Origin of the sequence: Gracilibacillus pellucidus, assembly GCF_033949965.1 — a bacterium.
GTDB classification, from domain to species: Bacteria; Bacillota; Bacilli; order Bacillales; family Amphibacillaceae; genus Gracilibacillus; species Gracilibacillus pellucidus.
The window spans coordinates 346,027-403,697 of the sequence record NZ_JAWZSR010000001.1 but is presented as its reverse complement, the minus strand read 5'-3'; the positions used below and the strand labels follow the sequence as shown (position 1 = coordinate 403,697).

Below are 57,671 nucleotides of genomic sequence, written 5' to 3'. Positions count from 1 at the left end.
CTCCACCAGAGAAACCTTCGTTTAGGTAACGCTGTGCCATGTTTTTATCCATTTCTAGATAATCCATTGCTTCATCCATTTCTTTGATGAATTTCATTAACGGAATTTCATCGCCTTCTTCACGATGTGCGTTAATAGAAGAACGAAGGAAATCAGAAGTTGTTACTCCACTAATTTCACTTGGATATTGCATAGCTAAAAATAGACCTGCTTGAGCACGCTCGTCTACTTCCATTTCTAATACATCTTCACCATCAAGTAAAATTTCACCTTTTGTTACTTCATATTTCGGGTGACCCATGATTGCAGATGCTAAAGTAGATTTACCTGTACCATTTGGTCCCATAACAGCATGGAATTCTCCACCTGTGATTGTTAAATTTACACCTTTTAATATTTCTTTACCTTCAATTTCAACATGAAGATCTTTAATTTCTAAAGTAGAACTCGCCATTGCTACATACCTCCAAAGCTTAAATGTTTTAATTTTGAAGTGGAATTATATCCATTCTCAATTTATTCTCATTACAATCTTATACTATTTCGAATGTAGAATCAACCATTTTAAATGTTATTTAGTATAGTTGATTAGATTCGATTTATATGCTTATTATATCACATTTTCTCTAACTATTTCGACAAGTTACACCCTAGGAAAATGTTATATGATAAAAAAAACAACAGTTACCTTTATATATAGGAAACTGTTGCTTCATCAGCATTCATATATTTTTTTATCTGTGAACTAATCGCTCTATATCTTGCACCGTTTTTTGGCTTTTCTTGTATTCTTCTTCTCTTTCTTGTTCAACTGTTAATCGTTTGGATAATTTTCGACTATATTCTGCATAGCCAATTCCGCGTGATTGTTGCATTGCTTTTTCCATCTCCGATGTGTAATGTAACTCCAGTTGGTCACTAATAGTGAATCAATCCTTTCTGTATTTTGACAATTATTATTGTAACACTTCATTATAAAGCGACCAAATAGCCTCAGAAAGAATCTATACTCACTTGTTACTATATATACTCATTCGTCAATTTTACGTTATATCTTCTTACAAATCGCTTGAATTTATTGCGAAATACTCTGTTTTTTCCATTCCGCTAAAATATCATGTAATTTTGTAACAGATTCAAATGCATATAAACGATCTAACACTACACCTGATTCAACTTTCAATAAAGCAGGTACACTTTCCACTTTATTATCCTGCATAAATTCTGGAAAAAAAGATGCATTCATTCGAAAAAATGCTTGCGTCTGATCTGCTTGTTCTAAAATGGATAACATTTTTTCCGCTAATTGACACGTCGCACAAAACGGTGTGTGCACAAAAATAAATTGTGTGCTGGCAGAGCTAGACACTTCAGACCAGTTATCTTTCGTTATGTCTAACATATAAACATTCTCCTTCTACCATTAATATTCCTATAAATAATCTGGATTAATCATAATATGTGAGGAAACTAATGCAACTGCCAATTCAGATTCAGGTGTTGCCGCTACCTCACGATAGGATTTATCTACGTAAATATGTGCTGCATGTGGTAATTCCTTTGATAATTGCTTCCGTAATTTTTTCCCAGCACTATCTTCATCAACTAAGATAAAGACATCACGATAATCCATATGAAAATTTTCTATAAGATGTTCTAATCGATCTACATTTATCGTACCATTTGTACAGACTATTTCCACTTCTTCATCCACTAACTTTGCCACTTTTTCTTTATCCGTTCTACCTTCCACTATAATTAACTTTAATTCTTGATTTAACAATTGGCTCACCTACTTCGTCAAAGTTCAAACCAAACCAACAGCTATTCTTTAATTACGGTGCCCTAAATAAGGGAAGTCTTACTCTATTGTATGGAAAAAAGCTATAAAGTTATGACAGTAGCGATAACAAAGATGATTTCCGCTATACTCAACCATTGAGTTACTAAACTATTCCTTAATAACCACTTGGTGGGGATACTTCTAATCCTTTTCTCTATTTGATCACATACAAGGATAAAAACATAGCACTCGCACATAAACTGCGAATGCTATCAAAGTAAGCCTTCAAGTAGAGGAAGCTTTAGACCCCCGCTGACTGTTAGCGACATTTATCAGGAAATTAGCATCCGTCTAGTCGTCTTGAAGTGTTTTGTTTTGGACGTTTACACCGTGATAAATAATTAATATTCACTTATTAAACGTTCGTAATCTTCTGCAGATAACAAATGATCTAAATCTGATTGATCATTAGGTTCTATTACAATCATCCACGCTTTTTCATATGGGGATTCATTTACTAATTCAGGACTATCCTCTAATTCACTGTTTACTGCTACGACTTTTCCAGTAACAGGTGCATATAGTTCTGACACAGTTTTGACAGATTCTGCACTACCAAATGGTTCATCTACTTTTACTTCATCTCCGACTTCAGGAAGTTCAATAAAGACGATATCTCCTAATTCAGACTGCGCATGATCTGTTACACCGATTCTTACTGTGTTATCTTCTTTTTTTAACCATTCGTGCTCTTTTGAATATAAATAATTTTCCGGTAAACTCATGTTAACTCCTCCTGTATCCCTGCTAAATTAATCGCTCTTTATTTCCATGCATTTTCAAAATCTTGTTCTTTAAACCCAACTGTCACTTGATCTTCACCAACTGTCAGTGGTCGTTTCATTAACATACCATCAGAAGCCAAATAGTCTAACATTTCATCCTCTGAAGCATCTTTCAATTTATCTTTTAAGCCTAATTCGCGATATTTCTTACCACTTGTATTAAAGAATTTTTTATATGGCAAATCGCTCTTATCAATTATTTTTTTTAATTCACCTTTTGTTGGTGGATTATCAACAATATGTATTGCTTCGTATTCCACTTCATTTTCATCTAGCCATTTTTTTGCATTACGACATGTACCACATTTGGGATACCAATAGAACTGAACTGTCATTCAGCATTCCTCCTCTTACTTCGTTGCTATTATTTTACCGAATAAGAGGAAGAAAAATCAACTAATCCAGTTGGCATATGATGACAATCACAAAACCGAATAGTTTTACCCGTATCTTGTAAAGCTAAAAATGGCTGTTCTACTAACTGGACAGCTCACCCTTATCCAAAATATAGAGGAGGTTAAAACAATGAATATGCAACAGCAAAATACGACTCCAATTATGGATCAACCACCAAAAATGATTAGTACGAAAGACCACTTATATTTAACAGATATGTTGTCTTGGAACTTAAACGCTAGTAAGAAGGCTCGTTTTTTTGCAGAAAATTGCTCTATCCCTGAAGTGAAGCAAGCAATTAATAAAGCATGTGAAATGCACGAAAAACATTATAATATCATTTTGAATCACTTGAAAGATAATAAAAAAACATTCATGTAAGGAGGTTAAACAGTATGCAACAGATGAATAATACCAAAGTACAAAATCCTGAAAAGCAAATCCCTACAACAAAATCAATGAATGACCGTGATTTTGTTAATGATATGCTAGCAACGGAAAAATATTTATCACAAAGTTATGGCAACGCGATGAATGAAGCGAGTAATCAAGTGCTATATCAAGATATTTTACACATCTTTGAAGATACACAAAACTGTCAGCGTGACTTATTTAATTTAATGTTCAAAAATGGTTGGTATAGCCTGGAAGAAGTATCAACTCAAACTAGCGAACAAAGCTATCAACAGTTTCAACAATATAAACAACAACTCCCAACACAATAACCTTTTCATTGAAGGCTAGTAGAACAGTTCGGCATGCATCTTGTCCAAATTGTTCACTAGCCTTCTTTTTGCTAAAAGGAAGCTTCCGTATTTTTCATCTCCCCATCACCCCGATAAAAACAGTTGTCGGAGTATGAATAGTAACTCACTGAAACTGGTAAGTAGTATTCATACTGTAAAAAGGTTTAAACATATCAGCATTTATGTGATAATATATTCAGAGGTATCTGTTATTTTTGGATCTTATTCATAAATCCTATTGTATGGTATCATGGTTAGGTTATTTTAATCGGAACCATTCTTGTTAAAACAATAATAACAAGTTAAAAATTAGAAAACATCGTTTAAAAACGGGGTGATCGAATGAACACAGGTGAAGCATTAACTATATTAAAAGAAAAAGGCTATAAGTATACAGATAAACGAAAACATATGATTGATTTCTTCGTTGGTGAAGATCGCTATTGCACCGCTAAAGATTTACAAGTATTTATGGAGCCTAGTTATGAAGGAATTAGTTTTGATACAATCTATCGTAACCTTCATTTATTTGATCAATTAGGCATATTAGAATCAACTGAGCTAAATGGCGAAAAGCATTTCCGTTTAAAATGTGCTCATCACCATCATCATCATTTTATTTGTAATAATTGTGGTATTACTAAAGAGATTCATCATTGCCCAATGGACAAAATCTCAGAAGAATTACAACAGTATATGATTGATGATCATAAATTTGAAATTTACGGTTTGTGTCCTACTTGTAGATAATGATGAATAAAGGGAAGATTTTCCTAGCAGTTGGAATTGGTGGAATGATTGGGGCGACGTTACGTTATGCGCTAGCACAAGCGATAACATTCACCTCCTTCCCACTTGCTACAGCGATTGAAAATGTAATAGGTTGCTTCGTATTAGCATATGTTACCTTTCATCCATTTATTAAAGGAAAGCTATCTAGTGAAGTATTTACAGCTATTACTACTGGAGTATTAGGTTCTTTCACCACCTTCTCCACCTTTATAGCTGAAAGTGTGTTACTCCTAGATCAACTCGAGTGGATGTTCCTTTATTTAGCCCTACAAACATTTGCTTGTATTGGATGCTGTTTTATCGGAGCAAAACTAGCAAAGCGTAAGGAGAAGGCAGCATGAATTATGCATTAGTAGCCATTGGTGGATTTATAGGTGCTATTCTTAGATATATGCTCAGTTTGCAATTTAATACAAGCAAATATTGGCTCCCTATTGGTACATTTATTGCTAATATAGTCGGTAGTCTGCTATTTGCATTTGCTTACTTATTTTATCAAGCAGATTTCCTTTCTAACTTGGCATGGAGTTTTATCGGCGTCGGATTGTGTGGTGCATTTACTACACACTCTACCTTTAATGTAGAAGTAATGAAATTAATCAATCAACAGCAATGGAAAAAAGCTTTTTTCTATTTAATCGGCTCCATTAGCGTCAGCTTCATTATCGTATTTACGATATGGAAAACAGTAACGATTTAAAAAAGGACTGCCTGCGGATCAGATACCTGATTGCGCAGGCAGTCCTTTTTGCATTTCCATTGTCTCATTCTAAAAACAAGAGTCGGCATTGATTCATGTTAGCTACTCGATGAAATGCGCTCACTCATTCTGATTGATGGATAGTGGATAACTTATCGCTACGTCAGAATACTCCGCTTTCACCCAGAGGGTGAAAGCGTAGGGTTTGGTTGGAGCTTATGCCAGCACTCATCATCAATAGAATGGGAGAAATTCTAGCCCACAGGAGACTCTCGTTTTTAGACTGCGTAAATGAGTATATGTTCTTCAACGTTTCCTTTTTTACTGTGATTAAATAACATGCAAGAAATCGCTTACCAATCGTGTTTAATTTTCTTTACAATCATTTTACGTTTTCCTGTTGTTCTTTACATTATTTCGACATATGTTTGAAGTAAGGAATAGTCCTAGGGGGGAGACATAATGAAAATAGCTATTTTTACTGATACTTTTCTTCCGGATGTAAATGGTGTTGCAAAAACGCTTGGACGGTTAACAAAGTATCTAGATCAAACGCAGCATTCATATATTGTAATTTCACCTAAACAAACAAGGAAAGAAATTAGCGCAGGGCAAATCTACCGCCAATCGAGCTTTCCTTTTCCACTTTACAAAGATTGTCGGATTTCTTTACCAAATACTATTCATCTTAAAGAACTTATTAAGCAATTCCAACCAGATATTATTCATGTAGCCACACCATTTTCAATTGGCTTAGCAGGACTACATTTTGCCAAGAAATATAATATCCCAATTGTCGGTTCCTATCATACTGACTTTGACCAATATTTGAAATATTACCATCTTACATTACTGTCTAAAGCACTATGGCGGTATATGGAATGGTTTCATCAACCACTTCAACGTATTTTTGTCCCATCAACAGTTACACGTCAACAGTTAGAACAAAAAGACTTCAATCATTTACAAGTTTGGCAACGCGGTGTTGACACAAGTGTATTTCATCCTAATTATTCTAGTGAGATAATTCGCCATAAATATAACATTAAAGAACGCTTTATTTTGAGCTATGTAGGCCGTTTAGCACCCGAAAAAAATGTTGATTTACTACCTACTATAGCGGAACGACTACCAACAGAATTACAAGATCAAATTCATTGGTTAGTTGTTGGAGACGGCCCTTCAAAAATTCATTTAGAAAATGAATGGCAAAAAAATGTTACCTATACTGGCTTCTTAGATCAAAAAGAAGTTGCTAATGTAGTTGCGGCAAGTGATTTATTTGTATTCCCTTCTGAGACAGAAACGTTTGGAAATGTTGTACTAGAAGCATTAGCAGCTGGAACACCTGCTGTCACAGCTAATGAAGGCGGGGTAACCAATATTGTTCAAGATAGCTTTACAGGAAAAATATGTGATGGTAATCAGGCAGATACATTTATTGATGCCATTCAATCAATTTTACGGAATGATGACTGGCGCTTACAATTAGAACAAAATGCCATCCGCTATGCACATAAACAAAGATGGGAAGATCGGTTTGAAGAATTGCTTTATAGTTATGAATTTGTTTTAGAAGAGTCTAAAAGCAAACAAAAACATGCTTAACGAGTACTTTTTTAGCAATAAAAAATACAAAATCCAAGCAACGATTTTGTGATATCTCGATAAAGTGAGACTTCGCTCAGGCGGAGTCTCACTTTATCCTGACACCCATTTCTTCAAGAAAGGGCTTCTTTTGCTAACAGTCCGAGGACCATATCATCCATTGGTGGATTATGAAGTCCTGCTCTTACATCACGGTAATACTGTTCAAATGGCATGTTTTTCGAAAGTCCTCTTCCGCCCACAACCCTCATAGCAAGATCCACAACTTCATTTGCTGTGTTTGTTGCTACTAATTTAACTGCCCCTAACTCTTTCATTAGTTGAGCACGCTGCTCAGGATAGTTATCCCACTTATCTGCCACACTATAAAGAAAATATCGTGCTTGTAATAATTTCAAATCGATCTCTCCTATTTTATTACGTACATGTTCCACTTCAGCAATTGGTTTATTTAAACTATTCGGCTGAAACTCCTTTGCAAATTGGATGACATCACGACGCGCTGCGAGGGCAATTCCTAAATAACATGCTGGTATATGTAATAACCATCCCTTTGGACCTGGTTTTTTCGGTTTATCATTCAATTCTACTAGGTTATCTTTTGGCACCCGCACATTCTCCAATAATAAGTCGTCGCTTCCTGTTCCACGCATCCCTAGCGTATCCCATGTTTTTTCCACATGAACACCTTCTGCTTCCTTTGGGATAAGAATCGAACCAACAGCATCCTTCTCTTTCACATATGCTGTTACAATATAATAATCCAATACAAGAGCCATCGTAGCAAACGTCTTTCTTCCGTTAATAATATATTCTTCTCCATCTAGTACCGCTGTCGTCTCCGGAATACCACCACGTGTCGGACTACCAGTAGCAGGTTCTGTTGCGCAACGATTAATTAACTTTTGATGCTGTCCTACTTCCTTCGCAATATAATCAAACTGTTCTGCGTTCCAAAGATTATCATCACTAAGTTCCTTCAATACACCTAAATGCCAACCAACAGATAACGCGGTTGCACCATCCCCTTCTGCTAGCTTTTCTTGCATAAGCAAAAACTCATATAGACTTAGCTCTTCTCCACCATATTCCTTTGGCAATGTTAATGACAAATACTTCTCCTTTTGTAAGTCAACAACATTTTCTATTGGTAGGCTTGCTTCCCTATCAGCTTGTTGTTTTCTAGCCTTTATTCTCTCTGCTATTCTCTCCACTTTACGGTATAGTGCTTCTTGGCGGTCATTCTGAATAAAATTATTAGTTACACTCATTCTTATCCCCCTCTCGTTTATTACTCATTAGCATACCGAATTCCTTTCTCAAACGCCATTAATCTACTTAAAAATCTTTGTATAGTTTATCAGTAAATTCACATACTATCGATAAACTTTTTTACAATGAGGTATACAGTGATGATCAGAAGAAAAAATCCTAAACAACCGCAGAAAACAGTAAATACACTAGATGAACTAATGGAGATCATGAAAGCTAGTGATGATTTCAATCATCATACATTCGGTAACACTAATAATATTGAATTATTTTACTACGAATCACTTATTAATCCAGAAAAAGTTGATGTGAATTTACTTGGAAAGTTAAAAGAAACTAATGTAGATCAATTGAACATATTAAAAAATTTATTACCCTTTTCAGAATCAGAAATTACGTCCGATTTGAATGATATCGAAGAAAAATTGCTAACTGGCTTCCTTGCTTTAAAGCTTAAAAATAATGATGAGCAAGCATTACTTCTTCCTGCTAAATTTGAGGTTGAAAGACAAGTTGATCAGCCTGAAATAGAGTTTAGTGTGCTAGGCCCAAAAATTGCATTTATTGAAGATTTGAATACTAATATTAACCTCATTCGAAAAAGATTAAAACTCCCACAATTACACACGAAAAGTTTTCAATCTGGGAAAATCACCAAAACAAATATTTCTGTTGTTTATATTGATGGGATCGCAAATCAAGAAAATGTAGATACGGTTATTCAACGAATTACTGCTATTGAATACGACCAAATCATGGATAGTTCTTTCATCGGTCAAATGATTGCTGACAATTCGCAGTCCCCCTTCCCGCAATTGATGGACACTGAAAGACCTGACAGAGTATGTAGTGCATTAGTCGAGGGGAAAGTCGCTATTGTAGTCGATGGCTCACCACATGTATTAATAGCTCCTACCTCATTAGTAGAATTCTTTGCATCTTATGAAGATTATTTTTTAACATGGCCAATAGCTAGTGCCTTCCGAATCATTCGAATTTGTGCGGTTATATTCTCTGTTCTCATCACCCCTATGTATGTGGCAGTCTTAACCTATCACTATCATATTGTTCCTGGTGATTTATTAGGTACATTGGTTTCTTCAAGAAAAGATATTCCATTCGCTCCGATTATTGAAGTACTTATATTGGAGTTATCAATTGAACTTTTACGAGAGGCTGGTGCACGGCTTCCAACAAAAATCGGTCAGACAATCGGTATTGTTGGTGGTATTGTCATCGGTACTGCAGCTGTTGAAGCAGGACTGACTAGTAATGTTCTGCTCATATTAGTCGCCTTAGCTGCACTAGCTTCCTTTACTACACCGATATACCGAATTGGTAATACAATTCGTTTAATTCGATTCCCCTTTATCATTTTTGCCCAACTTTGGGGTATTGTCGGAATCATAATTGGATTAATGTTTCTTGTTACTCATTTAATCAGGCTTACTTCACTCGGAAGACCATTTTTAACACCGTTATATCCACCAAGATGGAAAGACTTGAAGGATGCTATTATTCGTTTACCATTTCATCTGCAAGGAGAAAGACCAACCATCACATCACCACGGGATAAAAATCGGATTAACCTTTCTAGAACAAGTAATAAACATGGCAAACGAAAGTAGGGTTACGATGAATCTGCACAAACCAGATATAACACAAATAGTTTCACCTTTTTTGTTATTCTTTATCATTAATGCTACCCAAATTGGTGAGGGACTTTTAAGTTTTGAACGGGAAATCGCTGATATTGCTGGATATGACGCATGGATTACTACGATTATTAGTGGGTTGTTAACAACGGTTGTCATTGTTATTATATGGAAAATAATAACAGATGAACAAACTGATTGGATTACTATTCATCACTCCATATTTGGCAAGATAATCGGAAATTGTCTAACCATCCTATTCGGCTTATACGCATTGCTTGTCTCTATCATTGTGCTCATTTCGTATATCGAAATAATTCAAATCTGGTTTTTTCCTGATATGTCGATTGTTCTATTCTTGTCCCTGTTGTTTATTTTAGTACTATATATTTGTTTAGGAGGTTTTCGAATAGTAGTTGGGTTTGCCTTTTTCAGCTTTTTTATTACCTCATTTTTAGCAGTATTTAAATACAAAGGATTTGTAGATGGAAATTTCTCTAATATATTCCCACTGTTCAATACACCAATTCAGGATATAATAAGAGCTTTAGAACCTATGTCTTTTAGTTTTTTAGGTATTGAATTAATACTTATTTATGCACCATTCATCAAACGATTTAAATCTGGTTTAAAATGGGCTATAGGCGGGAACCTTCTGTCTTCATTTACTTATCTAATGTCCGCCATTATTATTTTCATGTATTATAACGAACAGCAAATTCAAACCATCTCCTGGCCAACACTCCAATTAATGAAAGTAATTAATTTACCAATCGTGGAAAGATTCGAATATTTAGGTATCAGCTTGCACTTTATTGCTATTATCGCGACTTCTTGCTTATATTTTTGGTCTAGCATTCAATGTTTTCAAAGGATAACACCGTTCAAACTCCGGACAATCGGGATCATTTTCGCTCTTATCGGTGTCTTCTCTGTTTATTTTATTAATAATTTCCTAATTATTGATTTAGTTAGTCACTTAATATCGCGAATTGGATTAATTGTTTTGTTTGCTTATATCCCACTGCTATTCATTATCAAAAAAGTAATAGAAGGAGTGAAATCTAAAAATGCAAAAAATTAGATTGATACCACTTGTTCTCAGTTTTATCCTTTTAGTTGGTTGTATTCAAACAAAAGTGTTGGATGATATCGAATTAATTATGGCGATTGGATATGATTGGAATGCAGATAATAAAACATATACCGGTACTGCCATCGCTCCAATATTTGGGGCAAGTGAAGATAATGCAGATATGGGGAAAAACGTCCAATATACCGGCGAAGCAAAAACATTTCAAGAAATAAATGCAAGAATTCAAACACAAGCTCCCTTTACAATAGAAGTTGGTAATCTAGCAGATATTTTATTTGGGGAAGCACTAGCAAAGGAAGGGGTTAGCGATATACTCGAAGGAATCAATGAAGATCCTTCTATTGGTCGTGACTTAAACCTTGCAGTTGTAAGTGGAAATGCAGAAGATTTACTTAAAAATGCCCCTATTCTTGAACTAACGTTATCAAGATTTATTGAAAAGTTAATTAAAAATAACAATAAAAATAACATTCCCAGGATGAATTTACATGATTTTAATTATAGATTAGCCGGAGAGGGAATGGATCCATTTCTCCCGATTATCCAGTATAGCAATACATCCGTCGACATTATTGGATTAGCCTTGATGAAACATGATCAATTTGTAGACCAACTACCTATTGACCAATTTTTTATTTTTAGTTTATTGTATGAAGATTCTAAAGACCATACGTATGAATTTTATTGGGATGAAGAAAAACAAGCAGTTTCCATAGGCTCTATCTATTCTAAGCATAGCATTGATTGGAAATCTGACAACGAAGTGGAGATTCAAGTAGCGATTTACGGAACATTAGCTGAATCTAATCAAATAGGAATGCAATCAGCAACAGAAAAACAACGATTAGAACAAGCTGTATCCAAAGACCTTGAACAAAAAGGCAAAGAATTAACTAAATTCTTGCAACAACTAGACATTGATCCTTTGATGATCGGAGATTCTGCTAGTAATCATTTTAGAGATTGGGATAAAGAAGAATGGAAAAAGCAATATCCTAAAATTACTATTACACCTAACATCGACTTTAACTTAGAGTTCAGTAATATTAAAAAGAGGCCAGGACAAAGAAGTAATTATTAGATAAAAGATTCGAACATTAAGGCATCATTACACCTATCACATCTAATTGTACAGGTCCTCTATCTTCCTATTTCACTCAGTCCTATCCTCTTCATGTATCAACGTGCACCAAACCATTAAATTTCCACATAATGGGTTGAATAATAAACTTCCTGATACGTTTCACTAATAAGCAGTGGGAGTCTAATTCTTCCACTGCTTAAAGTCTCACTTTATAATAATTTATCCAGCGTTTCTTTTACACGTTCTTCTGTAAATGGTTTTACAATAAAATCAGTTGCTCCTGCTTTTATCGCATCAAGAACCATTTGTTGTTGTCCCATTGCTGAGCACATAATAATGGTAGCATTAGCATCCTTACTTTTAATTTCTTTCGTAGCTTCTACCCCATTCATTTCTGGCATGGTAATATCCATCGATACAATGTCAGGTTGTAGCTCTTCATATAACTCAGTAGCTTGACGACCATTTTCAGCCTCACCTACTACCTCATGTCCTAAATTTGTAAAAATATTTTTTAATTGCATACGCATAAATGCTGCATCATCTACAATTACTACTCTTGCCAAGATGAATTCCTCCCGTTACTTCTCACGTTATTCTTTATTTACGACTTGCTGTACTTCTTCAATTTGGTCAAGGTTTAGCACATAGTCAAGATCCAGCAATAGTAACATGCCACGATCTTGTAATTTTGCAACACCTTTAATATAACGATAGTCTACCCCTTTAACTAATTCAGGAGCATCTTCGACTACATCTGATGGAATATCAATTACATCTGTTGCTTCATCTACAATTAACCCTACCGTTACATCCTTCACACTCGCAATAAGCACTCGCGTCTGTTCTGTCGGCTCACTTTCCTGCAGACCAAGTCTTGTACGCAAATCTATGATCGGTGTAACATTTCCTCGTAAATTAATAATCCCTTTAATAAAATCAGAAGTTTGTGGTAATGAGACTATTTCTTCTAGTTTTTCAATGGAGCGAATTTGACTAATATTAGCTCCGTATTCCTGATTATTCAACTTAAAAATAATTGTTTTTTCCATAGTTGTTTCCACTTTATTCTCACCAGCCTTCTATTGATTTAATAGTAGAGACATTGTCATTTCACCTACATTTGGATACTGAATGTCCACTTGAAGTACTCGCTTAAAACCAGTTAACTTGGCATTTCCACTAATAATAGTAGGATGCGTAATATCTGTTGTAATCCCGGCATTAGCTAAATGCGTGGATAATCCACCAGCTAACATATTACCAAGTTCACCTGAGAAAGAGTCTAACATTTCCTCGGACAATTGCATCCCATATAAAGCTTCGCCAATTGCGCCAAATACTTGATGATTAGCCTGAATAAGTAAATCCCCTTTAAACGATCCACTATATCCAATCAACACTCCATATTCCACATGCAATGGATTCGTCGTCAATTTAGGTGAATCAAATTGATGCTCTACTGGCACAACATTCTTGATGCTTTGAACAGAGCCATTGTATAATTCCTTGATGATTTCATTCCCATTAACTTCCGTAGATAATGCCATTAAAAATTCTCCTTACCTAGTCATATTTAATCATCACTCATATACCATAATACCTAATACTTACGAATTACACAACCACAGCATCTACGAAGAATGAAAAAATCTCTGCATTTACAAATTATATCATAGATAATTACGTATTTTTTTGGTCATAACTTATTTTCTACCAATTAATTTATCATACGGTCTATTTATTTATAGTCCTAGCTTCCACACCAAAAATATAACTTACATGAACTAAACCGTTATTCATGTAAACTAAATGGAAGTGCATCCGTTTAGTTATCGGAAAAAGTGCACTCATCTAAACTATGATAGTAGCAACACAAAAAAGAGCTACCTGCACAATCAGATATCTGATCGCTTAGGCAGCTCCTATTTTTTGCAACTATTCTTGTATTCCATCCCTTACTTCTGTCACCATTTCTCTAACTGATTCTGTTCCACCACCAGAGATATACCAGAAGTTTGGATCTAAGTAAATAACTTTATCATTTTTCGCAGCGTTTGTACCATTAACAAGGTCATTATCTAACGTTTTTTGTGCAGAATCTTCTCCACCTACAATCGCATTACGATCAATAACAAATAAGTAATCTGGATTTTTTTCTGCAATATACTCAAAACTTACATTTTGACCATGTGTTGCTACTTCAATATTTTCATCTGCTTGAGGTAGCCCTAATTCATCATGGATCCAACCAAATCGAGAACCAGCGCCATACGCACTAACACTTCCATCATTTGTTAGTACAATTAATGCTTTACCATCTGTTTCTTTTGTTGTTTCTTCTACATCATTTACAACATCTTCTACTTCAGCAATTTTTGCTTGAACTTCATCTTCTTTATTGAAGATTTGACCTAAGATCTCTACATTTGATTCAAATGATGTCATATAATCTGCTGTATCTACACCCATGAAGATAGTAGGAGCTAACTCAGATAATTCATCATACATTTCACCTTGACGACCAGAGATAATAATTAGATCCGGATCAAGAATAGCAAGCGCCTCAAAATCAGGCTCTTTTAACCCACCGACATTGGTATACTCATCAGACTCATATTGTTCTAAATGTGGAGGTAGATTACTTTGTGGAACTCCAGCCACATCAATATCAAGTTCTTTTAATGTTTCTAACACACCATAGTCAAAAACTACAACTTTCTCTGGATTTACAGGTACAGTTGTTTCACCTAGTTCGTGATTTACAACGATCTCTGTATCTTCTGCATCACTTGAATCAGTGTCTGCACTTGCACTTTCTTCTGATTGGTTCTGGTCTTCTGTTGTTTCTGCGCCACTTTCGTTATCTGCTCCACACGCGGTGATAAAAGCAAGCATGGCTATGAAAGATAAAAAGAAAATAAAATTCTTCATTATTTACACTCCTCATGTATATTTTTATGTTTTTACTATGAACCCTTCATCTTAAGCTATCATGTTAATGGGCCCTACTAACATGCTTGTTCAAGATGAGAAAGTAGTCATAGGCTCAACAACTAATTAATTAAAATACAAACAAATTTTACATTGATCAATGTCCTGAATTTGAATATCCATATCATAGACATCACGCAAAACTTTTTTGTCAATCATGTCATCTTTAGGACCTTGATGAACGATTTTACCATTTTTCAGTGCGACAATGTAATCTGAATAAACAGAAGCAAAGTTCACATCATGAATAACTATTACGACGGTTTTACCCAACTCATTTACTAGTCTTTTAAGTACTTTCATAATTTGGACAGAATGCTTCATATCAAGATTATTCAATGGTTCATCTAATAAAATATATTCTGTATCCTGGGCAATAACCATTGCGATAAATGCACGTTGGCGTTGTCCACCACTCAACTCATCTAAATATTTATCTTCTAGCTCATTAAGCTCCATATAATCAATTGCTTCCTGAATAAATCGATGATCCTCTTTTTTCAATCTGCCTTGTGAGTATGGAAAGCGACCAAAGGAAACTAGCTCCTTCACTGTTAACCGTACATTTAAATGATTAGATTGCTTCAAAATAGCGATTTTTTTTGCTAATGCATTACTTTTTACGGATGATATTTCTTCATTATCAATATGGACTTCCCCAGTATCTTTTGTAATAAGACGACTGACAATTGATAGTAATGTACTCTTACCAGCTCCATTAGGTCCAATAAAAGAAGTAATCTTTCCTTTTGGAATCGAAACGGAAACTTGATCAACCACTGCTTTATTTCCATATTTTTTGGTAATCTCTTGTACTTCTACCATGCTTTATTCTCCTTTAAAATCAGATATAAGAAATATACTCCACCAACAAAGTTAATAATAACACTTAAGGTTGTGTTAAATGAAAAAATCCTATCTACTATTAATTGTCCACCAACAAGTGCGACAATACTAATTAATGCAGATGCTAATAACAAATAACCATGTTTATATGTTTTCATAAATTCATAGGTTACGTTAGATACTAACAATCCTAAGAATAGAATTGGACCAACTAAGGCAGTAGCAACGGAAATCCAAATCGCAATAACTACTAGTAAGCGTTGCATGACTTTATCATAATCAATTCCTAAGTTGATTGCGTGTTCCTTACCTAATGCCATAACATCTAAATACTTAATGTATCGCCAGAAATAGATAATCGTCGCAACTAAAATAATAATCGCAAACCATAGAATGTCTGTGTTGACGTTATTGAAGCTGGCAAACATTTTGTTCTGTACCATAAAAAACTCATTTGGATCGATTAATACTTCCATAAAAGAAGATAAACTACTAAAGAATGTACCAAATACAATCCCTATTAACAAAAGATAATATACATTTTTCTGCTTTCTAAAGAGCAGATGGTACAGTAATAAAGCGAAGATAACCATCGCCCCTACGGAAATAGCAAAATTTATATTCGCATTTAAAGCAACAATACTTGTTGAACCAAACACAAAGATAAAGAATGTTTGTAACAAGATATATAATGAATCCAACCCAATAAGACTTGGTGTTAATATGCGGTTGTTTGTAATCGTCTGGAATACAACCGTCGCAATTGCAATAACAGATCCAGTAATAATAATCGCTAATACCCTTGTGAATCTTCTTGGTAATATGTAATCCCAGTTACCTGGTATACCAACAAAAAGATAGACAGCTATTAAGGCCAAACTTACAGCTATTAAAATCGATATTTTCCACTTAAGACGCATATGCAGATCTCCTTAAAATCATGTAAAGGAAGATCCCACTACCAATAACACCAACTGTTACACCAATGGCTATTTCATACGGGAATATAATAATTCTTCCTAATATATCACAAGCTAATACGAATACAGCTCCTAGTAATGCTGTATGTGGTAAGCTATTCTTTAAATGATCTCCGCGATAAATCGAAACGATATTCGGAATAATCAAGCCTAAGAATGGAATCATTCCTACTGTTAAGATAACAACAGAAGTAATAATAGCAACTATTACAAGCCCTACATTTACTACTCGCTTATGGTTCATTCCTAAGTTCTTAGAGAAATCCTCCCCCATACCTGCAATCGTAAATTTATTTGCGTAGATATAAGCTAAAACCAATAATGGTACACTTATGTATAATATTTCATATCGCCCTTGCAAAATAAGAGCAAAGTTTCCTTGTAGCCAGGAAGACATGTTTTGAATAAGGTCATTTTGATAAGCAAAGAATGTTGTGATCGAACTGACAATATTCCCAAACATTAAACCTACTAACGGAATGAAAACGGGATCTTTGAACTTCACTTTATCTAATATTTTCATAAAAATGAACGTACCTAGTAAAGCAAAGACAAATGCTACTAACATCTTCTGAATGGGACCTGCTGCCGGAAACCACATTAAAGCTACCATAATACCAAATCTAGCAGAATCCATCGTCCCTGCAGTTGTCGGTGATACAAACTTGTTCCGACTTAATTGTTGCATAATTAATCCACAGATACTCATGCTTACTCCAGCAATGATAATACTAATTAATCTTGGGAGCCTACTGATGAGTAGAATTTCTTTTTGATCCTCTGTTAAGTTAAAGATATCTTTCGGATTTAAATCAATTACACCAACGAACAGAGAAATCACGGATAGTACGAGCAATAATACAATCAAATATCGTTTCTTCATAAAATTCCTAGGCCTTCCTGTTCACATTTTAATAATGAGATTCATTATCAATTAGATATTTATAATAGTATCATAAATTAGGCAACTGTCAATAGTTTTTGCACATTTCGGTACACGAATCAATCGCTAAACGTGATATTCATAGGGATTTACGCTATAATGACACAGAATAACTAAAATCGAAAGGAAGAACAGATTGATTATTATCATTGATAATTATGATTCATTTACATATAATCTCGCACAATATTATCGTCAATTAACGGACAATACATATGTTTTTAGAAACGATCAAATCACTATTGAGAAAATTGAACAATTGCAACCTGACTTGCTTGTTTTATCTCCTGGACCAGGTTCTCCAGAAGAGCAACAAACATGTCTTGAAATAGTAGATTATTTTCATCAACACACTCCCATCTTCGGAGTATGTTTAGGCATGCAAGTAATCGTACACTATTTTGGCGGGCAAGTAACGAAATCAACCGCTCCCATGCACGGAAAAGTATCCAAGATTCAGCATACAGCACAAGGGGTTTTTGAAAATATCAATAATGATATCGCTGTAACAAGATATCATTCATTGATTACCTCTATGCTTCCCGAGAATCGATTAATGATAACAGCACAAACATATAATGAAGAAATAATGGGTGTCAAACATGTACAATATAATATAGAAGGAATACAATTTCATCCCGAGGCAATTCTTACAGAATACGGCTTTGATATGATTAAAAATAGTTACCTTCAAGCAATGAATGGAGTGACCAAATGAGAAGCCCTACATTACAATTTCATTTTCAATCGTCTATTCAACAATTCTCTAATCCAATAAATGTTTGGCAAGCAGAACAACTTGATGAAATCGCACCTATATTTAACGAGATAGAAGCATATTTAGATGAAGGCTATTATATTGCCGGCTTTGTTTCCTATGAAGCAGCACCAGCATTTGATGCAAGTTATATGGTACATTCTAATCAACAACTACCACTTGTTTGGTTTGCAGCATTTAATGAGCCGAGTAATCATCCAATCAACCATATAACGAAAGATTATGAACTAGGAAAATGGCAATACACAACAGACTATAAGAATTATCAACGTAATATTACGAACATTAAAGATGCGATTGCAGCAGGAAACACTTATCAAGTAAATTACACTACAAGACTTAAAGCTCCATTTGTAGGTGATCCGTATTCTTTTTATCAGCAATTAGCGAAAAATCAACGTGCTTCTTACTCTGCTTATCTTGATATTGGTGATACACAGATTTTATCTGCATCACCTGAATTGTTTTTTCATGTCAAAGACGGCAACATTGTCACAAAACCAATGAAAGGAACAATCAAACGTGGTCGTACTTATCAAGAAGATATCAAGTTACAACAACAATTAAGGCAATCTGAAAAAGACCAAGCAGAAAATGTAATGATTGTTGATTTACTGAGAAATGATATCGGTAGAATTGCTAAGCCTGGTACCGTCAATGTAACAAGTTTATTTGATGTAGAAACCTATCCAACTGTACATCAAATGACATCATCGATCACTGCACAGTTAGAAACATCTAAAGTATTTGATTGGTTTCAAGCACTATTCCCTTGTGGTTCCATTACTGGTGCACCGAAAGTTGAAACAATGAAATACATTGCTCAATTAGAGGACACACCTAGAGAAGTGTATTGTGGTGCAATTGGATGGATTTCACCGCAGAGAGAGGCTATTTTCAATGTTCCGATCCGAACTGCCTTCATTCAAGATGGAGTGGCGACTTACGGTGCTGGTGGAGGTATTACATGGGATTCTATTAGTCAAAATGAATACGATGAATTAAATCAAAAAGCAGAAATATTGCGTCAAAACAGACAGAATGTTTCTCTTATCGAATCGTTAAAACTAGAAGATGGTCAGTACCCACTACTTCCCTATCATATGAAAAGACTAAAAGAATCCACATATTATTTCGGATATCCTTTTAATAAAGTAGAAGTAGAGGAGAAATTACAAGAGCTTGCCACTACTTATAAGAAAGGAATCTATAAAATCAGACTACTTTATCATTCATCTGGGGATTTCGATTGTGAACATCAACTTGTTCCTTTGCTTAAAGGACCTATTCAATCTGCTGTTGCAACAACACCCATTGACTGTTCAACTATTTATTTATATCACAAAACAACAAATAGACAAGTATATGAATGGCATGATCAACAATCATCAGAACATGTATTCACAACTCTATTATGGAATAAGGAAGGATTTATTACAGAATTCACACTTGGAAATATTGTTATTGAAAAAAATGGCTATTATTATACTCCGCCAGTTACGGACGGGCTACTAGCTGGTACATTTCGTGGGCATTTAGTAGAGAACAAAACGATAATAGAGAAGCAGTTACGATTATCGGAGCTCAAGGATGCAGATCAAATTTGGTTTATCAATAGTGTACGTGGTTGGTTAAAAGTTCAAATCAACGTTGATGAAGAAAAACAAAAAAGTCGCAAAAACAACTAATTGTTTGGTAAAATCTGAGTAGAGTCTTTTAAGGAGGAATTTATCATGAATGCGTATGAAGAGTATATGAGAGAAATTACACAATCAATGAGAGATGAATTAACAAATGCTGATTTCCAAGAACTACAGACACCTGAAGAGGTAGATCAATTTATGACATCTAATGATGACACAGCACTAGTAGTAGTTAATTCTGTTTGTGGCTGTGCGGCTGGATTAGCTCGCCCTGCAGCAGTCCAATCATTAAATAGCGAAAAGAGACCTAATAAACTAGTAACCGTATTTGCTGGGCAAGATCGTGAAGCAACTGCCAAAATGCGCGAATACTTTGTTGGTGTAGAGCCATCTTCACCTTCTATGGCTATTGTAAAAGATGGAGAATTAAAACACTTCATTCCTCGTGAACAAATCGAAGGGCACGACGTAGAAGATATCGTTACACAACTAACAAACGCTTATGCAGAATTCTGTTAATAAAGCGTGACAAAGTCGGTAGAAGTTTTACCCTCCGCTGACTTTTAACGAAGCTTATCAGGATGGTAGCATCTATGATAAAGAAGTAAAACCTGAACGTTAGCATCGTTCAGGTTTTTTTATGTGCGCACAAAAATTATTCCCGTTCATTCTGCACAATTACACTCATACTCTTCAAACATAAATTCTCTATATAATGTTCGTTCGGAGAAATCTTTCTTATTAGATGTAAATACTCTGATTAGTGGAGCTGCATCTTTTCTTGCCCATTCCCTAAGTTGTTCATCTAAATTCTTTAGACTTTCTAGAGTATATTCGTTCATAGCTTCCTCTAGGTTATTATGAGCACACGTATCATATGTCACTGCTAAATAATACGCATTAATCGTGAAATACTCCCCCTTCACACATTTTTTACGTACAAAAAAGATCCCATAAAGGGATCTTTTCTTTCATTATCCTACTCGACGTACAACACCAGAGAATTTAGATTTCCAATAACCGCTACCCATATCAGCAACCGCTACACCAGTTGAACTTTGAGAACCGATGAATTTGTTATTCCCTAAGTAAATGCCTACATGTCCATTCGTTTTGTATGTGTTAAAGAAGACAAGGTCTCCAGGCTGCATATTACTAGCTGAAACCGCACTACCCACTCCGATTAAACCGTCTGTACTTGCCGGCAAGCTCTTACCAGCTTGGCCGAATGCCCAACTAACAAATGCAGAACAGTCAAATAGTCCATTAGCGATATCAGAAGCGCTACGACCACCACCAAATTTATAAGCAGAGTTTCCGATGTATTTGTTACCAACAGATGTAACAATGCTTACCATACTACCACTTGGTTTTGGTGCGTCATTATCTGATGTACTAGCAAATTGTTCCACTTTACCATCGCTAGAGCTAGAAGAGTTATCTCCATCAGAACTTTCATTGCTTGATTCTTCTGCTAATTGTCGCATGCGCTCTTGTTCTTCTCTAGCTTCTTTCAACGCTTTTTCTTTATTTGCAAGTACTTGATCTTCTACTTTTAAGTCGTCAAGAATATCACTATTCTCTTCTTCTTTTTTCTTAAGATCTTTTTTTGCTTCTTCGTTTTGCTCTTTTTGCTCAACGATTTGTTCTTGCATTTCTTCATATTCATCTTTTAAATCTTTTAATTCATTAAGCTTATTATCTAATGCTGCTTTGTTTTCTTCTTCTTCTTCTTTATCTTTTTCTTGACTATCTAATAAATCTTGATCTGCCTGAGTAATTTTATGTACTAAAGCTACTCTATCAATAAAATCAGTGAAATTACTAGCACCCAGCATAACTTCTAAATAGCTAGAAGAACCACCATTCTCTTGTAAAGAGGAGATTCTATCTTTCAAGATTTCGTTTCGTCTTTCAATGTTTTCTTGGATTTCTTCAATTTTGTCTTCAAGGTCGCTTACTTCACCTTCAACATCTTTAATATTACCTTTTGTCTCTTTAATTTTCTTTTCATTAGCTTCAATTGCCTCTTCAAATCTAGCAATCTTTTCATTTAACTCTACTAATTCTGCTTTGATTTCTTCAATCTCATCTTTTTTATCATCAATGTTCGATTGGATTTCAGATCGTTGCTGTTGAATATCTTCTTCTGTTTCCGCATGTACTGTCTGAACAAAGAATACACTTGACATAATAGTTAACGCTACCGCAGACTTCTTTACTAAATTTTTCTTTTCTCGCACTTAACTCCCCTACCTTCAACAATTTTTTTCATTTTTTTATATGTATGTATATTTCCCTATACGTTCAAGGGTCTATGTAGTTCTCTATCATTATTTTAAAACCACAGTCATTGTACCATAGATAGATTTCATTAATGTTATGTAAATGTTACAAATATATTTCAATATTATTACGAGTTATGTCTACTTATGTCGTAAATCAATTTATATCTATCTAGTTCTAATAGATTACAAGTATAAAATAGACTGAGCGAAAACCACTCAGCCTACTTTTAGCTATTAGATATTAATCGTTTAACATTGTCTTCTTAACTATATAATTCTTCTTTTCTTCAATGTTACGAAATGCTTTTTGAGCTGGCATTGATATACTAAGTGCAACAAGACTCATACTAAAAAATAGACCAAGCCATTGAAAATGCCATACACCAAATAAAATAGCGAATACCCCAAGCACCATTACGATCGTTTGTAGCGGGTTAATGATCATGATAAAGAAAGCACTTTTCATTACTTGTAATACTTTCATATCATAATGAGCATATACCGGAAACAAATACAAGGATGTTAACGTAACAAGGATCGTCACAAACAAGAAAGGTATCGTTAATAGTAAAAGATAATCATTTTGCACAACCGTTATAAATAGAAAATCCAAATATAAAATATAGCCTAAGATAAGTACTATATAACCTATTATATTTGCCTGTAATATTGATTGACGATAAGCTTGCCAAAAAGTCTTAAATAAAGATATATCAGTCGAACCAGTAATCCATTTCCTTGTCACAGAAAATGTAGCGGCAGTTGCTGGAAACAAACTGAAAATAATGAATCCCAATACTGAAAAAACGATCCATAACAAATTTAAATATGCTACTTTTGTCACCCACTCAAGTGCTTTGTTTAATGCACTCACACAACATCACCCTTTCAAACCACTAGTACTAATCCCTTCTACTACATATCGTTGGAAGATGAAAAAGATGATAAACACAGGAATTAGTGATACGACCGACATAGCAAACATTGCTCCCCAGTTAGAGACAGTCTCATTACTTAAGAACATATTAAGTGCCATCGATACCGTATATTTTGACGGACTATTTAAATACAAAACAGGTCCAAGCAAATTATCCCACGTCCAGTAGAACGTAAAAATAGCTGTCGTTGCAAGTGCTGGTGTGATTAACGGTAAGATGATTCGATAATAGATACCAAATGTATTACACCCATCAATAATCGCCGCTTCATCTAATTCTCTCGGTATCGTTCGAATAAACTGAACTAGTAAAAAGATAAAAAATGGATGACCGAAATATGCTGGTACAACTAATGGCTTTAAGGAATTCAACCAATCTAACTGCGCAAAAATAATATATTGCGGTATCATTACTACTTCATATGGCAACATTAATGTCATAATCATTATCGCAAACCAAAAAGCTCTTCCCCTAAACTTTAACCTCGCGAAACCAAATGCTATTAAGGAACAAGAGATTAAATGACCGATTAATACAAGTACGACAAACACAGCAGTATTAAAAATAAACGTTCCGAACCCATAATTTCCGAAACCTTCCCAACCTTGTGCATAATTACTTAGAACAAACGGGTTAGGAATCAAAGAGTCTGCCGTAGCAAAAATCAACTCACTTTCTTTAAAAGAACTCATTACTAACCAAATAACCGGGTACAATAAGAGCACAGCAAAACCAGCTACAATAATATGATAGACAAGCTTCTTAACATGCTTCGCTTTCATCTGTTATCTGCCTCCTTCCGATTCATAATGGACCCAGAATCGTGATGAAAAGAAAATTAGTGAGGTCAGAATAGCGATGATAATTAGCATCACCCATGCCATTGCAGATGCATAACCCATATGGAAGAATTCAAACCCTTGCATAAATAGGTAGAGCGAATAAAGCAATGTTCCATCTAATGGTCCACCTGTTCCTTTTGAAATAATAAATGCTGGAACAAATGTCATAAATGCTGCTATCGTCTGCATAATTGCATTAAATAAAATAACAGGACTTAGCATTGGGATGGTAATCGTAAAGAACTTTTGGAAAAATCCTGCACCATCGACACTTGCTGCCTCATAATAGCTTTGTGGAATAGACTTCAGTCCAGCTAAGAAAATCAGCATAGAAGAACCGAACTGCCAAACAGATAAGAATATTAACATCCAAAGTGCTGCTGTCGGATTCCCAAACCAGCGCACAGGATCAATCCCCATTGTCATTAATGCAATATTTACGATTCCCTCATCACCAAAAATGTTCCGCCACATAATAGCAACTGCAACACTTCCACCAATCAAGGACGGTAAATAATACAATGTACGATATAACCCAACCGCTCTGGATGCTGTATTTAGAATCATCGCAACAACTAATGCAAAAATTAGTCGTAATGGAACACCAGCAAAAACATAGATGAAGGTTATTTTTAATGAATGAAGATACCGAGGATCATCAGTAAACATTTTTCTAAAGTTATCAAACCCTACCCATTCTGGTGAACTAAATAAATCATAGGAGGTAAAAGAAAAGTAAAAAGAAGCGATAATCGGGATAATAGTAAACGCCAAAAAGCCAATAATAAATGGCCCAATAAAAATATACCCCCATAAGTTCTGCTTCATATGTGTTTGCATTTGTCACACCCTCTCTATCACTTATCAAACGGAGATAGCCAACATATAGTTGTCAGCTATCTCACCTAATAAGTTATTAGTTTCCTAAAATACCTTCGGCTTGATTTCTAAAATGCTCCGCTGCATCCTCTGGTGAAATTTCACCATATGAAACCTGCTCTGATAAATTGTCTAAAGCTGAAATAATTTCACCTGCACCAGCTGGATCTGGCGCACCCATTTCAGTACTGTTTTCCTCAGCCCACGCGATATATTCGAATACTTTCGCCTGTGAGTCAGATACTTCATCAAGTAACGCTTCATTGATTTCTGAATTCACTGGTACACCACGTTCACCTAAGATAAGTTTATTTGCTTCTAGATCATTCACAAAGAAATCAATAAATTGCGCCGCTGCTTCTTTTTGCTCAGAGTTTTCAGAGATAGAGAAGAACATGCTTGGCTTCAAAAATAAACCATCTTCCGCATTTGGACCTGGCATCGGTGCAATCTCAAATTCATAATCAGAAATTTGTTCCAGGCCAACAAATTGGTTTGACCATTGGAATACACCGATACCCTCACCTTTCACTGTTGGATCCTCCTCAGGACCTGCTAATTGCGCTAAATAATCTGGTGTGGGGGAAGCTTCTTTCTCTACTTGATCTCGTACAATGGTAAAGAAGTCAACAAACAATTGATCATCATCATAGCCTAGACCACTACCATCTTCCGCATATAAACGTTGGCCATGTTGACGTAAATAGAAGTTAAAGAACACATCTGGCTGGAATCCGGTATCAAAATAGACATCATTATCTACTGCATTATTAGACATTTCTATATAATCATCCCATGTCCAATCTGCAGGAATCTCATCAATCCCAACTTCTTTCAGCAACTCTTGATTATAATGAAGGCCAACTGCATTAACCCCGATATTAAAACCGTATACTCCCTCCTCTACTGCTCCACCATTTACAATATCCTCAGAAATATGTGTTAGATCAATTTGATTATCGAAGAAAGGGGTTAAATCTGCCAATTGATTATTATTTGCATATTGTGATAAATAAGATAAGTCCATGGCAATAATATCCGGCAACTCATTTGCAGCCGCTTGCGGCGCAAGTTTTTGCCAATAATCATCCCAACTTGCATATTCAGGCTCTAATGTGATGCCTGGGTTATTCTCTTCAAACAATTCAATTACTTCTAATGTGTAATCATTCCTTGTCTGTTCACCCCACCAAGCAATTCGTAATGTAACATCACCATCACTTGTTGCAGCATCATCTGCTGTATCCTCCGTAGCATCGTCATCCACGTCACTTGTCGCATCCTCTGAACTATCATCTCCACTACATGCTGCTAACCAAAGAGTCATCATAATTCCCAACAAAACGAATAAAGATTTTTTCATGTCTTTACCTCCCCTTTTTATCTGTAAGCGATTACAGTATTATCTTATCAAAAATAGTAATCGATGATGATATAAAAATCAGTGATATATGTTCAAAAAAAAGAGGAGTTTATGTTACTCCACTTTCTCTTCATATGACTTTAACATTTCAGAAGGAGAAACCCCTTTCATCTTTTTAAAAATTTGGCTAAAATATTGTGGATTATTACCAAAACCTAATCGTTCAGCCAGCTCAAATACTTTCATATCTTTTTCCGTCTCTATCATTTTGACTGCTTTATTTATTCGGACATTTGTTACATATGCAGAAAATCGCTGCCCTATTTCTTTCTTAAAAATCTTCCCTAAGTAATCAGCATTCATATATAAATAATGATTAGCAAGCCATTGTAACGACAAATTAGGATTTTCTACCTCTTCTTCGATACATACCAACATTTCATTTACTACTTTAGAATATTCCACTGAACGTTCATTTTGCGAGAGGATGCGTTCAAACAAATCAACAAAAAATTGCACGAAATCTGATGCATAATGGAATTCCTCCATCTTTCCGATCGTTTCAATACTACTTTCTGTTGAATGATCTGTTAACTTCGTCATTAGTAGTAAATAAAAATGAATGAAATAGCCTCTCGTTACTTTCGGAGCAACATGATGTGTTGCCAAAACCTGCATATAATCAGAAATATGTGTAATAGCTTGTTTTTTTCGTTTCTTTTTCAAAAGGAGCACGATGGTATCCACTTCTATTTCTGATTTCATAGGAAATAAATCGGTAAATGAAACCCAATCATGAAAAGTAATCAAACTGTTGCATGATGAATAAAAGAGTTGTTGTTTCATTTCATTTATTGTAGGTATAGCCATTAATTGATCTTTGATAAACGATCGTGTAGTGACCGACATGATTTTCTGCTCATGAACATTACAAAAATGGTGAAGTTTTACTAAATGGTCGTTAGAATAGCGGAGAGCAACAAGTAACTGATTATTACCGATAGTGGCAACACACCCATCATCTGCAAACAATTGACAGATCGTTTGGCTGTCGATTGTCACTTCCATATTCACCAACCAAAAGAAAAATGGATCGTCTTGAAATAATTCGTCTAATAGCTTTAACATGTTTGATTGCGTTATTTCAGACAGTTGCTTATAGGTAAAGAATTGCTTTAACACCTCTTCATTTTGTATGACTTTCGTTGCTTCCATCGCTTGCATATATTGTCTCGTTTCATCCTCTGACCGTTTCTCAATAATCACATCATCTAAAGCTTCTGCTATATGCTCTTCATTACATGGTTTCAACAAATAGTGTTTGACACCAAAACGCATTGCTTGTCTTGCATATTCAAATTCATCAAATCCTGATAAGAATATCCATTTTACCGTTGGATATATCTCGCTTGCTTTTTTCACTAATTCAATCCCATTCAAACCTGGCATCGTTATATCCGTGATCACAATATCTGGTTGTTGTTGTTGAATAAACTCATATGCCTCCAGACCATTTAGTGCTTTTCCAATCAATTCTGCTTCATGTTCTTTCCAATTAATAATTGCAGATATACCATCCAGAATTATTCGCTCATCATCAACTAGTAACACTTTATACATGTTAGTTGCGATCCTCCTTTGGTAATGTAATGGAAACGACTGTACCTTTATCAATATCACTTTTCATTGCAAGTCCATAAGCTTCTCCAAACAAAAGCTGGACACGATCATTAATATTTCGTAATCCAATCCCTGTCCCTTTCGGTTGAAAATCACCTGATAAAATTTGTTTCACATAAGCCTCTTCCATTCCTGGGCCATTGTCTTCAACTGTTATCACAATAGTATCTTCTGTTTCTATAATTACTAGTTGGATAGTACATGTGCCTATCATCTCTTGCAAACCATAACGAATAGCATTTTCAACTAAAGGCTGGATAATAAACTTCGGGACAAAGATAGATACTAATTGTTCTGGTATATCTTTCGAAAAAGCCAACCTTTCAGCAAAACGATACGATTGGATTGTTATATAGTGGTCAACAATCGCTATCTCTTCCTTCAGCGGAATCATCGTATCTTTCATATTAATGGATGCTCGTAACACAAAACCTAACGATTCTGCCATTTGTGATATTTTCTGTTCACCCGCTATTTTGGCGGACCAATTTATCGAATCTAATGTATTATATAAAAAATGCGGATTAACTTGTGCTTGTAACGCATTAAACTCTGATTCTTTAATCAATAATTGCTTTTTATAATTCTCTTCTATTAAATAATGAATTTGTGCCATCATTTTTTGGAAGTTCTCATGCATCTCGCCTGCTTCATCTTTTGTTATTTCCATATCTTCGTCACCATAAGTCATATCACCAGTCTGTACTTTCTTCATTTTTTTATTTAAACTTTCAATCGGATTCACAATCGTACCAGTAAACTTGGACCCTAAAAATATCATTAGTAAAAAAAGAACAAAATACGTAAGAAATACAGCTGTTCGTGCTTGAGTAATAACAGTAAAAAGATTACTATATGGTGTTAAAATCATATATGTCCAGTCTAAGTGATTATCTTCTGAGTAGGTTAGAAAATAACGTTCTCCATTATATCTTATCATCTGATAACCGGCATCATGCTCAATAAATTTAGATGGTTTGACATCTTCAAATCCACTTGTACTCGTAAATATTGGCTGTTCATCTTGATCAAAGATAAAAAAATTCGTTTCTTGTTCCTTTACATTACGAGTTAGTTCATCCATCAATTCAATAATATCAACTCGTATCCCCATAAAACCTAATTGTTCAAAGGTAAAATCGTTATATTCTCGAATTGCTCGAACAGCCATTACTGTTTGGTCCTGATCCATAGGAGAAAGCCAGCTCACTCCGCCTTTTTCTTTTTCAGCTGCCTCCTTCATCATTACTAACCGTTCTTCCGATAGGTTTCTCATTAAATTCCCACTTGCATACTCTTTGTTATGCTGATCATAAACTTGAATCGATTGGACATATTTATTTAAAGCACCGATATGGAGTAATCTTGTACGAAGATCATTTCCAATTAAAAACTGTATGTAACTAGAGTCTGTCTTACTTAAATCGAGTAAATATGTTTGTACATAAGTGTCTGTTGCAATTTGGTAAGATAACCGCTCCATTTTTTTCAATTCTGCTTCAACAGAATTAGCGGAAACTTGAAGAGCCTGGGCAGATTGTCGATAGATCTCCTTATTATAAAGATGAAACGCATATTGCAAAATAGATAAACCGCCAATACTAAAAGCGAGGAGCACTAAAGACGTGAGGATAACCATTTTATACTTAAGGCGTAAATTCAAAAACTGTAGACGAAGCTTATTAATCATAGAACCCCTCCACTTGTTAACGCTTACAAATAGTATAAATGGCAATGATTGGTGAAGTCAATTTAATTACAATCAAAAAAGTGCTACATAGACTTTTGTCATAAGTAACACTTACCTCACTAATATATTCATGTCATATCCCCATCATTCAACAAAGACACGATATCTTTTGCCTCCATGATATATTTTAGGGACTATTTCTATCATGTTATTAAGATTATTGCTTATTATTTTGCATATAACAATACTTATATCACTAATCCTTTTTTCTTCGCTTTTTCATCCAATGCAAGTCCAACCCCTAAACCAATTGGGAGACCTAATGGAATACCTAATGCAATATTATCTAACATTAAACCAAATAAAACACCAAAAGAAATACCTACACTCATGTATAAAGCCATGTAATGACCTTCTTCCACACAATTATGTTCCTTTATTAAGTAAGACTTCGCATTAGACAACGTTTGTTTCCAACCTTTGAAATCTTCAGGAACCATATCTAAATGAAAAGAGTTTATATGCTCTTCTATTTCTGCTAAATATCTTCTTGCTATTTCTGACTCTTCCGCGAATTGTTCCAACTTATCAATTATTTTTTTACTTTTTTTCAAATTAATCATGCTTGAAAATTTCGGATCATTATTCCATTCTTCTAATTTATTGATCATGTTGTTCACTTGCGTAACCTCCCATGTGCATGGTTACTATACATACGATTGAACAAAGGAAGATGTTTCATTATATTTAATAAAGTTGGATAATTTTTTTGCTTGAACTACTTTCCCACTTAACATCCTTGTAAGCTGCTTGAAGAGGAAGTCTATTCGCTCTTTTAGATAAAAATATAGATTAAACAATTTTAGGCAATAAAAAAACCACCAATTATGTATTGGTGGAGACGGTGGGAGTCGAACCCACGTCCAAGGATATCGGCACTCAGGCTTCTACACGTGTAGTTGGTATATTACGGATTCGCTAGCTCTTATGCCTACCAACAGGCGTCCAAGTAGCTAGTCTGATTAGTCTCTTCTATTGATCCGCAGACGGAGGATAATAGCGTAGCCCACTAATAAGTGAGACCCTTCAATCTACCACATGGGCGATAGTAGGAAGGATCCTTTAACAGTGCTTACGCAGCTGCTAAAGAGTAATTGTTTTCTTTGCCAGTTATTATTGGCGTTAACGTTTTACGAGTCGTAACCTCGACGCGCAACCTGAGCTCGACCTACCCCTGTCGAATCCGTAACGTCCCCATATAAATATAAGGAAAACGGACAAGAGCAGATGTGCTCAATAGATTATTCAATTATAGATGTCTTGCCGATAAGACTAGTATACCACAAAATATATTTAATTCAAGATATATATATTGGTAAATTTTGTTCTATCTGTCTTTAATTGCTCGATCCATATCTCGTTTTGCTTGTTTCTGTTTTAAGTCTTCTCGTTTATCATATTTTTTCTTACCTTTTCCAAGACCAATCAATACTTTAGCAAAACCATTTTTAATATAAACTTTTAATGGGACAATCGAGTATCCTGCCTGTTTACTTTCACCGATCAGTTTATCAATTTGTTTACGGTGTAGTAATAATTTTCGAGCACGAGTTGGCTCATGATTAAAACGATTCCCTTGCTCATACGGAGAAATATGCATGTTGTTAATGTATGCTTCTCCTTGTCTAATCGTCGCGAAGCTGTCTTTTAAATTGACACGACCAGCTCTAATTGATTTTATCTCTGTCCCTTGAAGCACTAACCCAGCTTCAAATGTTTCCTCAATAAAATAATCATGATTTGCTTTTTTATTTTGTGCGATAACTTTTCCATCATTTTTTGCCATCTTCCGTTCCTCCTATAGCTACGTAATGACTATTTTAACAAAAAAAAAAGAAACGCGCGAATAGAAACTGAATAATACTCATTTAGCACTAAACGATCAATGTCTAAAAGCGATATAGGTTTTCTCCCATTCTATTGATGATAAGCGCTGGCATTAGCTCCGACAAAACACTACGCTTTCTTCGGGTACGGCTTCAGCTAATTTTTATGAAGCAGATCACTTCATGAAAATGGATCTTCAACTCGTACTTTTCCCGCAAGAGTCTTCGTGTTTTGTCTCCGCTATGTGATGTGATCTACTGTTTGTAAGTGGAAATACGATGATTCATATCCAAAAGGAATGCACTTAGTCAAAGGACATGAAATGTAAGTATTCCTCTCTCTTCCAATAGAGAATATAACCAAAGCGAAGGCAGAATACGGAGACTCCTATGGGAACAGCGCGAGTTGAAAATCCACTTTTCAACCGTTCTTATTGAAAAGTTAGTTGAAGCCGTGCCTATGGCATAGAAAACACTCTGAAAGCGGTCTGTGCTTGAATAGATGTTGCGCTTGTGCCCCGAGGGTGAAAGCGGAGTATTCTGACGCAGCGATTATCTACCACTCACTAGAAGTAGAATGAGTGAGCACATTTCATGGAATAACTAACATGAGCCACCATCCATTATCGCTTTTAGACAACAAAAAACGAGGCAGATCGTTGCTTTTCATGCAATGTTCTGCCTCGTTTTGTTTACTTTTTCTTCTTGCGATCTTTCTTATTTTTATTACCACCAGCTCGTGATTTTTGGGCTTTTTTGGCGGTTTTCTTCAGGCCACCTTTTTTCCCTTTATCACGTTTAGCATGAATTACTTTTCCTTCTTTTGATGGCCTTTGCTTTCTCGGCTTCATACCAACTATTTCAAAATCGACTGCACGCTCATCAATATTCACTTGGGCAACCTTTACTGTGATCGTGTCACCTACTTGAAATACATTCCCTGTTCTCTCACCGATCATTGCATATGCTCTTTCATCAAAATGATAGTAGTCATCTGTCAAATAACTAACATGAACAAGACCTTCTACCGTGTTTGGCAATTCTACAAACAAGCCAAAATTCGTTACTGAACTAATAACCCCTTCATACTCTTCACCGATTTTCTCTTGCATAAATTCAGCTTTTTTCAAGTCATCTACTTCACGTTCTGCATCTACTGAAGCTCTTTCTTTCATTGACGCTTGTTGGGCAATAACAGGCATTTTATCTTTCCAATGCTGTCTTGTCTTACCATCTAATTTATTTTCCAATAAATAAGTACGAATTAGACGATGCACAATTAAATCCGGATATCTTCGAATTGGCGAAGTGAAGTGTGTATAGAAATCTGTCGCTAACCCAAAATGTCCTATTCCTTGCGGGTCATATTTAGCTTGTTTCATCGAACGTAGCATTAGTTTAGAAATAATCATTTCTTCGTCAGTTCCAGCAACTTCATCTAATACATTCTGTAATGCTTGTGGATGAATTTCATTGGATGTGCCTTTTACAACATAGCCGAAACGTGCGATAAATTCAAAAAATGTTTGTAGTTTCGTTGGATCTGGATCTTCGTGAATACGATGAATAAACGGAACATCCATCCAGTGGAAATGCTCTGCTACCGTTTCATTGGCACATAGCATAAACTCCTCAATTAGACGTTCACCCACAGAACGTTCTCTAATAACAACATCCTGTGCTTTTCCTTTAGCGTCTACTAATACTTGTGCTTCTTTAAAATCAAAATCAATCGCACCACGCCCAAAACGTTTACTCCTTAAGATAGATGCTAAATCTTCCATATCTCGAAACATTGGTACTAATGTTTCATAACGATCCATAACCTTCTCATCATGATCCACTAATATTTGATTGACTGCTTTATATGTCATTCGTTCCGTTGTGTTAATAACAGCTTGGAAGATCTCATGATTAACCACTTCACCACTTGCATTAATCTCCATATCACAACCCAAAACAAGTCGATCTACTTGTGGATTTAATGAACAAATACCATTGGATAAACGATGAGGAATCATTGGTATAACACGGTCAACTAAATAGGCACTTGTCCCTCGTTCAAATGCTTCCTTATCTATCGGAGAATCTTCTTTGACATAATGAGTAACGTCAGCAATATATACACCTAATTTATAGTTACCATTATCAAGTTTTTTCACTGTTACTGCATCATCTAAATCCTTCGCATCTGCACCATCAATCGTAACAATTGTTTCATTACGTAAATCGCGACGGTCTTTCAATTCATCTTCATTTATTTCCTCGGAAATATTGTGTGCTTGCTCCAATACTTCTGGCGGAAAATCAATTGCAATACCATTTTTATAAATGATCGACACAATATCCATCCCTGGATCATTTTTATGACCAAGTATTTCGACTACACTACCTTCTGCACTCATTCTACCTTCAGGATATTTCGTAATTTCTACAATTACTTTATGACCATCAACGGCTCCTTTTGTTTGACCTTTAGGAACGAAAATATCATTGGGGATTCGCTTATCATCTGCAATAACAAATCCGAATGCTCCATTATCCTCAAAAGTACCAATAATCTCTTTCATCGCGCGTTCAATAATGCGGACAACGACACCTTCCGCCCTTTTCCCATCATCATCACGCTTATCTACTCGAACAAAAACTTTATCACCATTCATCGCAGAAGCTAAGTCAGCTTGGTTAATATATACATCATCCATCGCTTCATCTTCTGGAATCAAAAAGGCAAATCCTTTTGCATGCATTTGAATCGTTCCTCGGACTAAATTCATTTTCTCTGGTAATCCGTAACGATTTTTGCGCGTGCGAATTAACTGCCCAGTATCCTCCAAATGGTTAAGTGCCTTGATTAATTCGGTAAATTGGTCTGCATCTGTCAGTCCAAGAATTTCTTCTATTTCCTGTACAGATAGAGGTTTTTCAGCATTGTTGTCAAAGTAGTCTAAAATTTGTTGTTGTAATTGTTCCATATCGTCACCTCTTTCTTTTATGATTAGTATTGTTTATTAGATTAAAAATTATAAAGCGAGACTTCAATCAGTGTGAGTTTTTCACTCCCATTGATTGTTAGCGAAACTTATCAGGGAGTTAGCGTCCGTTTATCCCCCGCTTAGCTTCCTCGTTTTCACTCGAAGCTTGAAGTGGGGGTTTTACGGACGTTTGCACCGTGATAAAAGTGGTTATTGAACTAAATTTGCATGTCGACAACTCGGCAATTTAGCTTTTTTCTTCTTACCAATCTAATGATGCTAAAAATTGCGCAACATCCTGATGTACTTTATCTTTTTCTTTACTAAACGTAATCGCGTGTCCAGCATTGTCATACCATGTTATTTGCTTTTGGTCTGACTCTACACTGTCATATATATAATTAGCACTTTCCGTATTTATCATTTGATCATTTGTTGCTTGTACGACAAATGTCGGTGTATAAATCATATCAACCGTTTCTTTCACTTTTTCGATGGAAGTCGCAATTTCTTGGAATAGTTCCTTCGAGTCGTCTACTAACTGCTCTACTTCCGCTTGAATCACATCATCTTCTTTTCCTTCAAGTTTCTTATAATCTTTAGCAAATTGACGGAACCCGATTGTTAGTTGCTGCTCATTATCAAAAAACATCGGTGAACACATCGTTATAACAGCTTGTAATGGTGTATTACCTGCTAATCGTAAACCTAGAACACCACCTAAAGAAAGACCAATAACCGCGATTTTTTGATAACCTTTATCTTTCAATTCTTGATATGCTTGTTGCACATCTTCCCACCAATCCTCTGCTGTTACACCAATTAATTCTTCTGGTGATTTACCATGACCACGATATATTGGTGCATAACAAGTATAACCTTCGTTATTCAAATATCGTCCAAGCATTCGCATGTCTGCAGAGTGACCTGTAAAGCCATGTAGTAATAATACGGCACGCTCATCTCCTTCAAACATAAATGGTTCTGGTTGCTTCATCTTCATTTCTATGTAAACCCCTTTCGCGAATTCCCTTCATTTTTTCTATCTTTCCCTATTATACTTTTTCACATTCCCTAATAAAGATATGAAAAAACATCCTCCGCACGTAGCAAAGGATGTTTATTGATGCTATATTTATTGCCCAAATTTGAATTATAATAAGTATGCAAGAGCAAACGTAAGGACAAAGAATAGTACACCTGTAATCACTGTTCCACGGTGTAATACAGCGTCAATACCTCTTGCTTTTTGTTTTCCAAATAATTGCTCCGCACCACCAGCGATTGCACCTGATAGTCCAGCACTTTTACCTGATTGTAATAATACAAATACAATTAAAACGATGGCATCAATAATTAATAAAGTCATTGCAACTGTTACCATGTTGCAAACCCCCCTTAGACGTACAAATACATAACTACAATGTAGCAAAAAGGATAACAAATAGCAAGAATTATTTACTAATTTAGACTTTTTATCACGGTGCTAACTTCCTGATAAGTAGTTTACAGATTTACCTTGCTGCACTTCGATAACTTCTAAAGCAGTAATATCTTATACTTCGTTCATCAAACTTCTTTCTTCGTTTATATTTTTGAAAATCTTCCAAAAATCATTGCCCAAAGTATCGTTTTCAAGTAAGCTTATCCATGATTGTTTTCCAAAGATTATTATATAGATGAAACTTATCATGGAGTATAGCGTACATAATAGTATACCCATTAGCGGTACGGAAAGGAGTGTGAACAAACATGAAGAAAGAATCATTCTGGTACACAACGAAAGATCAACATGAAATTCACGTAAAATGTTGGCACAGCCCTACCCCACCAAAAGCAATTGTGCAGATTGCGCACGGTATGGTGGAACATATAGAAAGATACGATGCGTTTGCTACATATTTAACAGAACAAGGCATTACTGTCTACGGTCATGATCATCGTGGTCACGGTAAAACTGGTGAAAAAAATAACACACAAGGCTTCTTTGCGGAGAAAAATGGATTTGACCGTGTTGTTTATGATTGCATTGAATTAACCGAAATGATAAGAGAGAATAACAAACAACTGCCAATTTTTTTAGTTGGACACAGCATGGGTTCTTTCATTAGCAGAAGATATATAATGCTTACACCTCAATATTTAACAGGAGTTATTTTAATCGGTACTTCTTTTCAACCAAACAGCTTACTAAATGTTGCAAAACAAGCAGCAAAAGTAACCACTATGTTTAGAGGTAAAAATAAAGAAGCAAAATTGATGAATAAACTAACTTTTTTAGGCTATAACAAGCATACGGATAAGCAGACAGATTTTGATTGGTTATGCTCTGTTCATAAAGAAGTTGAGCAATATGAAGAAGACAAATTATGTGGATTTATCCCAACCAATCAATTTTTCTATGATCTATATACAGGGATACAATTGATTCAGTCAAAGGAAAAAAATAAATTAATCCCAACTGGTCTACCTTTACTTTTCCTAAGTGGGAAAGATGACCCTGTTGGACAATATGGACAAGGTGTCGAAAAGTGTGTGGACTTTTATCAAACGCTCGGTGTAAAAAATATTGATTTACATCTATATGAGGAAAAACGGCATGAAATCTTGAACGAAACGAATAAAATCGACATATTTCACGAGATTGTCACATGGATTAATAGACAAATGACTTGTCACAACTTAACACAATCTTTATAATAAGCATGTTACTTTATTATTTCTCTTGAATACACCTTGATTTAAGAGTAAAATTAGAGTGTATGACAACTTTAAATATTATTAGGAGGTTTCTTTATTATGGCAGTAGAAAAAACAGTAACAATTACAGATGAAACAGGAGTTCACGCACGTCCAGCAACAGTGCTAGTGAATAAAGCAGGTAGCTTTGCATCTGATATGAACTTAGAATATAACGGCAAATCAATCAACTTAAAATCAATCATGGGTGTTATGTCTCTAGGTATCCCTCAAGGTGCTGAAATCAAAATCTCTGCTGAAGGTTCTGACGAACAAGAAGCTGTTGACGCAGTAGTAGACGTAATCAAGTCTGAAGGTCTAGGAGAGTAATTTATACATGAGTCAATTAACTGGTATTGCAGCATCGAATGGGGTAGCAATTGCAAAAGCATATAAACTTGCTATCCCTGACCTTTCTTTTAAAAAAAGCGAGGTTGAAGATACAAAGCATGAAGTAGAGCGTTTAATGAACGCGCTTGACGTTTCTAAATCTGAGTTGGAAAAAATTAAAGAACATGCTCGTGCTTCACTTGGTGATGAGCATGCCGAAATCTTTTCTGCTCACTTACTTGTACTTGGTGACCCTGAGCTTATTAATCCAATTAAGGATAAAATTGAGTCAGAAAAAGTGAATGCTGAATTCGCATTAGATGAAACTGCACAAATGTTTATTCAAATGTTCGAGAGTATGGACAACGAATATATGAGAGAACGCGCGGCTGATATTAAGGATGTTACAAAACGAGTAATGGCACATTTATTACAGGTTTCTTTCCCGAATCCAGCTTTAATAAATGAAGAAGTAATTGTCATTGCAGAAGATTTAACTCCTTCTGATACAGCACAATTGAATAAACAATTTGTACAAGGGTTTACAACCAACATCGGTGGTCGTACTTCTCACTCAGCAATTATGGCACGTTCACTAGAAATTCCAGCAGTTGTAGGTACGAAAGAAGTAACTACACAAGTAAACGAAGGTGATATGGTCATCGTTGACGGTATTGATGGTACAGTTATTATCAATCCAACTGATGAAGAAGTAAGCACTTACCGTGCGAAACAAGAAAGCTTCGAAAAGCAAAAAGCTGAATGGGCAAAACTAAAAGATGAGCCTACTGTCTCTAAAGATGGAGCTCACGCTGAATTAGTAGCCAACATTGGTACACCTGATGATGTAGAAGGTGTTATTAACAATGGTGGTGAAGGTGTTGGACTTTATCGTACTGAGTTCTTATACATGGGTAAAAAAGAACTTCCAACAGAAGATGAACAATTTGATGCTTATAAATCTGTTTTAGAACAGATGGGAGACAAGCCTGTCGTTGTTCGTACATTGGATATCGGTGGCGATAAAGAATTACCATACCTTGAGTTACCAGAAGAAATGAACCCATTCCTTGGATACCGTGCAATTCGTCTTTGTCTAGAACGTGATGATATTTTCCGAACACAGTTACGTGCATTATTACGTGCAAGTGTATACGGTAATTTAAAAATCATGTTCCCAATGATTGCTACATTAGACGAATTCCGTCAAGCGAAGGGTCTATTACTTGAAGAGAAAGATAATTTAACAAAAGAAGGTGTTGAAGTATCTGATAATATCGAAGTTGGTATTATGGTCGAGATTCCTTCAACAGCTGTCATTGCTCGCCAATTCGCAAAAGAAGTTGACTTCTTTAGTATTGGGACAAATGACTTAATCCAATATACATTAGCAGCTGACCGAATGAACGAGCGTGTTAGCTACCTATACCAACCATATCATCCAGCAATCCTTAACCTTGTAAACAATGTTATTGAAGCAGCACACGCTGAAGGTAAATGGGCTGGAATGTGTGGTGAAATGGCCGGCGATTCTATCGCAATTCCAATTCTACTTGGATTAGGTCTTGATGAGTTCAGTATGAGTGCGACATCTATCTTACCAGCTCGTACACAAATTAAAGATCTATCTAAAGAAGAATTAGCTTCATACAAAGATCAACTGTTAAGCATGAACACAGCTGATGAAGTAGAAGCATTCGTTCGCGAGAAAACAAATCAGTAATACTTAAAAACGACTCAGAATCGCTTCTGAGTCGTTTGTTTTAGCTATTATTTTAATGAGAAGTTTACTGTTTTTCCTTTAGAAATATCTTTTGCTTCTCGACCAACCATTGGTCCAAGTTCCACTTCAAAAGCCTTGTCTTTCCAAATCTGTTCGTAATATTCTTTGTCTAATACATAAACTTGTAATAACTCACCTGATTCACCTGATTCTATTAAGGAATTATTTCTATAATCAAGTAACATACCTTCTCCTAATACATAATCCGATCCATCATTTACCGAAAGTTTCGATGACATAGAAGTTAAAGCAATATCTGAATCACTGCTATTGTCGATAAGAAACTTAGTTGTTAAGAGTACCATCCCATTTTCAAAACTTTCAAACCTAGGAGCTTCTTCCTCATTAGGGGTAAATTCAGTGAACTGATAACCATCAAGCGTAATGACAAAGTCACTTACTTCTTCGGTTTCTCCCATATCTTGCACCTCTTCCAGCATAACCTTTTCTCCCATGTTATTAGCAGTTACCCTATCTCGATAAAAGCTTTGGTTTGCCTCAGCTGTTTCCGTTCCTTCGTCACTTAATCCTATTTGGAAACTACTTTCTTCACCAAATGTATCAGTGAACTCCCCTTCTGTAGCATGTGGTGCTGGAACATCTATCATCACAGTACCTTCATCTAACACATCATCCAAAATAGATTCACCGAAAGGATAAGCTACATAACCTGTGATGGATTCACCCGCTTCCACTAAATAATTGTTATCTGGAGACAGATAATACTCTATTAATTCTTCATCCGGCAACAATTGTCTGTATGTATTAAAGTGTTTGTCTGCACCTGTATAAGATAGGTAAAATGTTGGCATATAATAGGCATCTTCATCTGTATCATTTGATACCGTAATTTGCGCTAATAAGACAGCTCCATCTGTTTCATCTCCAAAAGGAATACTGAAATCCATATGAAAATCTGCTAATTCAACTAGTGAATAACCGTTTATGGAAGTCGTAACACCTTCCATTTCATGCTCAGATGATTGCTCACTTTCATACAATACATTAGCTGTACCTTCTGTTTTTTCTTCCATATAAGCAATTAGTTCGGAAAAATTGGATGTAGACGCTGACGTCTCTGTTTCATCTTCATCATTATCTTGATTTTCTTCAGTTGTTGCCTCGACTTCTTCATTGGACTCATCACTGTTCTCTTCTATTTCTGCATCTGTTGTATCATTGTTACAACCAGCCACAAAAATAGCAAATATTACTATTAACAGCATGAATAAACTTTTTCTGAACAATATTGTCATCTCCTTTTTTTGTCATGCTTTTTTATAATATTACAACGCAATGGAATAATCAAGTATAAAAGGAAAATATTGATAATTCTATAAACCTATGACTATTAGCTTATTTTTCGTGATAATACGCATTGTTTCCATTTTTCATCCTTATCCCCTCAGGGCTTTTAGTAACTTATGGTATCTTGAACACCTCATAAATAGGATAATAGTAGGATTCTAAAAATAGATTTTTCTCGATAGAACAAGTATCCAAAGTAATGAAAATTACAAGCATAGCGAAATCGTTAACTGAAATGGCGCAAGCTTTACGAGCAAAAATGTCACCGTTTAAAATGTAGATATTGAAACGAACGAAAAAGACTGCCCAACGTTTTTTGGGGCAATCTTTTTACTTCTATTATGTTCCACAAAATATCTGATAAGGTGCATCTTGCTTTGAAGGTAAAACAGCAGATTCTTCCTGTTCTTGAGAGTAAGTGTATTGTATCCTTTATAACAGCTTATCACAAAATCTTGAATCTTTATCATTCTAACTTCTTGATTGCCTAAGAAAATGGGGATAGCTAACGAAAGATATTACACAACCTACCAAACTAAATCCCAACAAAATCAATAAAGATAAGCCTATATCAATAACATGACCATCATCTTGTAAAATAGTTTGAAACCCTTCCAGCGCCCAATATTGCGGCAGAAACTTCGCTATCAACTGCATGGTATTTGGCATAATTTCTAATGGCATCCATAATCCACCAAGCACTGCCCCTCCTAAAGCAATAACTTGTGTTAGTGCTATACCCATATTTTCCGTTTTCACTAATAACGACATCGCCATCCCCCAACTAGTAGAAAGAAAAGCAAGCATAAAGGATATTACCGTTAACGCAACAGGATCACCTAACGGTAAGTCATAAACAATTACGCCAAATAATAATAATACGACAATTTGAAGGATTACAATGATAAAAAACGGCAACCATTTCCCAATAAGAAAACGTTCTAATGGTAAAGGTGTACTTGCAACTCGTGCAACCATTCCACTATCTCGAGCTTTTAGAAATGTAACCACCATCGAAATCATAATAAAGAAACTGAACATAATAATATAACCGGGTACTATTTGTGTCACTAATTGCTCTGGCTCCATTTCATTCATGCCGGAAAATATCGCAATAAAACCAACAATAAAAATAATTGGTAAGATAAAAGTCCAGAACCAAATCCCTTTATCCTGCAGCTGCTTTTTTAATTCAACTGTAGTAATTGCCCACATCTATCATCCACTCCTATCCATTATCCCTTAATTGGGTACCAGTTAAATAGAAGAAAATATCTTCTAATCTTGTATGACTCAATTCCAATCGCTCCGGATTAATTCCATTTTGCCAAAATTGTTCAACCATTTTTCCCATTGTTAGGAGCGGATCATCACAGTTCACAGTGAATCCATTCTTCTGCTCAATCGTTTCGCCATATACAGATAATTCTTCTTTACTAATTCCATCAGCAGAAATAAAAATAGATGCATTGCGATGTTTATTCAGCACATGCTGCATGGAGCCATGTTCCACTAATTTTCCTTTGTCAATAAAACCAACACTATTGCAGATTTGCTCCACTTCTTCCATATAGTGACTAGAATAGATAACGGTACTTCCCTTCTCTTTTAATTGCTGAATAAGGTTGAAAATAGCATGCCTTGATTGTGGATCAATCCCAACAGTGGGTTCATCTAACACGACTAAAGAAGGTTGATGAAGAATAGCACAACCTATATTCAAGCTACGTTTCATCCCTCCAGAAAACTCTGTTACTTTTTGATTCGCCTTATCAGTTAGTCCAATTTGATCCAACACTGTGTGAATTCGTTTGCGCAAATGTTCACCTGATAAGCCATATAACTTGCCAAAATATATTAGATTCCCCTTAGCCGTTAAAAACTCCTCTAAGCAAATATCTTGGGGTACATATCCGATAAAGTTCTTAACCGCTAGCCGCCTCTGTTTCACAGACTTATTAAATACTTGAATATCCCCGTCAAACTTTTGCAAGATACCTACCAATATTTTTATAAAAGTAGATTTACCAGCACCATTTGGTCCAACTAAACCAAAACAACTTCCTGCATCAATTTGAAACTGTAAGTTATTCAATGCTTGAACAGAACCATAAGATTTACTAACAGATTGCGCATCAATCATCTAAACACCTCCTCCCAAAATAATTTTTATTGATGTTCTCGATCTATACGTTCGTTCATGCTTTTTTCTATGTTCTTATAGCGGAAATATACACTAACCCACACGATCGAATAGAGTATTAAAAATATTGCTAGACCTATGGTCAGTGATAACAGGTTAAAAGGAATCCAGCCTATCACAATGGCTGTTGGAAAAAAAACGATCATAGTCAAAACTAAATGTATTACTGTCTGTTTTAGAACGCTCCATCTTTCTAGCTCAAATATCACGGAGGCAAAGCTATAATAAATTCCCATCAGCATACTACCAGACCAATGCTTCCATATTTCTTTTATCGATGAATCAACGTCTTGAAAAACTAGAAGAGAAAGCACAGCATAGGTTATCAAACTTCCTGCAGCTACACCGAATAATATTCTTTTTAGTCCTTCAACGATCATGAGGTTCCCCTCCTTCCATGATCTGTGCTTTTAGCTCATTAACATATTTCCTACTCACATATTCCTTGCTTCCTGATTTAAAATAAACACACAACGTTCCATTAAACGATAGTTCAAAGTGATCGATTTGATTTATATTACCTACAACAGACTTGGAAAAGCGGATAAATCCTCTATTACTCAGCATTTCTTCAATTTCATATAATTTCATTTTTAACTCCATACAGTTACCGTGACTGGAAGCAAATACTTTCCGATCTCTAGCATAAAAGAAATCAATTTCCTCAGGGTCTAAAACGATCGATCTATCTTCTTGTACTGCCACTATCCGTTTTGGTTGTCTCTTTTTTAACAGTTGAACAAGTTCCTCGACCTCCTTTGTCCACTCTTTCGCATGAATCGTTACTTGACACTCATCATCATTTTCGGGATCAATATCGATTATTACTTTCATAGTTTCACCCCTTATTGTATTATGCTGTACATGACTTCTTTTTTGGGATACTAATTCATTAGTCGCGTTTTTTAAAACATAACATACAATTTTACATGAATAAGATGCTTTTCATTCATTTCAAAAGGTAAGCGCTTAAAAGTCAGGTTTATAGAAAAATACCCAACACGCGGCTAAACTTATGCTTGAGATAGATTAGCGAATGTGTTGGGTTTTTTCCCCGTTCATTTTTGTTCCTGTTCTACACGCTTGTTTTTGGGATGCGCAAATAGAGTCATATGCCAAGACAAATAAGGTGCCCGGTTTCTAGAATTGTGTTGACCTTTAGTTTGGTAATACTGCTAATAAAGGAGGTTTCGATGAGTAAGTTTTTTACAGACGTTTGTACCGTGATATAGATTCAGGAATCAGGTTGTTTTGTTCGATGAGACTCAGATGATACTGACTACTCTCTTTGCGCTTGATCACGCAATCATGTTATCTCATTCGCTTGGAGAGCGGGCTGGACGTTACTTGTTCACTTTGTTTCGATGCCTGTGTTTTGATGACTTTAGTTACAGCATAGCCTCATTTCTCACTCTCTCTAATACATAGAGTATATCAAAGGACGCAGAATAAGGCGATCCAAACCTGAATAAGAAACATAGCGTAACTAATTACTTATTGAGAGATTCATCAGTTTATATTGGCACTCAAGGACATAACTTTTAAAAAAGAGAAAACTATGTCTGTGATAAACGGTCTCATGGACACAACTTTTAAAAATGAGACAGTTATGTCTGTGATAAGCCGTCTCATGGACACAACTTTTAAAAAAGTGAAAGTTATGTCTATGATAAACGGTCTCGTGGACACAACTTTTGAAAAAGTGAAAGTTATGTCTATGATAAACGGTCTCATGGACACAACTTTTGAAAAAGCGAAAGTTATGTCTGTGATAAGCCATCTCATGGACACAACTTTTGAAAAAGCGAAAGTTATGTCTATGATAAACGGTCTCATGGACACAACTTTTGAAAAAGTGAAAGTTATGTCTATGATAAGCCGTCTTTATTGGTCATTTTCACCGTAAAAAAAAACAGCACCCAACTCTTAAAAAGAGGGGTGCTGTAGATTAGGCTAATGCCTTATTTACTTAAGTTATAGAATGCTGTTTTACCAGCGTATTTAGCTGTTGAAACAAGTTCGTCTTCGATACGTAGTAATTGGTTGTATTTCGCAACGCGGTCAGTACGTGAAGGAGCACCTGTTTTAATTTGTCCAGCGTTTGTAGCAACTGCGATATCAGCAATTGTTGCATCTTCTGTTTCACCAGAACGGTGAGAGATTACTGCTGTGTAACCAGCACGTTTAGCCATTTCGATAGCTTCGAAAGTTTCAGTAAGTGTACCAATTTGGTTCACTTTAACAAGGATAGAGTTACCTACACCTTGCTCGATACCTTGTGCAAGACGTTTAGTGTTTGTAACGAATAAGTCATCACCTACTAATTGTACACGATCACCGATGCGATCAGTTAACAATTTGTGACCTTCCCAGTCGTTTTCATCTAAACCATCTTCGATAGAGATGATTGGGTATTTATTGATCATTTCTTCATACCAAGCAACCATTTCTTCAGAATTACGAACAACGCCTTCACCTTTAAGGTTGTATTTACCATCTTCATAGAATTCAGAAGACGCTACGTCCATTGCAAGTTTTACTTCTTCACCTGGTTTGTAACCAGCTGCTTCGATTGCTTCAATGATTGTAGAAAGTGCTTCTTCGTTTGAACCAAGGTTAGGAGCAAATCCACCTTCATCACCAACACCAGTGTTCAAGCCTTTTCCACTTAATACTTTTTTCAAGCTATGGAATACTTCTGCACCCATACGAAGTGCTTCGCGGAATGTTGGAGCACCTACAGGCATGATCATGAATTCTTGGATATCTACGTTGTTATCTGCGTGCTCTCCACCATTTAAGATGTTCATCATTGGTGTTGGAAGAGTCGTTGCATTGAATCCACCTAAGTAGATGTATAATGGTACACCTAAGTAGTCAGCTGCTGCATGTGCTGCTGCCATAGATACACCAAGGATTGCATTGGCACCTAATTTACCTTTGTTTTCTGTACCATCAAGATCTAATAAGATTTGGTCAATTACAACTTGACGAGTAACGTCTACACCGATTAATTCTGGTGCGATTACTTCGTTTACGTTTTCTACTGCTTTTAGTACACCTTTACCAAGGTAACGCTCTTTGTCACCGTCACGTAATTCTACTGCTTCGTGTTCACCTGTTGATGCACCACTTGGAACTAGTGCAGAACCGAAAGCTCCTGACTCTGTGAAAATTTCTACTTCTACTGTTGGGTTACCACGAGAATCTAATACTTCGCGTGCTAATACGTCTGTAATGTAAGGCATAATTGAAACTCTCCTTTTTTATTATTATTTTTGAATAAGGCTATCGCCTGTCATCTCTTTTGGTTTTTCTACATCTAATAAATCTAATAATGTTGGCGCCAAATCAGCTAAGATACCACCATCACGTAACTCTACTCCGTCTTTTGTTACTATAACTGGAACAGGGTTCGTTGTGTGAGCTGTCATCGGATCACCATCTAATGTAACTACTTCATCAGAGTTACCATGGTCAGCTGTAATGATTGCTTGTCCACCTTTTTCAAGGATCTTATCGACTACTTTTCCTAGGCATTCATCGACTGTTTCGATCGCTTTAACAGTTGGTTCAAGCATTCCAGAGTGACCTACCATATCTGGATTAGCAAAGTTCAAGATGACTGCATTAAGCTCATCTTTATCTAACTCTTGAAGCAATGCATCTGTTACTTCATATGCACTCATCTCAGGTTTCAAATCGTATGTCGCGACTTTAGGTGAATCAATTAAGATACGTTTTTCCCCTGGGAATTCTTGCTCACGTCCACCACTCATAAAGAAAGTAACGTGTGGATATTTCTCAGTTTCAGCAATACGTAGTTGTTTAAGGTCGTTCTGCGCTAAAACTTCCCCAACTGTATTATCTAAGTTAACAGGCTCATAAGCAACATAGCCGTCAACTGTTTCACTGAAGTTTGTCATACAAACGAAATGAATGTCTTTCGGTGCTTTTTCACCGCGGTCGAAGTCACGGAAATCATCATTTGCAAATGTACGAGAAATTTGGATAGCACGATCTGGACGGAAGTTATAGAAAATAACAGAATCCTCATCTTCAATCGTTGCTTTCGGTTGACCATTTTCATCTGTAATAACAGATGGAATAACGAATTCATCATAGATTTCATTTTTATATGAATCTTCGACAACTTCGATTGGATCTGTATACTTAGGACCTTCACCGTAAACCATTGCGTCGTATGATTTTTGCACACGATCCCAACGCTTATCACGGTCCATAGAATAATAACGACCAGAAAGTGTTGCGAACTCTCCTACGCCGAATTCTTCCATTTTCTCTAAAGCTTGATTGATGTAAATCTTAGCTGATTTTTGGTCTACGTCACGACCATCAAGGAAAGCATGTACATATACTTTCTTTAATCCTTTATCAGCAGCAAGCTTCAATACAGCATACATATGTTCAATATGACTATGTACACCGCCATCTGATAACAAACCAAATACGTGTAATGCTTTATCATTGTTTTTTGCATGATCAATAGCATCAACTAGCACTTTATTATCGAAGAAGTCACCTTCTTTAATTGATAAGTTAACACGTGTTAAGCTTTGGTAAACAATACGACCAGCACCAATGTTTAAATGACCAACTTCAGAGTTACCCATTTGACCATCAGGAAGACCTACTGATTCTCCTGATGCTGTTAATTGGTTAGTCGGATAATTATTCCAAAAACGCTCGAAATTTGGTGTTTTTGCTTGTTTTACCGCATTTCCTTTTTCTTCATTTCTTATTCCGTAACCATCCAGAATAATCAATGCTGCTAGTTTGTTTTGGCTCATTTTGCACCAGCCTCCACTAACTGTAAGAAAGAATCTGCTTCAAGACTTGCTCCACCTACTAATGCACCATCAATATCAGACTGTGCTAATAATTCATCTACGTTAGCAGGTTTCACACTACCACCATACTGAATACGTACTGCTTCTCCAGCATCAGCAGATACAGCATCTGCTACTACTTTACGAATGTGTGTACATACTTCATTAGCTTGTTCAGAAGTAGCGGTTTTACCAGTACCGATTGCCCAAATTGGCTCATAAGCAATGATCGTTTGATTAACTTGCTCTTCAGAAAGTCCAGCAAGTGCTGCTTTCACTTGAGCTTCTACAACTTCCATTGTTTTTTCTGTTTCACGTTCTTCTAATGTTTCACCTACACAAACAATTGGAATTAAGTTGTGTGCAAACGCTGCGTGAGTTTTTTTGTTAACAGTTTCGTCTGTTTCAGCAAACATTTCACGACGCTCAGAGTGACCAAGTACAACATATGTTACACCGATGTCACTAAGCATACTAGGACTTACTTCCCCAGTGAATGCTCCACTTTCTTCAAAGTGCATGTTTTGTGCAGCAACTTTAAGATCTGTTCCTTTTGTTTTTTCAACTAATGTTGGTAGGTAAGGAAAAGGTGCACAAACGATAGATTCTACTGAATCATGGCTTGGTACTTTTGCTTTTGTATCTTCTACAAATTGAACAGCTTCACCAAGCAGTTTGTTCATTTTCCAGTTTCCTGCAATTACATTTTTACGCATGTTTTTCACCTCTCCTTTAATTACTTGTCTGTTAGAGCACTAACACCTGGCAGTTCTTTACCTTCCATAAATTCTAAGGAAGCACCGCCACCAGTTGAGATGTGGTCCATTTGATCTGCGTAGTCAAATTTCTCAACAGCAGCTGCTGAATCTCCACCACCAATTACAGTATACCCTTCTGTCTTACTTAATGCATCTGCGACAGCTTTTGTACCGTTAGCAAATACTTCTAATTCGAATACACCCATTGGTCCATTCCAAATAACAAGCTGAGAATCTGCTACAACTTGTGCATATTTCTCACGAGTTTTTGGTCCAATATCTAATGCTTCTAAATCGGCTGGAATTGAATCGATATCAACGATTTGTGTGTTGGCATCGTTAGAGAAATCGTCTGCAACTACTACATCAACAGGCATTAAGAAGTTAACACCTTTGTCTTTTGCTTTTTGCATATATTCTTTTGCTAATTCAATTTTATCTTCTTCAAGTAGAGATTTACCAATTTCATGGCCCAATGCTTTAACGAACGTATAAGCAAGTCCACCACCGATAATTAGGTTATCTACTTTGTCTAATAGATTGTCAATTACACCGATTTTATCTTTAACTTTCGCACCACCGATAATCGCTGTGAATGGACGATCTGGATTAGATAATGCTTTACCTAATACTTCAAGCTCTTTTTCTAATAAGAAACCTGCAGCTGAAGGTACGTGTTCCGCGATACCTGCTGTAGAAGCATGTGCACGGTGAGCTGCACCAAATGCATCATTCACAAAATAATCTGCAAGATCTGCAAATGCTTTTGCTAATTCAGGATCATTTTTTGTTTCTCCAGCTTCAAAGCGAACATTTTCAATTAATAAAAGGTCGCCATCTTCTAATCCGCTAACTGCTTCGTTTACTTCATCACCGTAAACTTCGTCTGTTTTTACAACGGATTTATTGCTAAGTTCACTTAAACGTTTTGCAACAGCATCCATACGAAGCTCTTCAACAACTTCTCCATTTGGACGACCTAAGTGACTTGCAAGGATTACTTTTGCACCCTGTTCAGATAAGTATTGGATAGTTGGTAATGCTGCTTTAATACGTGTATCATCAGTGATTTCACCGTTTTCCATTGGTACGTTGAAATCTACACGACAGAATACCTTTTTACCTTTTACATCGATATCTTTGATTGTTTGTTTGTTCATTGGTTTGAACCTCCTTGAAGGACTTTTATTGCTAATAAAGCGTCGTAATAATGCAGTAACATCAGGCAAAAGCGAGAGGAGGATCAATCCCCCTCCCGCTTAAGTGTTACTCTTATAGTCCTTGTTTTTTAAGATATGCAGCTAAATCAACTACACGGCTAGAGTATCCCATTTCGTTATCGTACCAAGATACAACTTTAACCATGTTACCTTCCATTACCATTGTAGAAAGTCCATCAATAGTAGAAGAGTTAGTGTTTCCGATGTAGTCAACAGAAACTAATGGCTCATCAGAATATCCTAAGATACCTTCTAATTTACCTTCAGCAGCTTCTTTTAATGCAGCATTTACTTCTTCAGCAGTTACTTCTTTGTCAAGTTCAGCAACTAAGTCAACTAGTGAACCGTCTGGAGTAGGTACACGCATTGCCATACCATTCAATTTACCTTCTAATTCAGGTAATACTAGAGAAACTGCTTTTGCAGCACCAGTAGTTGTTGGAATGATGTTTTCAGAAGCCGCACGAGCACGACGGTAATCTTTATGTGGTAAATCAAGAATTTGTTGGTCATTAGTGTATGAGTGAATTGTAGTCATCATACCGCGTTTCAAACCAAATTTGTCATTTAAAACTTTAGCATATGGAGCTAAACAGTTTGTTGTACAAGATGCGTTAGAAATTACATGGTGTTTAGCTGGATCATATTGATCTTCGTTAACACCCATTACTACTGTAAGATCTTCACCATTTGCAGGTGCAGAGATGATAACTTTTTTAGCACCAGCTTCGATATGTTTCGCAGCTGCTTCACCTTTAGTGAAGAAACCAGTAGATTCAACTACTACTTCTACACCTAGGTCTCCCCATGGTAAGTTAGCTGGATCACGGTCAGAAATTACTTTAATTTCTTTACCACCTACTACTAATGCATCTCCACTTACAGTAACTTCTTCTTCAAGTTTACCGTGTACAGAGTCATATTTAAGTAGATGTGCAAGCATATTTGCATCAGTTAAGTCGTTAACTGCTACTACTTCTACCTCATCATTTTTTAAAGCTTGACGGAAAACGTTACGACCGATACGGCCAAAACCATTAATACCTACTTTTACTGCCATGCTTAATTCCTCCTTAAAGTATCCTTATAATTTATATTTAAAGGGACGTGCCCTTTAATAACTTGTTTGCCGCCGCTTCATCTGTAATTAGCACATTGCTTTTACCTTGTTTGAAATAAGATTGGATTGCTTCTGCTTTCGACGATCCTCCAGCTACAGCAACAACATACTCAGCATGCTCTAGCTCTTCCAACTGCATACCTACTGTTCTTGCTTTATAAACAACTTCACCTTTTTCATTTAGGTAATAACCAAAAGCCTCACTTACAGCATTACACCTCTTTAATGTATGTAAAACTTGTTCAGAGGCTTTACGACGTTTTGCCATCGTATATGCATCCCCAATACTGTGCAGAACTATCTTCGTATCATGAATCATCTCCAAAATATCCTTAATCGCTGGCTCTTCGATGATGGAATGATACGTTTCTTCACTTAATGGATCCGGTACATACAACATACGATAATTACCATTTGCTTTCTTTGCCATTTGAGCGCAAATAGTATTAGCTTGATTCTCCACTCTTTCCCCTAGTCCACCTCTAGCAGGAAGGAAGGTACAATTCATAGCGTGCTCAATTGGCTTCATCTGATTCGCAACTTCTGCCATCGTCGTTCCACCAGTCACCGCTATCGTTTGATTAGAAGTTAATACGGAATGTAAAAATTTCACACTCGCTTTTCCCAGTTCCTGTTTAACGGAAGCTTGTGAGTCACTATTCCCTGCAACGATAATAACGTGATCTAATTGTAATTTATCCTTGATTTGAGATTCTAACACACGAAATTCAGAAATCTCATTCATGAAGGAGGCTAATTTCTCTACAATTGCTATCCCTTCATCTGTAAGACTCATTCCTTTAGAACTCACGTTAATAAATCCATGCTTGCTTAAAAATTCAATTTCCGTACGAACTTCTCGCTCCTTCAATTGAAGATGTTCAGCTAAGCTACGGCGTCCGATTAGTTGCATCACTTGTATGTAATGAAGTATTTTATATCTTTTTTGCATGATATCTAGTAAATCTGGGTACAATTTTGCTTGAATATCTAATAAATCCTTCAATCGGAAACGCTCCTTCATTTAATAGCGGGGAATATTTGTCCCTCCTAGTCGCTTTCCGTCCCACTCAGAACAAAAAAATAACTTCCTTAGTTATTGTACCAAATGGACTAGCATCTCTCAACTATTTTGTCATTAATTTTTCATTTTTAGATAGCTTTCGATCTTTTCCATGTCGATCATCCCCGCATCGACAATTGTATCTTCATGTTGAACGACTGGGATCATGAGATGATAGGCTTCAAACCATTCATTATTATTATAAATATTTACTTCTTCTAATTCAAACAAATAATCTTGCTGCAAGATCTCTAAAATTGTCTTTGCCTCGTCACAAAGACCGCAATTATCTTTTCCGTACAATATTAGTTTCATTCAGACAACCACCTTATATGTTACGTATTCTCGATACGTTCCTATTTTACATTATCGAGACAATTTTTTCATATAGAAAAGGAAATGCTGGACAATCGTTATCCTGCTAGCAATTTTTGATTTTTTATTACATAAAGTGAGACTTCAATCAGTGGGAGTTTTTCGGACGTTTACACCGTGAAACAAAAAAAGTGACGGAGTAATTCCGTCACTTTTTGGCTCTTAGTTTAAATCAGATGGTTTCTTTTCCATTACTTGATCGATTAAACCATATTCTTTTGCTTGTTCAGCAGTCATAAAGTTATCGCGATCTGTATCTTTTTCTACTACTTCTAATGGTTGACCACTGCGGTCTGCCATAATTTGATTTAGTTTTTTACGCATTTCAATAATACGGGTTGCATGAATTTCAATATCAGATGCTTGACCTTGCGTACCACCTAATGGTTGGTGAATCATCACTTCACTATTAGGTAACGCAAATCGTTTACCAGGTTCACCAGCTGTTAATAAGAATGCACCCATAGATGCTGCCATTCCGATACAAATAGTATTTACTTTTGGTTGAATAAATTGCATTGTATCATAAATAGCCATACCAGCAGTGATTGAACCCCCTGGAGAGTTAATGTATAAGGAAATATCTTTTTCTGGATCTTCTGCTGCTAAGAATAGCATTTGTGCTACAACAGTGTTTGCTACATTATCATCAATCGCACTTCCTAGCATAATAATTCTGTCTTTTAAAAGGCGAGAATAAATGTCATAAGCACGTTCGCCTCGATTTGTTTGTTCAATAACTGTAGGTATTAAGTTCATGAATAGTTCCTCCTTTTAACACTTGCTATTTTCTTCATGAATTGTAACTATGTCTATCTTAACTGAATGGTCAAAAAAGGTCAAAAGATTTGATTTACTATATTCATCCTACCCTTCCCTACTATAATTTAAACGTTTAGGAGCAAAAACACAAACTTTAGCGTATGTATTGAAATTATACGAGGGTTTCGCTATAATTATTCTTGTCGCTATTTAATGCGCCCGTAGCTCAGGGGATAGAGCATCGGTTTCCGGTACCGTGTGTCGGGGGTTCGAATCCCTCCGGGCGCGCTTTGATAACAGGTATACTCTAAAGAAAGAACTTCTTACATCCGTTAAGAAGTTCTTTCTTTGTCATAATAAACATTACTTCCCTTCGACAAAACCCACAAGTTCTTGCAATGCCTCCTCTTCATCTCCCCCGTCAACAATAAGTGTAATCCTCTGACCTTTCGATAAAGCTAAACTCATCAAGCCCATAATACTTTTCGCATTAATACGTTTACTACCTTTTTCTATAAAAACTTCTGAACTGAAACTATTAGCCTTTTGTACAAATTGTGCAGCTGGTCTCGCCTGCAATCCTGGGTCAACCGCAATAACGACTTCTTTTTCTAACATGATAACCCCTCCTCGTTTAGTAAGCGCTAACATAACCTTTTATATAAAAGGAGGGATTTCCCTCCTTTTATCACTACTTTACAGATACTACTTCACTTCTTAACTGTTCAGCAAATTGGTCAATTTTTTTCAATCGGTGATTAATACCTGACTTACTAATTTTTCCACCAGACACCATCTCACCTAACTCTTTTAATGAAACATCTTGATGCTCCATTCTTAATTGGGCAATTTCCTTTAATTTATCAGGCAATGCATCTAAGCCTACTGTTTTATCGATAAAACGAATATTCTCTACTTGTCGGAACGCAGCACCAATCGTCTTATTTAAGTTAGCCGTCTCACAATTAACAAGACGGTTAACAGAGTTTCTCATATCACGAACAATTCGCACATCTTCAAACTTAAGTAAAGCTTGGTGTGCACCAATATAATTTAAAAACTCGGTGATTTTTTCTGCTTCTTTAATATACGTAATAAACCCTTTTTTACGCTCTAAAATACGTGCGTGTAAATCATATTCATTCAACAAATTACAGATTGATTGATTATGTTCTTCGTGAAAATTATAGATTTCTAAATGATAAGATGACGTTTCTGGGTTATTCACAGAACCACCAGCTAAGAAAGCCCCTCGTAAATATGCTCTACGGCTCTCTTCTTCTTCTGTATATTTATTAGAGATAGTCCGAACGAATTGAAATGGCTCCATTAATATTTCCATATCTTGAAGCATTTCTTTCACACCTTCATTCATTCTTACGATATATACATTATTCTTTTTTAACTTCATCTTTTTACGAACTAATAATTCTACTGGAATATCATAACTTGATTTTATTAAGGTATAGATACGCCGAGCAATTGCTGCATTCTCTGTCTGTACATCTAGCGAATAGTGATTTCTTGAAAAAGAAATAGCTCCATTCATCCGGATTAGTGCGGCTAGTTCGGCTTGTTCGGAACGCGCATCACTCTCGACTTTCGTTAATTCTTTCTTTATATCAGCTGCAAACGACACCTTTCTCCCCCCTCTCTATCACCTCTATTCATTACAATAATGAATATAATACATTGGCTATTTTATCTTTATCATGTCGTAAAGAATGGTTTTGTTCTTTTACGATATCTTCTTCAATAATATCTAAATCCATTTGACGCAATTTTTCGATATCACTTTTAACTGGTTCTGCATTTTCTTCTGCATATACCATTTGGACATCTTTCGCAATTTCTTCGTTGTGTACGATAACGGTTTGAATGCATCCCGTTCCGATATGGTCCATAATCGCTTCTACATGGTCTGCAGCAGTATAGTGACTTGTTTCACCGGCTTGTGTCATTACATTACATACGTATACTACTTTAGCAGTTGTTTGACGTAAGGCAGCTTCTATTTGAGGGACAATTAAATTGGGTAATATACTTGTATATAAACTACCAGGTGCAATAACAACTAAATCGGCATCTTTAATTGCTGAAATCGCCTCTGGTAATGGAACGACTGGGTTAGGCTCTAAAAACACTCGCTTAATTCGTTTGTTTGCTTTAGGAATATTGGATTCACCTGCTACAATATCGCCATCTTCATATTCTGCATGAAGGGACATATTTTGATTAGCAATAGGATATATATTCCCTTTTACATTTAACACGCGAGAAATCTCTTTAATTCCATTATAAAAATCTCCAGTAACAGATGTCATTGCTGCTAATAGCAAGTTGCCCATCGAATGTCCGGATAGACCATTTCCTTTAGAAAAACGATGCTGAAACAAATCCATTAACATTGGCTCTACATCTGAAAGTGCTGCAATGACATTACGAATATCTCCTGGCGCTGGAATCTCTAGTTCTGAACGCAAGCGACCAGAACTACCTCCGTCATCGGCAACCGTCACAATTGCTGATATATCGATTGGTTGTTTTTTTAGCCCTCGTAGCAGAACCGGCATACCAGTTCCACCGCCAATAACGACTACTTTTTTCCCATTAGGTAATGACATACTTAGCTCTTTCTTTTTTCAATATCACGATGTGTGACATGTGTGACGTAGTTTTTTTGAAAATGTTTGGCTATATGCTCTGCAATAGCAACAGATCGATGCTGTCCACCTGTACAGCCAATGGCAATGACAAGTTGGCTTTTACCTTCCCGCTTATACTGCGGCAACATAAACTGCAATAAGTCGATTGTCTTTTCTAAAAATGTTTGTGTGTCAGTCCATTTAAATACATAAGAGGACACTTCAGGATTCAAACCAGTTAGTGGACGCATTTGCTCTACATAATGCGGATTAGGCAAAAAGCGCACATCAAATACTAAATCCGCATCAATTGGCAATCCATATTTAAAACCAAACGATAGTGTGTGAACCGAAAAGATTTCCTGCTCTTTTTTACTATAACGTTGAACAATTTCTTCACGTAGTTCTTTTGGTTTCAGCTTAGATGTATCAATGAAATGTTGAGCTCTTCCTCTTAATTCATCCAAGATTTGACGCTCTGCATGAATACCTTCAAGTGGTAAACCATCGTGTGCTAACGGGTGTGAACGACGTGTCTCTTTATAACGAGAAACAAGTACATGATCACTAGCATCTAAAAACAAAATATGCTCCTCTAACCATTTTTCACGTCCAAGTGTATCCAATGCCTCAAAAAGTGTGTCAAAAAATTCTCGACCTCGCAAATCCATTACAAGGGCTACTTTTTGAATATTGTTCGTTGCATCTTTCATTAATTCAAGAAATTTAGGTAAAAGGGCAGGCGGCAAATTATCGACACAATAGTAACCTAAGTCTTCGAAGCTTTGAACAGCAACTGTTTTCCCAGCACCTGACATCCCTGTAATAATAACTAGTTTGGTTTCTTCCGTTTGTCTTTCCACCATTTCAACACTCCTCTCACTCGTCCCTATATGTAGTGATACATAATGTGTATACTACTATTATACACGTAGTGAATAACCTCTACCATTAAAAAATTTCTTCCATTTTATCACGGTGCAAAAGTTCACAAAAACTCTTGCTGATTGAAGACTTATATTATTATTATTCAAAAGGTTGATATTTTAGACACGAATGGATAGGGGTGCAAAAAAAGGGGCACAGGTATGGTAGCCTATGCCAAAAAATAACTATTTATTAAAAAGGGGGTCAATTAGTTAACCCCATTATATCTAACCTTTATTGCGTCCGTGTTACAGGCTCGTTAATTTACAATTACGTAAATATGTCGAAACTATTACAATAGTTAGCTCGGTGTGTTTACAGCATCTTCTAAGTTTTCGATATATGCTTGGGCTGCTTGGGCTGCAATACTACCATCACCAGTTGCCGTAACAATTTGACGTAATTCTTTCTCACGAATATCGCCTGCTGCGAATACACCTGGTACATTTGTTTCCATATTTTCATTTGTTGGAATATAACCATCTTCATTTGTAATACCTAGTGATACAAATGGTTCACTTAATGGTACCATTCCAATATAGATAAATGCACCATCTGCTTTATGCTCATATTCTTCACCAGTATTTTTATTAACTAATGTTACACTTCCAACTTTTCCATCTTTATCATTGATTGATTTCACTGTTGTATCCCAGATGAAATCAATTTTGTCATTATTAAATGCACGGTCTTGTAATATCTTTTGTGCACGTAATTCGTCACGACGGTGAATGATTGTTACTTTGCTTGCAAATCTAGTTAAATAAACACCTTCTTCAACAGCAGAGTCTCCACCACCAACAACAACAAGTTCTTTTTCCTTAAAGAATGCACCATCACATACTGCACAATAAGATACACCGCGTCCACCTAGATCTTCTTCTCC

At 35.9% G+C, this 57,671-nt stretch carries 60 protein-coding genes, 1 tRNA gene and 1 other RNA gene (2 of these 62 only partly in view); 16 read left to right on the top strand and 46 right to left on the bottom strand.

Annotated features, from left to right (window positions below):
• The 6 genes from sufC to SH601_RS01855 all read right to left on the bottom strand — a co-directional run.
• Positions 1-454 carry the 5' portion of a Fe-S cluster assembly ATPase SufC gene (gene sufC, locus SH601_RS01880; protein ID WP_319956526.1) on the bottom strand. 332 nt of this gene lie to the left of the window's left edge, so 454 of the gene's 786 nt are visible here — the first part of the coding sequence; its start codon is at positions 452-454; its stop codon lies off the left edge, out of view.
• A 280-nt stretch (positions 455-734) separates the two neighbouring features.
• Complete coding sequence (locus SH601_RS01875) at positions 735-875, bottom strand: YuzK family famiily protein (protein WP_319956525.1); 141 nt, start codon at positions 873-875, stop codon at positions 735-737.
• A 200-nt stretch (positions 876-1,075) separates the two neighbouring features.
• Positions 1,076-1,402 (bottom strand): thioredoxin family protein, encoded by a 327-nt coding sequence (locus SH601_RS01870; RefSeq protein WP_319956524.1) that lies wholly within the window; start codon positions 1,400-1,402, stop codon positions 1,076-1,078.
• Positions 1,403-1,432: 30 nt separating this feature from the next.
• Positions 1,433-1,792 carry a toprim domain-containing protein gene (locus SH601_RS01865; RefSeq protein WP_319956523.1) on the bottom strand — a complete coding sequence of 120 codons (360 nt, stop codon included), beginning with the start codon at positions 1,790-1,792 and terminating at the stop codon, positions 1,433-1,435.
• Between the two features lie 392 nt (positions 1,793-2,184).
• Entirely contained in the window at positions 2,185-2,568 is a 384-nt protein-coding gene (gcvH, locus tag SH601_RS01860) for a glycine cleavage system protein GcvH (protein WP_319956522.1), read from the bottom strand.
• A gap of 38 nt (positions 2,569-2,606) precedes the next feature.
• Positions 2,607-2,963 carry an arsenate reductase family protein gene (locus SH601_RS01855; protein ID WP_319956521.1) on the bottom strand — a complete coding sequence of 119 codons (357 nt, stop codon included), beginning with the start codon at positions 2,961-2,963 and terminating at the stop codon, positions 2,607-2,609.
• A gap of 190 nt (positions 2,964-3,153) precedes the next feature.
• Here SH601_RS01855 and SH601_RS01850 point away from each other — a divergent pair, with 190 nt between their 5' ends.
• From SH601_RS01850 to SH601_RS01825, 6 genes are all read left to right on the top strand, one after another.
• The gene (locus SH601_RS01850) at positions 3,154-3,405 is read left to right on the top strand and encodes a hypothetical protein (protein ID WP_413775084.1); all 252 of its coding nucleotides are present in this window, start codon (positions 3,154-3,156) and stop codon (positions 3,403-3,405) included.
• A 23-nt stretch (positions 3,406-3,428) separates the two neighbouring features.
• A complete protein-coding gene (locus SH601_RS01845) occupies positions 3,429-3,749 on the top strand; it encodes a spore coat protein (RefSeq protein ID WP_319956836.1) in 321 nt (106 codons plus the stop codon).
• 363 nt (positions 3,750-4,112) lie between these two features.
• Complete coding sequence (locus SH601_RS01840) at positions 4,113-4,520, top strand: Fur family transcriptional regulator (protein WP_319956520.1); 408 nt, start codon at positions 4,113-4,115, stop codon at positions 4,518-4,520.
• Between the two features lie 2 nt (positions 4,521-4,522).
• On the top strand, positions 4,523-4,903 hold the full coding sequence (locus tag SH601_RS01835; protein WP_319956519.1) for a fluoride efflux transporter FluC: 381 nt from the start codon (positions 4,523-4,525) through the stop codon (positions 4,901-4,903).
• A complete protein-coding gene (gene crcB, locus SH601_RS01830; RefSeq protein WP_319956518.1) occupies positions 4,900-5,262 on the top strand; it encodes a fluoride efflux transporter CrcB in 363 nt (120 codons plus the stop codon). The genes SH601_RS01835 and crcB overlap by 4 nt, the downstream gene beginning before the upstream one ends.
• Positions 5,263-5,724: 462 nt before the next feature.
• Entirely contained in the window at positions 5,725-6,870 is a 1,146-nt protein-coding gene (locus SH601_RS01825) for a glycosyltransferase family 4 protein (protein WP_319956517.1), read from the top strand.
• Between the two features lie 113 nt (positions 6,871-6,983).
• Here SH601_RS01825 and SH601_RS01820 read toward each other — a convergent pair whose 3' ends face one another.
• A complete protein-coding gene (locus SH601_RS01820; RefSeq protein ID WP_319956516.1) occupies positions 6,984-8,141 on the bottom strand; it encodes an acyl-CoA dehydrogenase family protein in 1,158 nt (385 codons plus the stop codon).
• A 141-nt stretch (positions 8,142-8,282) separates the two neighbouring features.
• Here SH601_RS01820 and SH601_RS01815 point away from each other — a divergent pair, with 141 nt between their 5' ends.
• The 3 genes from SH601_RS01815 to SH601_RS01805 are packed head-to-tail and all read left to right on the top strand — an operon-like array spanning position 8,283 to position 11,974.
• Complete coding sequence (locus tag SH601_RS01815; RefSeq protein ID WP_319956515.1) at positions 8,283-9,770, top strand: spore germination protein; 1,488 nt, start codon at positions 8,283-8,285, stop codon at positions 9,768-9,770.
• A 7-nt stretch (positions 9,771-9,777) separates the two neighbouring features.
• Positions 9,778-10,881, top strand: coding sequence for a GerAB/ArcD/ProY family transporter (locus SH601_RS01810; RefSeq protein ID WP_319956514.1), 1,104 nt, complete (start codon positions 9,778-9,780; stop codon positions 10,879-10,881).
• Entirely contained in the window at positions 10,868-11,974 is a 1,107-nt protein-coding gene (locus SH601_RS01805; RefSeq protein ID WP_319956513.1) for a Ger(x)C family spore germination protein, read from the top strand. The genes SH601_RS01810 and SH601_RS01805 overlap by 14 nt, the downstream gene beginning before the upstream one ends.
• 212 nt (positions 11,975-12,186) lie before the next feature.
• On the opposite strand, the gene SH601_RS01800 is transcribed toward SH601_RS01805, so the two are convergent.
• The 7 genes from SH601_RS01800 to SH601_RS01770 all read right to left on the bottom strand — a co-directional run bounded on the left by SH601_RS01800 (position 12,187) and on the right by SH601_RS01770 (position 17,680).
• A complete protein-coding gene (locus tag SH601_RS01800) occupies positions 12,187-12,543 on the bottom strand; it encodes a response regulator (protein ID WP_319956512.1) in 357 nt (118 codons plus the stop codon).
• Positions 12,544-12,570: 27 nt separating this feature from the next.
• Positions 12,571-13,029, bottom strand: a complete 459-nt coding sequence (locus tag SH601_RS01795) for a chemotaxis protein CheW (RefSeq protein ID WP_319956511.1) — start codon at positions 13,027-13,029, stop codon at positions 12,571-12,573.
• A 30-nt stretch (positions 13,030-13,059) separates the two neighbouring features.
• Positions 13,060-13,527 carry a chemotaxis protein CheX gene (locus SH601_RS01790; RefSeq protein WP_319956510.1) on the bottom strand — a complete coding sequence of 156 codons (468 nt, stop codon included), beginning with the start codon at positions 13,525-13,527 and terminating at the stop codon, positions 13,060-13,062.
• 388 nt (positions 13,528-13,915) lie between these two features.
• A complete protein-coding gene (locus tag SH601_RS01785) occupies positions 13,916-14,911 on the bottom strand; it encodes a siderophore ABC transporter substrate-binding protein (RefSeq protein ID WP_319956509.1) in 996 nt (331 codons plus the stop codon).
• A gap of 126 nt (positions 14,912-15,037) precedes the next feature.
• Positions 15,038-15,796: an iron ABC transporter ATP-binding protein gene (locus tag SH601_RS01780; protein ID WP_319956508.1), complete on the bottom strand. Its 759-nt coding sequence runs from the start codon at positions 15,794-15,796 to the stop codon at positions 15,038-15,040.
• A complete protein-coding gene (locus SH601_RS01775; RefSeq protein WP_319956507.1) occupies positions 15,790-16,737 on the bottom strand; it encodes an iron chelate uptake ABC transporter family permease subunit in 948 nt (315 codons plus the stop codon). The genes SH601_RS01780 and SH601_RS01775 overlap by 7 nt, the downstream gene beginning before the upstream one ends.
• A complete protein-coding gene (locus tag SH601_RS01770; RefSeq protein ID WP_319956506.1) occupies positions 16,727-17,680 on the bottom strand; it encodes an ABC transporter permease in 954 nt (317 codons plus the stop codon). Before SH601_RS01770 ends, SH601_RS01775 begins: the two co-directional genes overlap by 11 nt.
• 196 nt (positions 17,681-17,876) lie before the next feature.
• Between SH601_RS01770 and SH601_RS01765 the strand changes: the two genes are divergently transcribed.
• From SH601_RS01765 to SH601_RS01755, 3 genes are read left to right on the top strand one after another with little or no spacing between them, the layout of a single operon-like run.
• Positions 17,877-18,458 (top strand): anthranilate synthase component II, encoded by a 582-nt coding sequence (locus SH601_RS01765; RefSeq protein ID WP_319956505.1) that lies wholly within the window; start codon positions 17,877-17,879, stop codon positions 18,456-18,458.
• Complete coding sequence (gene pabB / locus SH601_RS01760) at positions 18,455-20,206, top strand: aminodeoxychorismate synthase component I (RefSeq protein ID WP_319956503.1); 1,752 nt, start codon at positions 18,455-18,457, stop codon at positions 20,204-20,206. Before SH601_RS01765 ends, pabB begins: the two co-directional genes overlap by 4 nt.
• 45 nt (positions 20,207-20,251) lie before the next feature.
• A complete protein-coding gene (locus SH601_RS01755) occupies positions 20,252-20,680 on the top strand; it encodes a BrxA/BrxB family bacilliredoxin (RefSeq protein WP_319956502.1) in 429 nt (142 codons plus the stop codon).
• Between the two features lie 146 nt (positions 20,681-20,826).
• Here the strand turns inward: SH601_RS01755 and SH601_RS01750 are convergent, their stop codons facing one another.
• The 14 genes from SH601_RS01750 to secG form a co-directional block, all read right to left on the bottom strand.
• Positions 20,827-21,003: a hypothetical protein gene (locus tag SH601_RS01750; RefSeq protein ID WP_319956501.1), complete on the bottom strand. Its 177-nt coding sequence runs from the start codon at positions 21,001-21,003 to the stop codon at positions 20,827-20,829.
• Positions 21,004-21,135: 132 nt separating this feature from the next.
• Positions 21,136-22,404: a C40 family peptidase gene (locus SH601_RS01745; protein WP_319956500.1), complete on the bottom strand. Its 1,269-nt coding sequence runs from the start codon at positions 22,402-22,404 to the stop codon at positions 21,136-21,138.
• Positions 22,405-22,690: 286 nt separating this feature from the next.
• Positions 22,691-23,323, bottom strand: coding sequence for a YesL family protein (locus SH601_RS01740; protein ID WP_319956499.1), 633 nt, complete (start codon positions 23,321-23,323; stop codon positions 22,691-22,693).
• 6 nt (positions 23,324-23,329) lie between these two features.
• Positions 23,330-24,169, bottom strand: a complete 840-nt coding sequence (locus tag SH601_RS01735) for a carbohydrate ABC transporter permease (RefSeq protein WP_319956498.1) — start codon at positions 24,167-24,169, stop codon at positions 23,330-23,332.
• A 3-nt stretch (positions 24,170-24,172) separates the two neighbouring features.
• Entirely contained in the window at positions 24,173-25,069 is an 897-nt protein-coding gene (locus SH601_RS01730; RefSeq protein ID WP_319956497.1) for a carbohydrate ABC transporter permease, read from the bottom strand.
• 76 nt (positions 25,070-25,145) lie between these two features.
• The gene (locus SH601_RS01725) at positions 25,146-26,471 is read right to left on the bottom strand and encodes an ABC transporter substrate-binding protein (protein WP_319956496.1); all 1,326 of its coding nucleotides are present in this window, start codon (positions 26,469-26,471) and stop codon (positions 25,146-25,148) included.
• Between the two features lie 114 nt (positions 26,472-26,585).
• Positions 26,586-28,091: a response regulator gene (locus tag SH601_RS01720; RefSeq protein WP_319956495.1), complete on the bottom strand. Its 1,506-nt coding sequence runs from the start codon at positions 28,089-28,091 to the stop codon at positions 26,586-26,588.
• Position 28,092: 1 nt separating this feature from the next.
• Positions 28,093-29,841, bottom strand: coding sequence for a cache domain-containing sensor histidine kinase (locus SH601_RS01715; protein WP_319956494.1), 1,749 nt, complete (start codon positions 29,839-29,841; stop codon positions 28,093-28,095).
• Positions 29,842-30,089: 248 nt separating this feature from the next.
• A complete protein-coding gene (locus SH601_RS01710) occupies positions 30,090-30,512 on the bottom strand; it encodes a glycine zipper domain-containing protein (protein WP_483401863.1) in 423 nt (140 codons plus the stop codon).
• A 222-nt stretch (positions 30,513-30,734) separates the two neighbouring features.
• Positions 30,735-31,097, bottom strand: a transfer-messenger RNA (tmRNA) gene (gene ssrA, locus SH601_RS01705).
• Positions 31,098-31,228: 131 nt separating this feature from the next.
• The gene (gene smpB / locus SH601_RS01700) at positions 31,229-31,687 is read right to left on the bottom strand and encodes an SsrA-binding protein SmpB (RefSeq protein WP_319956492.1); all 459 of its coding nucleotides are present in this window, start codon (positions 31,685-31,687) and stop codon (positions 31,229-31,231) included.
• A 732-nt stretch (positions 31,688-32,419) separates the two neighbouring features.
• Positions 32,420-34,702: a ribonuclease R gene (gene rnr / locus SH601_RS01695; protein WP_319956491.1), complete on the bottom strand. Its 2,283-nt coding sequence runs from the start codon at positions 34,700-34,702 to the stop codon at positions 32,420-32,422.
• A 262-nt stretch (positions 34,703-34,964) separates the two neighbouring features.
• Positions 34,965-35,705 carry an alpha/beta hydrolase gene (locus SH601_RS01690; RefSeq protein WP_319956490.1) on the bottom strand — a complete coding sequence of 247 codons (741 nt, stop codon included), beginning with the start codon at positions 35,703-35,705 and terminating at the stop codon, positions 34,965-34,967.
• Between the two features lie 150 nt (positions 35,706-35,855).
• Entirely contained in the window at positions 35,856-36,086 is a 231-nt protein-coding gene (gene secG / locus SH601_RS01685) for a preprotein translocase subunit SecG (RefSeq protein ID WP_319956489.1), read from the bottom strand.
• A 368-nt stretch (positions 36,087-36,454) separates the two neighbouring features.
• On the opposite strand from secG, the gene SH601_RS01680 reads away from it, so the two are divergent.
• The 3 genes from SH601_RS01680 to ptsP all read left to right on the top strand — a co-directional run bounded on the left by SH601_RS01680 (position 36,455) and on the right by ptsP (position 39,494).
• A complete protein-coding gene (locus SH601_RS01680; protein WP_319956488.1) occupies positions 36,455-37,402 on the top strand; it encodes an alpha/beta hydrolase in 948 nt (315 codons plus the stop codon).
• A gap of 99 nt (positions 37,403-37,501) precedes the next feature.
• The gene (locus SH601_RS01675) at positions 37,502-37,771 is read left to right on the top strand and encodes a phosphocarrier protein HPr (protein WP_319956487.1); all 270 of its coding nucleotides are present in this window, start codon (positions 37,502-37,504) and stop codon (positions 37,769-37,771) included.
• Between the two features lie 7 nt (positions 37,772-37,778).
• Positions 37,779-39,494 (top strand): phosphoenolpyruvate--protein phosphotransferase, encoded by a 1,716-nt coding sequence (gene ptsP, locus SH601_RS01670; protein ID WP_319956486.1) that lies wholly within the window; start codon positions 37,779-37,781, stop codon positions 39,492-39,494.
• Between the two features lie 47 nt (positions 39,495-39,541).
• On the opposite strand, the gene SH601_RS01665 is transcribed toward ptsP, so the two are convergent.
• The 13 genes from SH601_RS01665 to clpP form a co-directional block, all read right to left on the bottom strand.
• Positions 39,542-40,801: a DUF5068 domain-containing protein gene (locus SH601_RS01665; RefSeq protein WP_319956485.1), complete on the bottom strand. Its 1,260-nt coding sequence runs from the start codon at positions 40,799-40,801 to the stop codon at positions 39,542-39,544.
• A gap of 532 nt (positions 40,802-41,333) precedes the next feature.
• Positions 41,334-42,077: an ABC transporter permease gene (locus SH601_RS01660; RefSeq protein WP_319956484.1), complete on the bottom strand. Its 744-nt coding sequence runs from the start codon at positions 42,075-42,077 to the stop codon at positions 41,334-41,336.
• A 13-nt stretch (positions 42,078-42,090) separates the two neighbouring features.
• A complete protein-coding gene (locus SH601_RS01655) occupies positions 42,091-43,005 on the bottom strand; it encodes an ABC transporter ATP-binding protein (protein WP_319956483.1) in 915 nt (304 codons plus the stop codon).
• A 26-nt stretch (positions 43,006-43,031) separates the two neighbouring features.
• Complete coding sequence (locus SH601_RS01650; RefSeq protein ID WP_319956482.1) at positions 43,032-43,445, bottom strand: DUF3021 domain-containing protein; 414 nt, start codon at positions 43,443-43,445, stop codon at positions 43,032-43,034.
• Positions 43,435-43,899: a LytTR family DNA-binding domain-containing protein gene (locus tag SH601_RS01645; protein ID WP_319956481.1), complete on the bottom strand. Its 465-nt coding sequence runs from the start codon at positions 43,897-43,899 to the stop codon at positions 43,435-43,437. Before SH601_RS01645 ends, SH601_RS01650 begins: the two co-directional genes overlap by 11 nt.
• A 1,127-nt stretch (positions 43,900-45,026) precedes the next feature.
• Positions 45,027-46,313, bottom strand: a complete 1,287-nt coding sequence (eno, locus tag SH601_RS01640; protein ID WP_319956480.1) for a phosphopyruvate hydratase — start codon at positions 46,311-46,313, stop codon at positions 45,027-45,029.
• 24 nt (positions 46,314-46,337) lie between these two features.
• Entirely contained in the window at positions 46,338-47,876 is a 1,539-nt protein-coding gene (gene gpmI / locus SH601_RS01635; RefSeq protein WP_319956479.1) for a 2,3-bisphosphoglycerate-independent phosphoglycerate mutase, read from the bottom strand.
• Positions 47,873-48,631 (bottom strand): triose-phosphate isomerase, encoded by a 759-nt coding sequence (gene tpiA / locus SH601_RS01630; RefSeq protein ID WP_319956478.1) that lies wholly within the window; start codon positions 48,629-48,631, stop codon positions 47,873-47,875. Before tpiA ends, gpmI begins: the two co-directional genes overlap by 4 nt.
• A gap of 20 nt (positions 48,632-48,651) precedes the next feature.
• Complete coding sequence (locus SH601_RS01625; protein WP_319956477.1) at positions 48,652-49,833, bottom strand: phosphoglycerate kinase; 1,182 nt, start codon at positions 49,831-49,833, stop codon at positions 48,652-48,654.
• A 112-nt stretch (positions 49,834-49,945) separates the two neighbouring features.
• Positions 49,946-50,953 (bottom strand): type I glyceraldehyde-3-phosphate dehydrogenase, encoded by a 1,008-nt coding sequence (gap, locus tag SH601_RS01620; RefSeq protein ID WP_319956476.1) that lies wholly within the window; start codon positions 50,951-50,953, stop codon positions 49,946-49,948.
• Positions 50,954-50,990: 37 nt separating this feature from the next.
• Entirely contained in the window at positions 50,991-52,019 is a 1,029-nt protein-coding gene (locus SH601_RS01615; RefSeq protein ID WP_319956475.1) for a sugar-binding transcriptional regulator, read from the bottom strand.
• Positions 52,020-52,151: 132 nt separating this feature from the next.
• Positions 52,152-52,391 (bottom strand): glutaredoxin family protein, encoded by a 240-nt coding sequence (locus SH601_RS01610; protein WP_319956474.1) that lies wholly within the window; start codon positions 52,389-52,391, stop codon positions 52,152-52,154.
• A gap of 222 nt (positions 52,392-52,613) precedes the next feature.
• On the bottom strand, positions 52,614-53,210 hold the full coding sequence (clpP, locus tag SH601_RS01605; RefSeq protein WP_319956473.1) for an ATP-dependent Clp endopeptidase proteolytic subunit ClpP: 597 nt from the start codon (positions 53,208-53,210) through the stop codon (positions 52,614-52,616).
• Between the two features lie 218 nt (positions 53,211-53,428).
• Here clpP and SH601_RS01600 point away from each other — a divergent pair.
• A tRNA-Arg gene (locus SH601_RS01600) sits at positions 53,429-53,501 on the top strand.
• Between the two features lie 75 nt (positions 53,502-53,576).
• On the opposite strand, the gene SH601_RS01595 is transcribed toward SH601_RS01600, so the two are convergent.
• The 5 genes from SH601_RS01595 to trxB form a co-directional block, all read right to left on the bottom strand.
• Positions 53,577-53,831, bottom strand: coding sequence for an HPr family phosphocarrier protein (locus SH601_RS01595; protein ID WP_319956472.1), 255 nt, complete (start codon positions 53,829-53,831; stop codon positions 53,577-53,579).
• A 73-nt stretch (positions 53,832-53,904) separates the two neighbouring features.
• Positions 53,905-54,852: a DNA-binding protein WhiA gene (gene whiA / locus SH601_RS01590; protein WP_319956471.1), complete on the bottom strand. Its 948-nt coding sequence runs from the start codon at positions 54,850-54,852 to the stop codon at positions 53,905-53,907.
• A 31-nt stretch (positions 54,853-54,883) separates the two neighbouring features.
• The gene (locus SH601_RS01585) at positions 54,884-55,837 is read right to left on the bottom strand and encodes a gluconeogenesis factor YvcK family protein (protein WP_319956470.1); all 954 of its coding nucleotides are present in this window, start codon (positions 55,835-55,837) and stop codon (positions 54,884-54,886) included.
• A gap of 2 nt (positions 55,838-55,839) precedes the next feature.
• On the bottom strand, positions 55,840-56,724 hold the full coding sequence (gene rapZ, locus SH601_RS01580; RefSeq protein WP_319956469.1) for an RNase adapter RapZ: 885 nt from the start codon (positions 56,722-56,724) through the stop codon (positions 55,840-55,842).
• Positions 56,725-57,086: 362 nt separating this feature from the next.
• On the bottom strand, positions 57,087-57,671 hold the 3' portion of the coding sequence (gene trxB / locus SH601_RS01575) for a thioredoxin-disulfide reductase (RefSeq protein ID WP_319956468.1). It continues 366 nt past the right edge of the window; only the last 585 of its 951 coding nucleotides appear in the window; its start codon lies beyond the right edge, outside the window; its stop codon occupies positions 57,087-57,089.

Coding starts and splice junctions, on each gene's coding strand:
- SH601_RS01610 (WP_319956474.1), bottom strand. CDS start 52,391: ATGAAACTAATATTGTACGGAAAAGATAATTGCGGTCTTTGTGACGAG.
- SH601_RS01650 (WP_319956482.1), bottom strand. CDS start 43,445: ATGATCGTTGAAGGACTAAAAAGAATATTATTCGGTGTAGCTGCAGGA.
- gap (WP_319956476.1), bottom strand. CDS start 50,953: ATGGCAGTAAAAGTAGGTATTAATGGTTTTGGCCGTATCGGTCGTAAC.
- gcvH (WP_319956522.1), bottom strand. CDS start 2,568: ATGAGTTTACCGGAAAATTATTTATATTCAAAAGAGCACGAATGGTTA.
- SH601_RS01730 (WP_319956497.1), bottom strand. CDS start 25,069: ATGCAAACACATATGAAGCAGAACTTATGGGGGTATATTTTTATTGGG.
- SH601_RS01675 (WP_319956487.1), top strand. CDS start 37,502: ATGGCAGTAGAAAAAACAGTAACAATTACAGATGAAACAGGAGTTCAC.
- rapZ (WP_319956469.1), bottom strand. CDS start 56,724: ATGGTGGAAAGACAAACGGAAGAAACCAAACTAGTTATTATTACAGGG.
- SH601_RS01585 (WP_319956470.1), bottom strand. CDS start 55,837: ATGTCATTACCTAATGGGAAAAAAGTAGTCGTTATTGGCGGTGGAACT.
- SH601_RS01595 (WP_319956472.1), bottom strand. CDS start 53,831: ATGTTAGAAAAAGAAGTCGTTATTGCGGTTGACCCAGGATTGCAGGCG.
- SH601_RS01840 (WP_319956520.1), top strand. CDS start 4,113: ATGAACACAGGTGAAGCATTAACTATATTAAAAGAAAAAGGCTATAAG.
- SH601_RS01735 (WP_319956498.1), bottom strand. CDS start 24,169: ATGAAAGCGAAGCATGTTAAGAAGCTTGTCTATCATATTATTGTAGCT.
- SH601_RS01870 (WP_319956524.1), bottom strand. CDS start 1,402: ATGTTAGACATAACGAAAGATAACTGGTCTGAAGTGTCTAGCTCTGCC.
- SH601_RS01875 (WP_319956525.1), bottom strand. CDS start 875: ATGCAACAATCACGCGGAATTGGCTATGCAGAATATAGTCGAAAATTA.
- SH601_RS01785 (WP_319956509.1), bottom strand. CDS start 14,911: ATGAAGAATTTTATTTTCTTTTTATCTTTCATAGCCATGCTTGCTTTT.
- clpP (WP_319956473.1), bottom strand. CDS start 53,210: ATGAACTTAATACCTACAGTTATTGAACAAACAAATCGAGGCGAACGT.
- gpmI (WP_319956479.1), bottom strand. CDS start 47,876: ATGAGCCAAAACAAACTAGCAGCATTGATTATTCTGGATGGTTACGGA.
- SH601_RS01790 (WP_319956510.1), bottom strand. CDS start 13,527: ATGGCATTATCTACGGAAGTTAATGGGAATGAAATCATCAAGGAATTA.
- SH601_RS01795 (WP_319956511.1), bottom strand. CDS start 13,029: ATGGAAAAAACAATTATTTTTAAGTTGAATAATCAGGAATACGGAGCT.
- SH601_RS01835 (WP_319956519.1), top strand. CDS start 4,523: ATGAATAAAGGGAAGATTTTCCTAGCAGTTGGAATTGGTGGAATGATT.
- SH601_RS01805 (WP_319956513.1), top strand. CDS start 10,868: ATGCAAAAAATTAGATTGATACCACTTGTTCTCAGTTTTATCCTTTTA.
- SH601_RS01720 (WP_319956495.1), bottom strand. CDS start 28,091: ATGTATAAAGTGTTACTAGTTGATGATGAGCGAATAATTCTGGATGGT.
- SH601_RS01810 (WP_319956514.1), top strand. CDS start 9,778: ATGAATCTGCACAAACCAGATATAACACAAATAGTTTCACCTTTTTTG.
- SH601_RS01850 (WP_413775084.1), top strand. CDS start 3,154: ATGAATATGCAACAGCAAAATACGACTCCAATTATGGATCAACCACCA.
- SH601_RS01660 (WP_319956484.1), bottom strand. CDS start 42,077: ATGTGGGCAATTACTACAGTTGAATTAAAAAAGCAGCTGCAGGATAAA.
- SH601_RS01775 (WP_319956507.1), bottom strand. CDS start 16,737: ATGCGTCTTAAGTGGAAAATATCGATTTTAATAGCTGTAAGTTTGGCC.
- SH601_RS01690 (WP_319956490.1), bottom strand. CDS start 35,705: ATGAAGATGAAGCAACCAGAACCATTTATGTTTGAAGGAGATGAGCGT.
- SH601_RS01725 (WP_319956496.1), bottom strand. CDS start 26,471: ATGAAAAAATCTTTATTCGTTTTGTTGGGAATTATGATGACTCTTTGG.
- SH601_RS01820 (WP_319956516.1), bottom strand. CDS start 8,141: ATGAGTGTAACTAATAATTTTATTCAGAATGACCGCCAAGAAGCACTA.
- SH601_RS01780 (WP_319956508.1), bottom strand. CDS start 15,796: ATGGTAGAAGTACAAGAGATTACCAAAAAATATGGAAATAAAGCAGTG.
- SH601_RS01655 (WP_319956483.1), bottom strand. CDS start 43,005: ATGATTGATGCGCAATCTGTTAGTAAATCTTATGGTTCTGTTCAAGCA.
- secG (WP_319956489.1), bottom strand. CDS start 36,086: ATGGTAACAGTTGCAATGACTTTATTAATTATTGATGCCATCGTTTTA.
- SH601_RS01845 (WP_319956836.1), top strand. CDS start 3,429: ATGAATAATACCAAAGTACAAAATCCTGAAAAGCAAATCCCTACAACA.
- SH601_RS01645 (WP_319956481.1), bottom strand. CDS start 43,899: ATGAAAGTAATAATCGATATTGATCCCGAAAATGATGATGAGTGTCAA.
- SH601_RS01715 (WP_319956494.1), bottom strand. CDS start 29,841: ATGATTAATAAGCTTCGTCTACAGTTTTTGAATTTACGCCTTAAGTAT.
- SH601_RS01680 (WP_319956488.1), top strand. CDS start 36,455: ATGAAGAAAGAATCATTCTGGTACACAACGAAAGATCAACATGAAATT.
- smpB (WP_319956492.1), bottom strand. CDS start 31,687: ATGGCAAAAAATGATGGAAAAGTTATCGCACAAAATAAAAAAGCAAAT.
- SH601_RS01825 (WP_319956517.1), top strand. CDS start 5,725: ATGAAAATAGCTATTTTTACTGATACTTTTCTTCCGGATGTAAATGGT.
- ptsP (WP_319956486.1), top strand. CDS start 37,779: ATGAGTCAATTAACTGGTATTGCAGCATCGAATGGGGTAGCAATTGCA.
- pabB (WP_319956503.1), top strand. CDS start 18,455: ATGAGAAGCCCTACATTACAATTTCATTTTCAATCGTCTATTCAACAA.
- SH601_RS01755 (WP_319956502.1), top strand. CDS start 20,252: ATGAATGCGTATGAAGAGTATATGAGAGAAATTACACAATCAATGAGA.
- SH601_RS01815 (WP_319956515.1), top strand. CDS start 8,283: ATGATCAGAAGAAAAAATCCTAAACAACCGCAGAAAACAGTAAATACA.
- SH601_RS01855 (WP_319956521.1), bottom strand. CDS start 2,963: ATGACAGTTCAGTTCTATTGGTATCCCAAATGTGGTACATGTCGTAAT.
- eno (WP_319956480.1), bottom strand. CDS start 46,313: ATGCCTTACATTACAGACGTATTAGCACGCGAAGTATTAGATTCTCGT.
- crcB (WP_319956518.1), top strand. CDS start 4,900: ATGAATTATGCATTAGTAGCCATTGGTGGATTTATAGGTGCTATTCTT.
- SH601_RS01770 (WP_319956506.1), bottom strand. CDS start 17,680: ATGAAGAAACGATATTTGATTGTATTATTGCTCGTACTATCCGTGATT.
- rnr (WP_319956491.1), bottom strand. CDS start 34,702: ATGGAACAATTACAACAACAAATTTTAGACTACTTTGACAACAATGCT.
- SH601_RS01710 (WP_483401863.1), bottom strand. CDS start 30,512: ATGATCAATAAATTAGAAGAATGGAATAATGATCCGAAATTTTCAAGC.
- SH601_RS01750 (WP_319956501.1), bottom strand. CDS start 21,003: ATGAACGAATATACTCTAGAAAGTCTAAAGAATTTAGATGAACAACTT.
- SH601_RS01625 (WP_319956477.1), bottom strand. CDS start 49,833: ATGAACAAACAAACAATCAAAGATATCGATGTAAAAGGTAAAAAGGTA.
- tpiA (WP_319956478.1), bottom strand. CDS start 48,631: ATGCGTAAAAATGTAATTGCAGGAAACTGGAAAATGAACAAACTGCTT.